The organism is Vibrio sp. 10N.247.311.49 (assembly GCF_041467655.1).
GTDB classification, from domain to species: domain Bacteria; phylum Pseudomonadota; class Gammaproteobacteria; order Enterobacterales; family Vibrionaceae; genus Vibrio; species Vibrio crassostreae_C.
Genome location: NZ_JBFSVA010000025.1, coordinates 1 through 57,671, shown reverse-complemented (window position 1 = coordinate 57,671; position 57,671 = coordinate 1). Strand labels below are relative to the sequence as shown.

58 protein-coding genes and 1 tRNA gene (1 of these 59 running past the window's edge) are annotated in these 57,671 nt (G+C 44.5%); 27 read left to right on the top strand and 32 right to left on the bottom strand.

Annotated features, from left to right (window positions below; translation table 11 throughout):
• Positions 1-102: the end of a Cys-tRNA(Pro) deacylase gene (gene ybaK / locus AB6E54_RS19215; RefSeq protein ID WP_017062318.1), read on the top strand. The gene continues 372 nt to the left of window position 1, outside the view; 102 of the gene's 474 nt are visible here — the last part of the coding sequence; the start codon falls outside the window, past its left edge; it ends in the stop codon at positions 100-102.
• A 106-nt stretch (positions 103-208) separates the two neighbouring features.
• On the opposite strand, the gene rluF is transcribed toward ybaK, so the two are convergent.
• The 3 genes from rluF to AB6E54_RS19200 form a co-directional block, all read right to left on the bottom strand.
• Positions 209-1,342 carry a 23S rRNA pseudouridine(2604) synthase RluF gene (gene rluF, locus AB6E54_RS19210; protein ID WP_017064161.1) on the bottom strand — a complete coding sequence of 378 codons (1,134 nt, stop codon included), beginning with the start codon at positions 1,340-1,342 and terminating at the stop codon, positions 209-211.
• A gap of 176 nt (positions 1,343-1,518) precedes the next feature.
• Positions 1,519-2,100, bottom strand: coding sequence for a DNA endonuclease SmrA (gene smrA, locus AB6E54_RS19205; protein ID WP_017062320.1), 582 nt, complete (start codon positions 2,098-2,100; stop codon positions 1,519-1,521).
• 170 nt (positions 2,101-2,270) lie between these two features.
• Entirely contained in the window at positions 2,271-2,411 is a 141-nt protein-coding gene (locus AB6E54_RS19200; protein WP_017062321.1) for a DUF3149 domain-containing protein, read from the bottom strand.
• 255 nt (positions 2,412-2,666) lie between these two features.
• Here AB6E54_RS19200 and AB6E54_RS19195 point away from each other — a divergent pair.
• Positions 2,667-2,743: transfer RNA gene (locus AB6E54_RS19195), tRNA-Pro, on the top strand.
• 101 nt (positions 2,744-2,844) lie between these two features.
• Here the strand turns inward: AB6E54_RS19195 and AB6E54_RS19190 are convergent.
• The 3 genes from AB6E54_RS19190 to AB6E54_RS19180 form a co-directional block, all read right to left on the bottom strand.
• Entirely contained in the window at positions 2,845-3,513 is a 669-nt protein-coding gene (locus AB6E54_RS19190; RefSeq protein ID WP_017064159.1) for a LuxR C-terminal-related transcriptional regulator, read from the bottom strand.
• A 494-nt stretch (positions 3,514-4,007) separates the two neighbouring features.
• Entirely contained in the window at positions 4,008-4,865 is an 858-nt protein-coding gene (locus tag AB6E54_RS19185) for a curlin (protein ID WP_102333664.1), read from the bottom strand.
• An 85-nt stretch (positions 4,866-4,950) separates the two neighbouring features.
• A complete protein-coding gene (locus AB6E54_RS19180; RefSeq protein WP_241910919.1) occupies positions 4,951-5,565 on the bottom strand; it encodes a curlin subunit CsgB in 615 nt (204 codons plus the stop codon).
• 310 nt (positions 5,566-5,875) lie between these two features.
• On the opposite strand from AB6E54_RS19180, the gene AB6E54_RS19175 reads away from it, so the two are divergent.
• The 3 genes from AB6E54_RS19175 to AB6E54_RS19165 are packed head-to-tail and all read left to right on the top strand — an operon-like array spanning position 5,876 to position 7,626.
• Complete coding sequence (locus AB6E54_RS19175; RefSeq protein ID WP_017064155.1) at positions 5,876-6,352, top strand: curli production assembly/transport protein CsgE; 477 nt, start codon at positions 5,876-5,878, stop codon at positions 6,350-6,352.
• Positions 6,353-6,362: 10 nt separating this feature from the next.
• Positions 6,363-6,773, top strand: coding sequence for a curli assembly protein CsgF (locus AB6E54_RS19170; protein ID WP_102333662.1), 411 nt, complete (start codon positions 6,363-6,365; stop codon positions 6,771-6,773).
• Between the two features lie 16 nt (positions 6,774-6,789).
• Positions 6,790-7,626, top strand: coding sequence for a CsgG/HfaB family protein (locus AB6E54_RS19165; protein WP_050646260.1), 837 nt, complete (start codon positions 6,790-6,792; stop codon positions 7,624-7,626).
• A gap of 84 nt (positions 7,627-7,710) precedes the next feature.
• Here the strand turns inward: AB6E54_RS19165 and AB6E54_RS19160 are convergent, their stop codons facing one another.
• Both AB6E54_RS19160 and AB6E54_RS19155 read right to left on the bottom strand, forming a co-directional pair.
• Positions 7,711-8,133: a hypothetical protein gene (locus AB6E54_RS19160; RefSeq protein ID WP_102321503.1), complete on the bottom strand. Its 423-nt coding sequence runs from the start codon at positions 8,131-8,133 to the stop codon at positions 7,711-7,713.
• 131 nt (positions 8,134-8,264) lie between these two features.
• Positions 8,265-9,143 carry a TraB/GumN family protein gene (locus AB6E54_RS19155; RefSeq protein ID WP_029235194.1) on the bottom strand — a complete coding sequence of 293 codons (879 nt, stop codon included), beginning with the start codon at positions 9,141-9,143 and terminating at the stop codon, positions 8,265-8,267.
• 404 nt (positions 9,144-9,547) lie between these two features.
• Here AB6E54_RS19155 and AB6E54_RS19150 point away from each other — a divergent pair, with 404 nt between their 5' ends.
• Positions 9,548-12,199, top strand: coding sequence for a beta-N-acetylhexosaminidase (locus AB6E54_RS19150; RefSeq protein ID WP_017071188.1), 2,652 nt, complete (start codon positions 9,548-9,550; stop codon positions 12,197-12,199).
• Between the two features lie 533 nt (positions 12,200-12,732).
• Entirely contained in the window at positions 12,733-13,425 is a 693-nt protein-coding gene (locus AB6E54_RS19145; RefSeq protein ID WP_017064150.1) for an oligogalacturonate-specific porin KdgM family protein, read from the top strand.
• A 261-nt stretch (positions 13,426-13,686) separates the two neighbouring features.
• Here the strand turns inward: AB6E54_RS19145 and AB6E54_RS19140 are convergent, their stop codons facing one another.
• Together AB6E54_RS19140 and AB6E54_RS19135 are read right to left on the bottom strand one after the other, a co-directional pair.
• Entirely contained in the window at positions 13,687-14,127 is a 441-nt protein-coding gene (locus AB6E54_RS19140; RefSeq protein WP_017064149.1) for a DUF411 domain-containing protein, read from the bottom strand.
• Positions 14,117-16,921, bottom strand: a complete 2,805-nt coding sequence (locus AB6E54_RS19135; RefSeq protein ID WP_372106512.1) for a copper-translocating P-type ATPase — start codon at positions 16,919-16,921, stop codon at positions 14,117-14,119. The genes AB6E54_RS19140 and AB6E54_RS19135 overlap by 11 nt, the downstream gene beginning before the upstream one ends.
• Before the next feature lie 301 nt (positions 16,922-17,222).
• On the opposite strand from AB6E54_RS19135, the gene gltX reads away from it, so the two are divergent.
• Positions 17,223-18,650 carry a glutamate--tRNA ligase gene (gene gltX / locus AB6E54_RS19130; protein ID WP_017071186.1) on the top strand — a complete coding sequence of 476 codons (1,428 nt, stop codon included), beginning with the start codon at positions 17,223-17,225 and terminating at the stop codon, positions 18,648-18,650.
• A gap of 84 nt (positions 18,651-18,734) precedes the next feature.
• On the opposite strand, the gene AB6E54_RS19125 is transcribed toward gltX, so the two are convergent.
• The 17 genes from AB6E54_RS19125 to AB6E54_RS19045 all read right to left on the bottom strand — a co-directional run bounded on the left by AB6E54_RS19125 (position 18,735) and on the right by AB6E54_RS19045 (position 34,389).
• On the bottom strand, positions 18,735-19,958 hold the full coding sequence (locus AB6E54_RS19125) for a beta-ketoacyl-ACP synthase (protein WP_017062286.1): 1,224 nt from the start codon (positions 19,956-19,958) through the stop codon (positions 18,735-18,737).
• Positions 19,955-20,680 carry a 3-ketoacyl-ACP reductase FabG2 gene (locus AB6E54_RS19120; RefSeq protein WP_017062285.1) on the bottom strand — a complete coding sequence of 242 codons (726 nt, stop codon included), beginning with the start codon at positions 20,678-20,680 and terminating at the stop codon, positions 19,955-19,957. Before AB6E54_RS19120 ends, AB6E54_RS19125 begins: the two co-directional genes overlap by 4 nt.
• Positions 20,677-21,141, bottom strand: coding sequence for a hotdog family protein (locus tag AB6E54_RS19115; protein ID WP_017062284.1), 465 nt, complete (start codon positions 21,139-21,141; stop codon positions 20,677-20,679). The genes AB6E54_RS19120 and AB6E54_RS19115 overlap by 4 nt, the downstream gene beginning before the upstream one ends.
• Positions 21,134-22,333 (bottom strand): beta-ketoacyl-[acyl-carrier-protein] synthase family protein, encoded by a 1,200-nt coding sequence (locus AB6E54_RS19110; RefSeq protein ID WP_372106514.1) that lies wholly within the window; start codon positions 22,331-22,333, stop codon positions 21,134-21,136. The genes AB6E54_RS19115 and AB6E54_RS19110 overlap by 8 nt, the downstream gene beginning before the upstream one ends.
• Before the next feature lie 5 nt (positions 22,334-22,338).
• On the bottom strand, positions 22,339-22,962 hold the full coding sequence (locus tag AB6E54_RS19105; RefSeq protein ID WP_029235193.1) for a DUF3261 domain-containing protein: 624 nt from the start codon (positions 22,960-22,962) through the stop codon (positions 22,339-22,341).
• Complete coding sequence (locus tag AB6E54_RS19100) at positions 22,959-25,331, bottom strand: MMPL family transporter (protein ID WP_372106515.1); 2,373 nt, start codon at positions 25,329-25,331, stop codon at positions 22,959-22,961. Before AB6E54_RS19100 ends, AB6E54_RS19105 begins: the two co-directional genes overlap by 4 nt.
• On the bottom strand, positions 25,303-25,983 hold the full coding sequence (locus AB6E54_RS19095; protein ID WP_102333659.1) for an outer membrane lipoprotein carrier protein LolA: 681 nt from the start codon (positions 25,981-25,983) through the stop codon (positions 25,303-25,305). Before AB6E54_RS19095 ends, AB6E54_RS19100 begins: the two co-directional genes overlap by 29 nt.
• On the bottom strand, positions 25,970-26,473 hold the full coding sequence (locus AB6E54_RS19090) for a thioesterase family protein (RefSeq protein WP_102333658.1): 504 nt from the start codon (positions 26,471-26,473) through the stop codon (positions 25,970-25,972). The genes AB6E54_RS19095 and AB6E54_RS19090 overlap by 14 nt, the downstream gene beginning before the upstream one ends.
• 39 nt (positions 26,474-26,512) lie before the next feature.
• Positions 26,513-28,060 (bottom strand): histidine ammonia-lyase, encoded by a 1,548-nt coding sequence (gene hutH / locus AB6E54_RS19085; protein ID WP_372106516.1) that lies wholly within the window; start codon positions 28,058-28,060, stop codon positions 26,513-26,515.
• Positions 28,038-29,843: a glycosyltransferase gene (locus AB6E54_RS19080; RefSeq protein WP_372106518.1), complete on the bottom strand. Its 1,806-nt coding sequence runs from the start codon at positions 29,841-29,843 to the stop codon at positions 28,038-28,040. The genes hutH and AB6E54_RS19080 overlap by 23 nt, the downstream gene beginning before the upstream one ends.
• On the bottom strand, positions 29,836-30,198 hold the full coding sequence (locus AB6E54_RS19075; RefSeq protein WP_017062276.1) for a 3-hydroxyacyl-ACP dehydratase: 363 nt from the start codon (positions 30,196-30,198) through the stop codon (positions 29,836-29,838). The genes AB6E54_RS19080 and AB6E54_RS19075 overlap by 8 nt, the downstream gene beginning before the upstream one ends.
• Positions 30,199-30,286: 88 nt before the next feature.
• Complete coding sequence (locus AB6E54_RS19070) at positions 30,287-31,675, bottom strand: AMP-binding protein (RefSeq protein WP_102333656.1); 1,389 nt, start codon at positions 31,673-31,675, stop codon at positions 30,287-30,289.
• Positions 31,676-31,681: 6 nt separating this feature from the next.
• Complete coding sequence (locus AB6E54_RS19065) at positions 31,682-32,239, bottom strand: septation protein IspZ (RefSeq protein WP_048669155.1); 558 nt, start codon at positions 32,237-32,239, stop codon at positions 31,682-31,684.
• Positions 32,239-32,496, bottom strand: coding sequence for an acyl carrier protein (locus AB6E54_RS19060; RefSeq protein ID WP_004739745.1), 258 nt, complete (start codon positions 32,494-32,496; stop codon positions 32,239-32,241). The genes AB6E54_RS19065 and AB6E54_RS19060 overlap by 1 nt, the downstream gene beginning before the upstream one ends.
• 10 nt (positions 32,497-32,506) lie before the next feature.
• The gene (locus AB6E54_RS19055) at positions 32,507-32,767 is read right to left on the bottom strand and encodes a phosphopantetheine-binding protein (protein WP_004736154.1); all 261 of its coding nucleotides are present in this window, start codon (positions 32,765-32,767) and stop codon (positions 32,507-32,509) included.
• A gap of 105 nt (positions 32,768-32,872) precedes the next feature.
• On the bottom strand, positions 32,873-33,643 hold the full coding sequence (locus AB6E54_RS19050) for a 1-acyl-sn-glycerol-3-phosphate acyltransferase (RefSeq protein WP_017062273.1): 771 nt from the start codon (positions 33,641-33,643) through the stop codon (positions 32,873-32,875).
• Positions 33,643-34,389: a beta-ketoacyl synthase chain length factor gene (locus AB6E54_RS19045; protein WP_170967444.1), complete on the bottom strand. Its 747-nt coding sequence runs from the start codon at positions 34,387-34,389 to the stop codon at positions 33,643-33,645. The genes AB6E54_RS19050 and AB6E54_RS19045 overlap by 1 nt, the downstream gene beginning before the upstream one ends.
• A 72-nt stretch (positions 34,390-34,461) precedes the next feature.
• Here AB6E54_RS19045 and AB6E54_RS19040 point away from each other — a divergent pair, with 72 nt between their 5' ends.
• The 3 genes from AB6E54_RS19040 to AB6E54_RS19030 are packed head-to-tail and all read left to right on the top strand — an operon-like array spanning position 34,462 to position 37,218.
• Positions 34,462-34,851, top strand: a complete 390-nt coding sequence (locus AB6E54_RS19040; protein ID WP_017062271.1) for a hypothetical protein — start codon at positions 34,462-34,464, stop codon at positions 34,849-34,851.
• 28 nt (positions 34,852-34,879) lie between these two features.
• Positions 34,880-35,953, top strand: a complete 1,074-nt coding sequence (locus tag AB6E54_RS19035) for a methyltransferase (RefSeq protein WP_017062270.1) — start codon at positions 34,880-34,882, stop codon at positions 35,951-35,953.
• A gap of 23 nt (positions 35,954-35,976) precedes the next feature.
• Positions 35,977-37,218 carry an NAD(P)/FAD-dependent oxidoreductase gene (locus tag AB6E54_RS19030; protein ID WP_017062269.1) on the top strand — a complete coding sequence of 414 codons (1,242 nt, stop codon included), beginning with the start codon at positions 35,977-35,979 and terminating at the stop codon, positions 37,216-37,218.
• 128 nt (positions 37,219-37,346) lie between these two features.
• Here AB6E54_RS19030 and AB6E54_RS19025 read toward each other — a convergent pair whose 3' ends face one another.
• Complete coding sequence (locus tag AB6E54_RS19025) at positions 37,347-37,853, bottom strand: hypothetical protein (protein WP_017062268.1); 507 nt, start codon at positions 37,851-37,853, stop codon at positions 37,347-37,349.
• 139 nt (positions 37,854-37,992) lie between these two features.
• Positions 37,993-39,126, bottom strand: coding sequence for a flagellar assembly protein FlgT (locus AB6E54_RS19020; RefSeq protein ID WP_017062267.1), 1,134 nt, complete (start codon positions 39,124-39,126; stop codon positions 37,993-37,995).
• Positions 39,127-39,318: 192 nt separating this feature from the next.
• Between AB6E54_RS19020 and AB6E54_RS19015 the strand changes: the two genes are divergently transcribed.
• The gene (locus tag AB6E54_RS19015; RefSeq protein ID WP_017064137.1) at positions 39,319-39,954 is read left to right on the top strand and encodes a FlgO family outer membrane protein; all 636 of its coding nucleotides are present in this window, start codon (positions 39,319-39,321) and stop codon (positions 39,952-39,954) included.
• A 9-nt stretch (positions 39,955-39,963) separates the two neighbouring features.
• Complete coding sequence (gene flgP / locus AB6E54_RS19010; protein ID WP_017062265.1) at positions 39,964-40,395, top strand: flagellar assembly lipoprotein FlgP; 432 nt, start codon at positions 39,964-39,966, stop codon at positions 40,393-40,395.
• A gap of 257 nt (positions 40,396-40,652) precedes the next feature.
• Here the strand turns inward: flgP and AB6E54_RS19005 are convergent, their stop codons facing one another.
• From AB6E54_RS19005 to flgA, 3 genes are all read right to left on the bottom strand, one after another.
• Positions 40,653-41,078 carry a flagella synthesis protein FlgN gene (locus AB6E54_RS19005; protein WP_017064136.1) on the bottom strand — a complete coding sequence of 142 codons (426 nt, stop codon included), beginning with the start codon at positions 41,076-41,078 and terminating at the stop codon, positions 40,653-40,655.
• A 66-nt stretch (positions 41,079-41,144) separates the two neighbouring features.
• A complete protein-coding gene (flgM, locus tag AB6E54_RS19000) occupies positions 41,145-41,462 on the bottom strand; it encodes a flagellar biosynthesis anti-sigma factor FlgM (RefSeq protein ID WP_017062263.1) in 318 nt (105 codons plus the stop codon).
• 178 nt (positions 41,463-41,640) lie between these two features.
• Positions 41,641-42,387: a flagellar basal body P-ring formation chaperone FlgA gene (gene flgA, locus AB6E54_RS18995; protein WP_017064135.1), complete on the bottom strand. Its 747-nt coding sequence runs from the start codon at positions 42,385-42,387 to the stop codon at positions 41,641-41,643.
• A 77-nt stretch (positions 42,388-42,464) separates the two neighbouring features.
• Between flgA and AB6E54_RS18990 the strand changes: the two genes are divergently transcribed.
• From AB6E54_RS18990 to AB6E54_RS18925, 14 genes are all read left to right on the top strand, one after another.
• Complete coding sequence (locus tag AB6E54_RS18990) at positions 42,465-43,391, top strand: chemotaxis protein CheV (RefSeq protein ID WP_017066180.1); 927 nt, start codon at positions 42,465-42,467, stop codon at positions 43,389-43,391.
• Positions 43,392-43,402: 11 nt separating this feature from the next.
• Complete coding sequence (locus AB6E54_RS18985; protein ID WP_229647685.1) at positions 43,403-44,230, top strand: protein-glutamate O-methyltransferase; 828 nt, start codon at positions 43,403-43,405, stop codon at positions 44,228-44,230.
• Positions 44,231-44,485: 255 nt separating this feature from the next.
• Positions 44,486-44,881: a flagellar basal body rod protein FlgB gene (gene flgB / locus AB6E54_RS18980; RefSeq protein ID WP_004736175.1), complete on the top strand. Its 396-nt coding sequence runs from the start codon at positions 44,486-44,488 to the stop codon at positions 44,879-44,881.
• 4 nt (positions 44,882-44,885) lie between these two features.
• On the top strand, positions 44,886-45,299 hold the full coding sequence (flgC, locus tag AB6E54_RS18975) for a flagellar basal body rod protein FlgC (protein WP_004736176.1): 414 nt from the start codon (positions 44,886-44,888) through the stop codon (positions 45,297-45,299).
• Between the two features lie 17 nt (positions 45,300-45,316).
• A complete protein-coding gene (gene flgD, locus AB6E54_RS18970) occupies positions 45,317-46,030 on the top strand; it encodes a flagellar hook assembly protein FlgD (RefSeq protein WP_010439286.1) in 714 nt (237 codons plus the stop codon).
• 49 nt (positions 46,031-46,079) lie between these two features.
• Positions 46,080-47,384, top strand: a complete 1,305-nt coding sequence (gene flgE, locus AB6E54_RS18965) for a flagellar hook protein FlgE (RefSeq protein WP_017062260.1) — start codon at positions 46,080-46,082, stop codon at positions 47,382-47,384.
• 251 nt (positions 47,385-47,635) lie between these two features.
• Positions 47,636-48,385, top strand: coding sequence for a flagellar basal-body rod protein FlgF (flgF, locus tag AB6E54_RS18960; protein ID WP_017056855.1), 750 nt, complete (start codon positions 47,636-47,638; stop codon positions 48,383-48,385).
• 21 nt (positions 48,386-48,406) lie between these two features.
• On the top strand, positions 48,407-49,195 hold the full coding sequence (gene flgG, locus AB6E54_RS18955; protein WP_017062259.1) for a flagellar basal-body rod protein FlgG: 789 nt from the start codon (positions 48,407-48,409) through the stop codon (positions 49,193-49,195).
• 88 nt (positions 49,196-49,283) lie between these two features.
• Positions 49,284-50,060 carry a flagellar basal body L-ring protein FlgH gene (gene flgH, locus AB6E54_RS18950; protein WP_017062258.1) on the top strand — a complete coding sequence of 259 codons (777 nt, stop codon included), beginning with the start codon at positions 49,284-49,286 and terminating at the stop codon, positions 50,058-50,060.
• A 94-nt stretch (positions 50,061-50,154) separates the two neighbouring features.
• Complete coding sequence (locus tag AB6E54_RS18945; RefSeq protein ID WP_017062257.1) at positions 50,155-51,246, top strand: flagellar basal body P-ring protein FlgI; 1,092 nt, start codon at positions 50,155-50,157, stop codon at positions 51,244-51,246.
• Positions 51,247-51,256: 10 nt separating this feature from the next.
• A complete protein-coding gene (gene flgJ, locus AB6E54_RS18940; RefSeq protein ID WP_017064131.1) occupies positions 51,257-52,174 on the top strand; it encodes a flagellar assembly peptidoglycan hydrolase FlgJ in 918 nt (305 codons plus the stop codon).
• Positions 52,175-52,394: 220 nt separating this feature from the next.
• Positions 52,395-54,275, top strand: coding sequence for a flagellar hook-associated protein FlgK (flgK, locus tag AB6E54_RS18935; protein ID WP_017067655.1), 1,881 nt, complete (start codon positions 52,395-52,397; stop codon positions 54,273-54,275).
• Positions 54,276-54,285: 10 nt separating this feature from the next.
• Positions 54,286-55,476: a flagellar hook-associated protein FlgL gene (gene flgL / locus AB6E54_RS18930; RefSeq protein WP_017064129.1), complete on the top strand. Its 1,191-nt coding sequence runs from the start codon at positions 54,286-54,288 to the stop codon at positions 55,474-55,476.
• 418 nt (positions 55,477-55,894) lie between these two features.
• Entirely contained in the window at positions 55,895-57,031 is a 1,137-nt protein-coding gene (locus AB6E54_RS18925; protein ID WP_017064128.1) for a flagellin, read from the top strand.
• The last annotated feature ends 640 nt before the right edge of the window (positions 57,032-57,671 follow it).

Genomic DNA, 57,671 nt, shown 5'->3' with positions numbered 1-57,671 from the left:
ACGATATGTGTGAGTGCAGGTAAGCGTGGGCTAGAGATTGAATTAGACCCAAAAGACTTAACATTTCTGACTCGCGGCCAGTTTGCTGATTTATGTTTATAGATTGTCGTCGTCATGATGATAAAACTATCGAATGACCAACAAAAACGCCCGCTAGACTAATCTAGCGGGCGTTTTTATATCGAGAGTCTCGTCTTACTGATTCAGACTACTTCTTCAGACCTAAAGTACCACCAACACGCTTTGGTGCAGGTTTGTTCGGTCTGTTTGAATCTTGGCTGCGGTTTGCCGGCTTCCCGCTTCTACGATCGGTATTATCGCGATCTGTGCGATTGCGATCCGAACGATTTCTATCTGAATTAGAACGCTCTGAACGAGAGTTCGATTTCCAGTTCTCGGTATTACCACCGCTTTCACCATTCGATGAATTGCGGCCACGCTTTGAATTAGGTGCATGACGGAATTCATCCGCATTGTTACCGCGGTAGGTGCGTGTACGGTTCTCGTTTTGATTACGGCGCGCTGTTGAAGCTTGGTTCTCTTCACGGCTATCAAAAAGTTTCGCGTCAGTCGCTTTGCGAATGCGTTGACCTTTCGCGTTCATTTTTGACGCATCTTCCGTACTTACTGAGCCTTCACACATCGCTAAAATTTCAGTGATCTCTTCGTCGCTCAGGTAGCGCCATTTGCCGTTAGGAATACCGTCTAGTGAGATATTCATAATACGAACACGACGCAGTTTAAATACTTCATAACCGAGCGCTTCACACATACGGCGAATTTGGCGGTTAAGGCCTTGTGTTAGCGTAATTCGGAATGAGAACTTAGTCTCTTTCTCTACTTTACATGGCAAAGTGACTGTATCGAGAATGTGAACGCCAGCGCCCATTTGCTTCAAGAATTCCGTCGTAATCGGCTTATCTACACGCACCACGTATTCTTTCTCGTGGTTGTTACCTGCACGTAGGATCTTGTTTACGATGTCGCCGTCATTGGTTAGGAAGATAAGGCCATCAGAAGGCTTATCTAGACGACCAATCGGGAAAATGCGCTTGTGGTGGCCAATAAAGTCGACGATGTTGCCAGGAATATCACGCTCAGTCGTACAGGTGATACCTGTTGGTTTATTGAGAGCAATGTAAATCGGCTTCTCTTTTGAGCGAACAGGCTTATTGTCGATCTCAACATCATCACCTGGCAAGACTTTAGTACCCATTTCAGGGATCTTACCGTTAATAGTAACTCGGCCTGCATCAATCAGTTTATCGGCTTCGCGGCGTGAGCAAAAACCAGTTTCACTGATGTATTTATTAAGGCGTTTAGCTTGGGATTCTTGTGACATGATATTCTCTTAGCGTTTCACAACGGAAATGTAGATAAACAAAAAGCAACCTTTGGATAGTTGCTTTGAGTTGAAATTCGTTAACTGAGGTAATTTTAGCACTTGGTGTGAGTCTAGGCACGAAATATCGATCTTGATGCAAAATCGTTACTAGTCCATTTATCTATCTCAACCTATTAACTGGTGCGTTTTTGATGGCGCTCTCTGTTCTCTAGCTTTTTCTCATTACTCTTTCTGAGCATTACGTAGACTGCGCCCGTACCACCATGAAATTGCTGAGCAGAATGAACACATTGAACGTCGTTGATTTGTGTTAGCCAATTTGCCACGTAGCTTTTCATCATTGCAGGTGGATTCGAACGCTCACCCTTACCATGAACAATGATGACGGTACGAACATCCATTCTTAAACACTGACGCAAAAATGAAAGCACTTCGTTACGTGCGTCTTTCAGTGTTTTCCTATGAAGGTCGAGCTTGGCTTGAATAGGGTATTTTCCTAGGCGCAGCTTTTTGTATACGCCTTCTTGTACACCGTCTTTTTTATAAGCAACAACATCGTCTGGCTTGATCATTGGCGAATAGTCTAATGATAAGTAGTCTTTCTCGTCGTCAGACAGCCACATTGCGGCTTCACGCTTAGCAAGGTGAGATTCGGTGACTCGGTGTACTTTCTGGTGTTCAGCGGTGTCATGGTCGATACGTTTAACATCGCCCATCATTTCTTGGAATAGATCTAAGTCATCATCATGAGACATAGTGTGTATCTCAAGTTGGAGAAGGATAGGGTAAGTATACCTAAGTTGAGGTTAGGTTTAAAAATGAAAAAACCGGAGAAGACAATAAGTCTGCTCCGGCGCAAAGCGTTTTGACATTTACTTATAAAGTAAAAGAATACTTAAAAGTAAATGATTTAGGCAGAGCGATTCTAGTGAGGAGATTTTTCAGTCATAACTTTGTATATGAAGAAGCCTCCATAAAACATCATGAGACCCAGAGCCCCGAAGATTACTATCATTGAAGATAGTCCCACCGCATTACCAAATAGGAGATCTAGCCAAAAGTCCATGTGTATACCTCAAAGTTATATGACATGGCTTAGTGTATTAACAAGCATTATCAATTCACTGATCTGGATCAATCCTGTTTCATAAGTTAAATACTTGTTGGTAACTGTGTGTTTTTCGTCACATCATGCTCGTTGTTGTATGTCTTTTGTTCGAACGATTCAAAATCGCAATAAATATGAGAAAAAGCCCTTGCGGATAAATTCAGAACCCGTATTATACGCTCCATCGACAGGCAATGAGCCAGTTAGATATCTCGGTGAATAGCGCAGCTTGGTAGCGCATCTGGTTTGGGACCAGAGGGTCGGGGGTTCGAATCCCTCTTCACCGACCACATTAGAAAAAGCCGTAGCAGAAATGCTACGGCTTTTTTGTATTTGGGATTTCTACATTCTACTGCATTGACTGTTTATGGTTGAGGGCAGAGAGTTAGGTCTATTGGACAAACTCATTTGTCGCAACGTTGTTCTTAACCCAGATCAAAGCTTGTAAGCGATTCTTCACCTTGATCTTTTTGAATGTATTGTGAAGGTGTGCTTTAACTGTATTCTCACTGACATAGAGTGTGTCCGCAATTTGCGTGTTAGATGCGCCATCACCGAGTAGTTTGATGATCTGCTGTTCGCGTTTAGTGAGCTTGAGGTAATAAGGACTGGTTTTCGCGCACTGCCTCTCTCTGTAGAAGCTAATGTACTGGTAAATGAGCTTTCTACTCATCCACATCTCGCCTTGCAAAATGCAGTTAAAGCCGGCCACGAGCTTTTCAAGCGTGTCCGACGTATAAAAAATGCCGACAAGATACTGCCATTTAAGCATTTCAGAGTGCGGGAAATCGCCTGGTGTATTGAGTAGCACTTCATGGACATCACTTGCTACGTCATCTCTGAGCTCCTGGTATTTCTCAATGTATTGCTTACTCATTGTCGGGAAATCAATAATAATCAGAACTAAGTCATCGTTTTTTAGGGATTTAGCACTGAGCCTTTCCGGTGATATGAGTTTTATGTTCAGGTTAACTTTCTGTTCTATAGACTCTTTTAGTAGTATCGATTGTAAATTGTTCTCCGCAAGTAAAATGGCGTTATGAGCCTCCAGTTTAGCCATGTGGAACTCCTTTTCTTAACTCATTACTTGAACTTTAGGTGTTTTAGTTTAAAGCACGTATTGTTATTTTGCTAATTTTTAAAGCTAATTATTCATCAAATTTATGAAATTAATTTAATAGTATTGTCGAAGGTAAAATAATACTTAAGTAGAAAGAGGGAATTACCGAGATTTATGGTTTTATTTTATTGATTGTACAGTCTTTATGAATTTTCCAGATCCCCTTGTTTGGGTGAAGTTTTATAGTGGCAGGAAACTGATTTATATTAATAATCAACGTTGTAATACCACTATTCGTATTCTGGTTGAAATTAGAGTTGGTGTTCGTACTCAACGTTAATGAAGATGCCACACTGTTATTTATGGTCAGAATAAGACTTTTATTTTTTATCAGGCACTGTACTGAATTTAAATCAGAAGAAAATCCATTAAAATGGAAAGAAATAAATAAAACGGCGATCAACGCCGTTTTAATATATGCACTCTTTATCATATTAATTCTGATAAATTATACCGACATTACCAATTGCGCCATTACCTGAAACGAGAGCAGTATCATAAGAGGTTTGTTCAATCATAAATTGGTTTGAACTGCTGTTTGTTAAGCTAACAATGGCATCTGAATGAGATCCTGTTTGTAACGTGAATACTCGGTTATCGCTACTGCTCACGAGATCGATATCGACATAGTTATCGTCGCCACCACCAACATCGGTGTTGACTATCGTTTGAACATAGTTATTATCGCCGCTGATATCGATGTCTACATCATTATTATCAACACTCGCGTTACTAAACTCGGTATAGGTTGTATTGGAGTTACCAGAGACATTCACATCAGCTTCATTGTAGTCAGCACCACCTAGAGCATTGACGACAGAGATGTTCTCGTTACCCACTTGTGTAACTCGTAAATCATTGCTTCGACCATAAGGTTGAACTGTAATTTGGGCTTGGTTACTAACACCATCTTGATCAACCCAGGCGTTGTTGTTTACATAGCGTAACTTAACGTGAGCTTCATTGAGATTGCCATCTTGTTGAACCACTACGTCAGAGTTATAGCTAGCATGTGTGTCAACTAGTGCAACATGCCCATCAGTAACACCAGACGTGTTCTGGTTAATGGTGACATTGGCATTATCGCCACTACCCATTTGCCAAACGGCAGTATTATCCATCGCTAAAGGTTGAATACCGGCTACTGTCGATGATATGCCAAGATCGGTTGTTCCTTCTATTGTCCCCAACGCTGGCTCAGAGGCTGGAAAAGGAGCAGGTAAATTATCTGCGTATGCTGCATTAAAGCCCAGAATAGCACCGACTATAATTCCAATTTGTGTAACTTTCATAAGTTGTATCCTTATACATTTCCATGTCGACTATGTTGTTACTTCATCGAGAAGCAACGGTGAATCAAGCTTTCCATACTGCGCGCTAATTGGCTTGATTGATGTGAATTCTCATTGAGCTAGACGCTTTCACTAAAGCAAAGTCGTTGCCGTCTTGAGAAATTCCTAAATTACTTCTTCCAGAACCAACCAAATAAGCAGTATTGCCATTGCCTTTTTGGTCAATGCTCAGCTGACTACTCTGTCTTGAGACGTTAGCTTGTCCGATAACTGCTAAATTGTTATTCCCGTCTTGGGAAATAAGCGCTTCAGAATTTACTCCGAGTTGCCCAATTGCGGCATCGTTATTTGAACCATTCTGGTCTATTAAGGCGGTATTATTGCGCCCTGTTTGACCAATGTATGCGGAGTTAGAACTTCCGCTTTGCGTTATCTTCGCTCTGTTGTTCGCGGTAATACCAGGACTGCGTTGCTTTATTATTGCTATTGAATCAGTAGCATTAGATATATTTAATTCTGAATAATTATCTAAATCTCCAGAAGAGAAGCTTTCTAAATAATTATAATCATTGACTATATCTTGATTAACATTATGTAAAAAATCCCCTTCTATATCTGACGCGATAGCATTATTAAAACCTCCTGATAAAAAATATAAACAAGTTAAGCTGATAAGTGATGCTTTCCCAATTACCATCATCTTTACCTTAAAGTGTTCGTGATTATGATCCCTACGAAAATAAACTGCGTAGGGAATGAGTGAACCTTTGTCTTATCGAAATCCTAGGCCTTGAATTTACGAACAGCTATAAACTTAAAGTTGAAAATATTTAGTTGTTCATATGAAATTTAATTAGTATTTGACCGAATCCTACCAACCTTAGTTAATCAATTCCCTTCAGTAATTAATTCGAAAGTTTATATATGCCACTGTAAGCATGAATTACGCTTTATTCAGTTTCAACGAATCACATTCTCATTTTGTAAATAGACTTTGAATGGGAGCACATATGAAAATCAAGCTGCTTACAATAACTCTGCTTTCCTTTGCTCTTCATGCAGAAGAAAAGAGTCATGGTCTTGAAAATGCTGCTCCTTTAGAAAATGGACAAAAACTTGAGGACTCGACAAATAATCTTAAGGAAAAATTCAATGACTTCAGTGAAGTCGATGGAATCATTGTGGACAGAACCATTACGCGGTTGGGAGAGGATTTCTATTTTTTCTTCTCGCAATCGCTCAATGATAGTTATCCCGACCTTAAGGAAAATTTGACGGTAAAAGAAAGGCCAACGGCGTTATCAGGAAGCATCATAGAGGTTCAACACTCTAGAAAACCGATCTTCCGTACGGCGTTGTCCCCTGGTCGTAGACAAGCGAAAGAACGCGCTGCCGATGCAACACGAGTGGTTGGGAATTACATCATCCGATGGCAAGCGGAACGGATCTTTCAGGACACTTACGATCTAGACCATGATGAATTTTAAGGAGCCAAGGATGTCGATATTTTTCAGAAAGGCCGCGCTCATTGCGCTGATAGTTTCGCCTTCGGTTTACTCAAGCGAATTAGTTTATACGCCCGTAAATCCAAGTTTTGGCGGAAACGCTTTAAACAGTTCTCACCTTTTTAATCACGCTAATGCTATCAATGATTATGAAGACCCAAGTGCAAGGGATATCTTTGATGAGCAAGAATCAGCCTTAGATCGTTTAGCGTCTAGTTTAGAGTCCCGTTTAATTAGCCAATTGCTTGCTGACGTGGGTAATGGAAACACGGGGCAGTTGGAAACTGATGATTTTTTCCTGAATATTGTGGATGATTCCGGGACTTTGTTGGTTCAAATCGTCGATAAAGAGACTGGGGAATCAACAGAAATCAGTGTTTCGGGACTAAACCCAGACCTCTAATCACAAGGATTGTGTTATGAAATCGATCATTATCGTCTTCTTGACCTTTGTGTTGGGAGGGTGCACTTACTCTATGCAAATTCCAGAGACTTCTGAAACGCCAAAACTGATGCCGAGAGGATCGACTTATACCGATCTTATCTCATTACCTCAGCCTCGCGGGAAAATATTGGTCTCAGTTTATGACTTTAGAGATCAAACAGGCCAATACAAGCCTCAGCCAAACAGTAACTTTTCCACAGCAGTGCCACAGGGTGGGACGTCTTTATTGACGACAGCACTTATCGACTCTCAGTGGTTTGTACCTCTGGAGCGTGAAGGGCTCCAAAACTTATTGACTGAACGTAAGATCATTCGAGCGGCTCAGAAAAAAGATAAGGTCGTAAATAATCATGGGGCAGACTTGTCGTCTTTGAGTTCCGCTAACATCGTCATCGAAGGCGGGATTGTGGCTTATGACTCGAATATCGTGACAGGCGGTGCGGGTGCTAAGTATCTTGGGATCGGTGGTTCTGGACAATATAGAACGGATCAAGTCACTGTGAATTTAAGAGCCGTTGACGTTAGAACCGGGCAAGTTCTATTGAGTGTCACCACCACTAAAACTATCTCTTCACACGAGATTGGGTTCGGCGCATTTCGATTTGTTGATTACAAAGAACTGTTGGAAGTTGAAATGGGCTATAGCCAAAATGAACCGGTCAATATTGCTGTGATGTCTGCTATTGATGCCGCGGTGATTCATTTGATTGTGAAAGGAATGAAGCGTGGAATGTGGTCGCCGGGCGATCCGAATGCATTAGAAAATCCGATTATCGCACGTTATTCCGAAGCGAGTACAGACATACTTTAAGCTACCGAGTAAGCAGCAAAATAGGGCTATGCGGAAAACGGACCTTTCCCTTAGCCCTGTTTTTTTCTTCAAGCAACTCAATGATCAATTCACATCGCACGTAATATCTTTTATCGGTGTTTCCGAGGTAACAAAACAAACATACGCTTCCGCTGGCTTATTCGGGCCTATTCGAATGTAACCTGCCTTTATTTCATCTTCATCAAACGTCACCGAGTGAGAGCTTCCCGTTTGGTTGTCGTAAAAGTTTGCTTCAAAATTGTTGTTCATTTGGCTTGCGATACGGTTTCGTGTTGTAGATGTTGTGAACGTAATATTGGCGCAGCGCATCGGTGGTTTCTCTGTAATCAAAAACTGTCCGCTTTCTTTATCTAATACACCGCCTTTGGTATCCGGTTGTATGTCTATCGCCTGAAACTGTTCGATGGTGCATGTTTCTTTGGCTGAGGCTATTGAGGGCATCAGCATCGTGAGGGCTAAAGGGAAAGCAAAAAGTACTGGTTTCATTAGAACAACGCCATAGGTAAAAAGAGCGAAAGATAATAGCACTGCAATGGTGCTATTAAATGTAAAGATTCTGTTATTAAGGAAATGCTTTTATAACGAAAACAAAATGAGGTTGAGCATCGTTAGCTTTTTTAGCTAGTCTCAAATTGACATTGGGCTGATTGGCTTTGTGATTGCTGAATGACACTGAAGCCTTTCTTTTCTAATAACTGTATAAGGTTACCTTCTCCAATTAGGTGCAAGGTACCAACTACTATCATGTAGTTCCCTTTAGTCTTAAGCTTCCAATCATTGGAGGATAGTTTGTTTGCCCAGTCTATGTTGCGATCGGTTAAGAATGCTTTCTCAAGTTCAGGCGACATCTCTGACAGTTCTGAGAAGGCTTCCAGCTTCGCTAAATCACCCGCTTTCCAGCTTTCAATCAGACAATGAACCACGCGATCAGTTTGGTCAAATTCTTCAAGGCTACTGACTAACCACTCTTTACCGTCGTCCTTTTGTTTTGTCATCAGGTCTATTTGGAATTGCAGAGGCTCCAAACTGATAACCGGAACATCTTGGGTAGTCGCTTTGTTCGCTAGCGTCGCATCAACGCCGCTGGCGGAGCCATAACCAAGGTTTTTTAACTGCTGCATTTGTATGGAGAGAGAAGTTGCCCAAGGCGGTGAGCGAAGCAGTTGTTGCGTCGGCATACCCAATGATTTTGATATGTCGGTTAATAATTGCAGCTGTTCTGTATTGAGTACATCGGCAGTCGTGAGTTTGTTGCGGGGATATACAACGCCATCAGACTTTCTGATATCCGTTTCGATAATTAAGCCATCACTGTTTTTTAGCGCGTCGGTGATCGCCGAAGGAAGGGGGTACATACTCTCGTCTCCAACGTGCACTGAACCTAAGATAGTGAGTGTCAGATCATCCTTTTGTGCTTGCCAATAAAGGGGCTCGGCGACCGCTTGCCTAGCTGAAAAAGCGAGAACGAATAAAACCATGTACCAGAGTGGACGCAAAGGGAGCTCCTTAAGGAAGTATTAAACTCGTTAAAATCGATTTTGACGATGTTTTTTAACGGTTTTTTTTGAGAACAATGTCACGTTGTTTGTACGAAAAGTATAACAATACGCTGAAACTCTAAATCCTTTCTGACTACCAATGACACGATTTTATGAAATCGGTAAAAAAGATTGTGATTCATTTCTCAAATTTTACGTCAAAATTAAAATGACGGAAGTGCCGTTGCTTGTAACTTGATGATTTTATTTAAATTAAATTTATCAATATTTTTGAGATTTGAAGCCGATCACTTTATTAGCTCGATTTAATTCACGGTAAAAAATAAGCCCATATAGTTTATCTAACTTTCGAAGCGCTCCATTTTGCTTCTTACTCAATTTTTAATTTATGGGTGAATACGATGTTGAAGAGAAACTTACTATCTGTAGCGGTATTGGCTGGCCTAACAGGTTGTGCAGTAACGCAAGCACCAGAACAAAAAGTAGTGAATGCACTGGCTGATAATCTTGATGTTCAGTACGAAATTCTAACTAATCATGGTGCGAATGAAGGCTTGGCTTGTCAGGACCTAGGTGCTGAATGGGCGTCATGTAATAAAGTGAACATGACGCTAACCAATGACGGTGAAGCGATTGACTCTAAAGATTGGAGCATCTACTTCCACAGTATTCGTCTTATTTTAGATGTTGATAATGAGCAATTTAAGATCACTCGCGTTACTGGTGACCTTCACAAGCTAGAACCTACTGAAAAATTTGACGGCTTTGCGGCTGGTGAAGAAGTGGTTCTTCCGTTAACGAGTGAATACTGGCAACTGTTTGAAACTGACTTTATGCCAGGTGCATTCGTGACGGCGCCAAACGCAGAACCTAAGATGATTGCATCATTGAATACAGAAGATGTTGCATCGTTCGTAACTGGTCTAGAGGGTAATAACCTTAAGCGTACGCCTGATGATAATAACGTAATGGCGACAGCGGTGACGCGTTTTGAAAAGAATGCTGATCTAGCAACGCAAGACGTATCAACTACTTTACTACCAACGCCAATGTCGGTAGAAGCCGGTGAAGGTTCAGTTAGCATTGCTGGTGGTATTGCCCTACCTAAAGACGCATTCGACGCTGAGCAATTCGCAGCAATTGAAGAACGTGCAGATGTGGTAAACGTAGATGTGAGTGGCGACCTACCTGTGAGTGTCGCTGTTGTTCCTACTCAGTTTACGGGTGATTTAGCGAAATCTGGCGCTTATGAACTAAGCATCTCGGAAGAGGGGATTGCAATTAAAGCGTTTGATAAAACGGGTGCTTTCTACGCAGTTCAGTCTATTTTTGGCCTAATAGATAGTCAGAACGCTGAATCATTACCACAACTGTCAATTAAAGATGCGCCGCGCTTTGATTATCGTGGTGTGATGGTGGACGTTGCTCGAAACTTCCACTCAAAAGATGCCATCCTAGCAACGCTAGATCAAATGGCGGCATACAAGATGAATAAACTGCACCTTCACCTAACGGATGATGAAGGTTGGCGTTTAGAAATTCCAGGTTTACCAGAGCTAACGGATGTAGGGTCTAATCGTTGTTTTGATTTGGATGAACAAAGCTGCTTACTGCCTCAGCTAGGTTCTGGTCCAACAACAGACAACTTTGGCTCTGGTTTCTTTAGTAAAGCGGATTACGTCGAGATCCTAAGCTACGCTAAAGCGCGCAGCATCGAAGTTATCCCTGAAATTGATATGCCAGCACACGCTCGTTCAGCTGTGGTATCAATGGAAGCGCGTTACACTCGTCTCATGGCGGAAGGCAAAGAAGCAGAAGCGAACGAATACCGCTTGATGGATCCGCAAGATACATCGAATGTAACCACGGTTCAGTTCTACGATAAGCAAAGCTTCATTAACCCATGTATGGAGTCATCAACTCACTTCGTCGATAAAGTAATCTCTGAAGTGGCGGCAATGCACCAAGAAGCGGGCGTACCGCTAACGACTTGGCACTTCGGCGGCGATGAAGCGAAAAACATCAAGTTAGGCGCAGGCTTACAAGATATTAATGCAGAAGATAAAGTGGCTTGGAAAGGCAACATCGATTTGTCTAAGCAAGATAAGCCGTTCCAACAATCACCACAATGTCAGTCATTGATCGCTGATGGTACTGTAAGCGATTTCGGTCATTTACCAAGCCACTTCGCAGAACAGGTTTCTAAGATTGTTGCTGAGAAGGGTATTCCACACTTCCAAGCATGGCAAGATGGTCTGAAATACAGCGAAGGCGAGGAAGCATTTGCGACCGAAAGTACACGCGTGAACTTCTGGGACGTTCTTTACTGGGGCGGAACTTCATCAGTATACGATTGGTCAGCAAAAGGGTATGACGTGATTGTCTCTAACCCAGACTACGTATACATGGATATGCCATACGAAGTTGATGCAGCTGAGCGTGGTTACTACTGGGCAACACGTGCAACCGATACTCGTAAGATGTTTGGCTTCGCACCAGAAAACATGCCACAAAACGCAGAAACATCATTAGACCGTGATGGCAATGGTTTTACTGGTAAAGGTGAGGTTGAAGCGAAACCTTTCTACGGTCTGTCAGCTCAACTTTGGTCAGAAACAGTACGTACTGACGAGCAATATGAATACATGGTGTTCCCTCGCGTATTGGCAGCAGCAGAGCGCGCATGGCACCGAGCAGATTGGGAAAACGACTACAAGGTTGGTGTTGAATACTCTCAAGAAACTAACTTAGTGAATAAGCAAGCGTTGAACAGCGACTTTAATCGCTTCGCGAATATTCTTGGTCAACGTGAGCTAGCTAAGCTAGAAAAAGCGGGTATTGATTACCGACTACCAGTTCCAGGTGCGAAGGTTGTTGACGGTAAGCTAGCGATGAACGTTCAATTCCCAGGTGTAGAGCTGCAATACTCTGCTGATGGCGAAAACTGGCTAACATACGATGAGCAACAACGTCCATCAGTTTCTGGTGAGACTTACATCCGCTCTATTTCAGAAAGTGGTGAGAAAGTAAGTCGAGTGACCTCAGTTAAATAATCGATAAGCACTATTAGTAGAAGAGCTCCTGACCTTTATCTTATTCAAGATAAAACGGGAGCTCTTTTTGTTTACTGCGAATTAGGTGCATATCCAAAACTGAAACATATAGAAATCGCCTTTGGTCATATCATCAACAATGCACATAAGGTGACTTTAATCCCAAAAGTGACGCGCTTCTCATTATTCTCTTCAAAAAATAAGCCCCCTGTAAAAAACTCTAAATCAGATGTGATTCAACTATCTAGATCTAATTTTTCTTCGTGAAATAACGTGATCCCGATCTGTATATTTTTCCATCTTAAGTTTTTTATCAATTTTTATGTTTTTAAGTTGTTGATTTTAAAGTTTTAAATAACTTGTCTTTTTTTGATAGTGAGAGGGATCACTCTGCTGTCCCTTTTATTTTTAAACGCGAATTAATTCGAGCAACATAGATTTCATGCCAGGGAGGCTACCAACTACTCAAGCGGTGAAGGTGAATGATGTACCGAAGATGTGCCGCTGAAAAAATTAAACTAAGGCAGTTTACTATGAAAAAAATTATCGCTCTAAGTGCTCTTTCTCTTGCTTTCGCTTCTAGTGCTTTTGCTGGTTCTTCTTACGTAACGGGTAACATCCAAATTCATGACGATGGCCGTATCCACGGTTCTGACATGACTTCTACGCTAGAAGCTGGTCACACGTTTGACAACTCTCTAGGCGGCTTCACGGTTTATTCTGAGTTTGATGGTATCCAACTGGGCAAACTTGAATCTGAAAATGGCGGTGCAGGTAATACTACTCCAGGCATCACTGTAGGTGGTGAGCAATCTTTCAACATCACTGACAACCTATGGGTTGCTGCGGGTTACCAACACCTATTCTCTGCAGGCGAAAGCATTCAGTTCCGTCCACTAGTTAAGATCGGTTACAACTTCGACAACGGCATCTCTATTAGTAACCGTACTCGTGCACACATCGATGATACTTCAGCTAATGCTGACACAGACTACCGCATGGATAACCGCATTGCTTACACAGTGAATGCTGACCTAGCGCTTAGCTACAACAACGTATACATGATTGATGCTGAAGCGATGGACCACGAGTTACGTGCAACATGGACTCGTCAAGGTGTTCAACCTTACTTTGAATTCCGTAGCCAAGCTAACGGTGTAGATTTCGCAAACGGCGATTCTAAGCAGAACAACGCATTCGTATTCGGTGCTTCTTACGGCTTCTAAGCTGATTCGCTTGGTTGCTTAGTCTATTAGATTATTAGCCGAGTGAGCTTCTTCGCTAAATAGCTTTTTGCTAAATAGCTTGCTAGCTAATTAGCGAGGGGAACATAGCGGTACTAACAGCCCGGTTGGTGCCGCGACAAGATTTGCTTTACTGTCCAAAAGCAAAGAGCCTAGCAAGTAAACCACAGTCTTGGGTTTACTGAATGCTAGGCTCTATTTTTATGACTTCTTTTTATTGCTGTGTGTTGGTCTGTTTAGGTTCTATTTCCCGTTGTAGTGACGGTATTCAAACACCTGACCTTTTTCATTAAACGCATACACAGAATACTCGTCTTTCTTATCGCCATATTCCATGCCTGGCGAACCCATTGGCATACCCGGAACCGCTAAACCAATCGCATTACGTGGTGGGTTTTCTAGAAAGGCTTTAATGTCATCTGCTGGAATGTGTCCTTCAAATACGTATCCGTCGATCTCTGCAGTGTGGCAAGAGGCTAGCTCTTGTGTTATCCCTAGTTTCTGCTTGATTGGGTTCATATCATCGTGGAGCTTCTCAGTAACATCGAACCCAGCATCTCGCATATGTTCAGTCCATTCTGTGCAGCAGCCGCAGTATGGAGATTTGTGGTTTAGAACATCAGTAGCTAAAGCTTGTCCTGAGATTGCAGCGAGTGCAGTAAGAGTCATAATTTTACGAATCATGGTTAACCTCATGAATATGGTTTTTATTAATATTAGAATGAGTTGGTTTGAACAATCTCAGCCTGTTGGCATTGCTTACTACAGTAATTGACGACATCGCCATCGCTGCCCCTGCAACTACTGGACTAAGCAGAAATCCGAAAAATGGGTAAAGCACACCGGCCGCGATAGGAATACCAAGCGAGTTGTAGATGAAGGCACCAAATAGGTTTTGCTTCATATTTCTCACGGTCGCTTGAGATAGCTCGATCGCGTTACTGACAGACAGTGGCGACGAGTTGAGTAGCGTCATTTGCGCACTTTCAATCGCGACATCACTGCCACTGCCCATTGCTATGCCTATATCTGCTTGAGCAAGTGCAGGCGCGTCGTTAATACCGTCTCCGACCATGGCAACACTCTTATATTGCTGTTGCAGCTGAACAATGTGTTGAGCTTTCTGCTCTGGAAGCACTTCTGAAATCACTTCGTCGATACCGACGTTTTTACCTATCGCTTGAGCTACAGAGTCGTTGTCGCCCGTTAATAGCACAGTGTGAATTCCGGCGGATTTTAGTTGAGCTATCGCCTGTTTGCTATCTATTTTTAACGCGTCTGAAATGCCCAATATGCCTTCCAGTTTTTGGTCAATCGCAATGAAAATAGGCGTCCACGCTTGCGAGCGGCAAAGCTCGATGAAATCCGCGCCAACCTCTGTATTGATACCTAATTGGGTGAGGTACTTAAGCGAGCCAACTTGCACTTTCTTGCCGTTAATTGTTGCTTGAACCCCAAGCCCTCGTTGGTTTTCAAATTCGCTGTGTGGGAGTACTGAAACTTCCAAGCTCTCTGCATATTGGCAAACGGCTTTGGCAAGTGGGTGCTCAGATCCTACTTCTACTGAATAAGCACAAGCCAGTAATTCTTGTTCTGATAAATCGCCATAAAAGGCTTGCTGAACGGTTGGCTTACCTTGGGTTAGGGTGCCTGTTTTATCAAACACGACAGCATCAATTTTGCTTGCAGATTGCAACACATCGGCATCTTTGATCAGAACGCCAAACTCAGCGGCTTTGCCAACGCCGACAGTAATTGAAAGTGGTGTCGCAAGGCCTAAGGCACATGGACAAGCGATGATCACCACTGTGGTTGATACCACTAACATGTAACTGGCGCTTGGTTGTGGGCCAACAAAAAACCAAACTAGGGCGGCAAAAACTGCGATCGCAACCACAACTGGAACGAAAACGGCAGAGATAGAGTCGGCAAGCTTAGCAATCGCAGGCTTGCTGCTTTGCGCTTGGCGAACCATTTGAATGATTCGAGCCAGCATAGTGCTTGAGCCAATTCCCGTCGCTTCAATGATCAGGCTGCCATCACCATTAATGGTTCCTGCTGAAACGCCATCATTAATCGATTTAACGTTGGGCAGTGGTTCGCCAGTCAGCATGGATTCATCGATATAAGATTCACCCGAAACCACGACACCATCGACAGGGACTTTTTCTCCCGGCTTTACTCGAACTTGCATGCCAACTTGGATGGCCTCTACGGCGATGGTTTGCTCTTTACCATCGACGATAACCACGGCTTTTTGAGGCTGTAAGTTTATCAGCGCCTGTAAAGACTTAGTGGTGCGTGCTTTGGCTTTGGCTTCAATGTAGTGACCTAAAGAAATAAGGCCAACAATCATCGCACTTGCTTCAAAATAGACATGACGAGAAGCTTCAGGGAACCACGATGGAATGAGCACAACCAACATTGAGTAGAACCATGCTGCGCCTGTACCCAAAGCTACTAGCGTGTCCATGGTCGCGCGTTTATGCATCAAGGATTGCCAAGCATTGGTGAAGAAGCTGCGTCCAGAAGTGGCTAACAACACTAAACAAACCACACCAATGAATCCCCAAGCCAGTTGGTCGTTAAATGTAGTAATGGTCATGCTGCCGCCGAACACGCCCCATGCCATTAGCGGTGCCCCAAGCAGTAGCGCACTCACTGAATTTTTTAGGAAGGCCTGTTGAGTGCGAAGTTGTTGCTCTTGCTGTTTTTGTTGTTGTGTTGCCGCATCATCAACAAACTCGGCGCCATACCCCGCAGCTTTGACTGATTCGATGAGCTTGTTTTCAATGAGATCACGTGTTTTGGAGGTGAAAACCAAGGCAGTTTGTTCGGCAAGGTTGATCTGAGCTTGGTCGACAAACTCATTCTTTTTCAGTGCTTTCTCTACCGAAGAGACACAACTCGCACAAGTCATCCCCTCAAGAACAAGGTGATAGGTATATTGGCTAGCTGCGGTTTTATCTTCACTCTTTTTATCTGCTTGTTCGTCTTCTAAATCTGAACTCGATGAAAGGTCATTCGTTTCTGAGTAGGGAGCTGCGTGGTAACCCAGGCTTTCGACCAGCTTAATCACCTCAGACTCAGAAAGCAGAGTAACCAGTGATAATTCCTGTTTGCTGACTTCTAGGTTTAAGGCTTGCTCAGTTTGTTCAAGCGCTTTAGTCAGTTTGCTCACACACTTGCCGCAACTCAGACCGGATAGCGAAAGGTGCAGCTGATTACCCATAGAATAGCCAAGCGTTGCTAACTGTTCGTTGAGCTGAATGTAACTAAATGGAGTCGAAATATCGATGTAGGTCGGCGATATGTCATTAATCATCGTGCTGTCGAGATCGCTAAACAGTGTGCGAACTTTCTTCGCGCAACCCATGCAATTTAGGCCGTTGAGCGCGGTTGTGTAGTGGTTCATATCGATACTCCAATTCTCATCTACGCCTAACATAAACCTTCCCGTAAGGGTAAGGTCAAACATAAATTCAAGAATTTGATATTAGTGGCATATTAATGGGTGGGGTACGCTGGTGAAATAAGCGGGAGTTAAAGAAAAGCGTGGCTATAATTTATTGGCTCAGACTATAGATTTGCTACATCGAAGCTGAATTTGGCCTTTCTACAGTGGCTTTCGCACAAGATCCGCGCATTAATCATTCACTACTGATTGTAGATTTAAGCGGTGGTGATAAAATAGCGCCCAAAATTTAGTGATGTTTGACTATTGCAGGCCTTGTAATGGCGAGCACTAAAAGAATCACCTACATAATCAAGGTATTTAAATGACGGTTAAAACTCGTTTTGCTCCTAGCCCAACTGGCTATCTTCACGTTGGTGGTGCACGTACTGCACTTTACTCTTGGCTATTCGCTAAAAACCAAGGCGGTGAATTCGTTCTACGTATCGAAGACACAGACCTTGAGCGTAACTCTCAAGAAGCGGTTGATGCAATTCTAGAAGGCATGCAATGGATGGGTATGGAATGGGACGAAGGTCCTTACTACCAATCTAAGCGTTTTGACCGTTACAACGAAATGGTTGATAAGCTACTTGCTGAAGACAAAGCATTCAAATGCTACGCGTCTAAAGAGCTGCTTGATGAAATTCGTGCAGAGCAAGAAGAAAACAAAGAAATGGCTCGCTACGATGCTAACCACCCTAAAATTGTTGCAGCAAACGAAGCAGCAAAAGAAGGCGATGCGTGCGTTATCCGTTTCCGTAACCCTAAAGAAGGCAGCGTAGTATTTGATGACCAAATCCGTGGTCGCATTGAAATCGCAAACAGCCAACTTGATGACCTGATCATTCGTCGTACAGACGGTGCACCAACTTACAACTTCGTAGTAGTAGTGGATGACTGGGACATGGGTATCACACACGTTGTTCGTGGTGAAGACCACATCAACAACACACCTCGTCAAATCAACATCTATGAAGCACTAGGCGCGCCAGTTCCAACGTTCGCTCACTGTGCAATGATTCTTGGTGATGACGGTGCGAAACTTTCTAAGCGTCACGGTGCTGTTTCTGTAATGCAATACCGCGATGAAGGTTACCTACCAAATGCATTAAACAACTATCTAGTTCGTTTAGGCTGGTCTCACGGTGACCAAGAGATCTTCTCTCAAGAAGAGATGATTGAATTCTTCAGCCTGAACGCTATCAGCAAGTCTGCTTCTGCATTCAACACTGATAAGCTACTTTGGTTGAACAATCACTACATCAAGACATCTGAGCCTGAGTACGTTGCAAAATACCTGCAATGGCACATAGACGCACAGAAGATCGATACAACAAACGGTCCAGCTATCACTGAAGTGATCAAGCTAGTTGGCGAGCGTTGTAACACGCTTATCGAACTTGCTGAGCAATCTCGTTACTTCTACGAAGATTTCTCTGAGTTTGAAGCTGGCGCAGCGAAGAAGCACCTACGTGGTGTTGCTAAAGGCCCACTAGAGCTTGCGCTTGCTAAGGTTGAAGCGCTTGAAGATTTCACGACTGCAAACATCAAAGACGGTGTTATCGCAGCAGTATGTGAAGAGCTAGAGATCGGCATGGGTAAAATCGGTATGCCACTTCGCGTAGCAGTAACAGGCGGCGGTCAGTCTCCTTCTGTTGATGCAGTGATGGAGCTTGTTGGTAAAGAGCGCGTAATCGCTCGTATCAAGATGGCTCTTGAGTTCATCGCTGAGCGTGAAGCTAACGCTTAATTTGAGCGATTGATAGAATCAAAAAAGGGTCAGTAACTTGGTTACTGGCCCTTTTTATTTACTTAGCGTTTTATGTAGCTAAGCTTAGACTTTCTTGAAGATGATAGAGGTGTTGATTCCACCAAAAGCAAAGTTGTTGCTCATCAAGTATTCAACATCCAATTCGCGACCTGAGCCCGTGATGTAATCGAGCTTGCCGCACTGTTCATCGACATTCTTAAGGTTTAGGGTTGGGCTGAACCAACCGCTATGCATCATCTCTAGGCTGAGCCACGCTTCAATTGCACCACACGCACCAAGCGTATGGCCAAAGTAACTCTTAAGAGAGCTGATTGGTACTTCACCAAAGATATTCGCTGTCGCGTTACTCTCTGCAATATCACCTTTTTCAGTCGCAGTACCGTGCGCAGAAACATAGCCAATCTTCTCAGCTGGAAGTTGTGCGTCTCTCAATGCTTTCTCCATACAGATTTGCATGGTTTCCATCTGAGGTTGAGTCACATGAGCCGCATCACAGTTGCTCGCAAAACCTATGATTTCTGCGTAGATCTTTGCGCCACGAGCAACAGCATGTTCGTACTCTTCAAGGATCAGGGTTCCAGCGCCTTCGCCGATAACCAAGCCATCACGCTCGCTGTCGTATGGGCTAGGGGATTTCTTGGGTGTGTCGTTTTTTAAACTGGTAGCGAAAAGGGTATCGAAAACGGCAGACTCAGTTGGGCATAACTCTTCACCACCACCGGCAACCATTACGGTTTGGTAACCATGCTTGATCGCTTCATAGGCGTAACCAATGGCTTGGCTTCCTGAAGTACAGGCGCTGCTGGTGGGAATCACGCGGCCACGCAGACCAAAGAACAGACCTACGTTTACCGCGGCTGTGTGTGGCATCATTTGAACGTAAGTGGTTGCTGTGATTGCTCGTGTCGACTTCTCGTTCAGCATTACTCCGAAAGCACCAACCGCATCGGTACTGCCAGTTGAAGAGCCGTAAGCGATACCAGTTTCGCCATTGGTCAATACATCGTGACCAATTAAGCCGGCTTGCTCCAATGCATTCTCAGTCGCAACGGTAGCTAGGCGTGATACACGGCCCATGCCACGCACTTGCTTACGCTTGTAGTGTTTAGGCAGTTGGAAGTCATCAATAGGCGCGGCAAGTTTTGTGTTGAGACCATCATATTGCTCGAAGCTTGGCATATATTGAGTCGCATTTTCACAGGCCTTTAGCTTAGGCTCTATCTGTTGCCAGTCGTTACCAAAAGCAGTAACACCAGACATTCCAGTTACAACAACGCGGCGGGTCATACTAAGCCTCCATTTACTGAAATCACTTGGCGAGTTACGTAGCCTGCAATATCAGACATTAGGTAGCTGACTAGGCCGGCTACTTCTTCCGGCTCACCCATACGGCGCAGTGGTACTTGAGGAAGTGCATGATCTTTCACGTGCTCGTCAACCATACCTGTGTCAATTAAGCCAGGAGCGACACAGTTTACCGTGATCTTGCGTTTTGCGAGTTCTAGAGCAAGAGACTTAGTTGCGCCAATCACCCCCGCTTTTGCTGCAGCATAGTTAGTTTGACCACGGTTACCCATAATGCCGGATACCGACGCTAGAGTGACGATACGGCCACCTTTACGCTTTTGAACCATAGGCATTACACAAGGGTGAAGTACGTTGTAGAAGCTATCTAGGTTGGTATGGATCACACCATCCCACTCTTCTTCCGTCATCGCGGGGAATGCAGTGTCACGAGTAATGCCCGCGTTGTTCACTACACCATAGTAAGCACCATGTTCAGCGATATCAGACTCAAGCTTTTCGCGACACTCGCTTCGTTTGCTGATATCAAATTGAATAAGACGTCCAGCGCCACCCAGTTCGGTGATCGACTTTAGCGTCTCTTCAGCACCTTGCTTGTCACCCATGTAATGAACGGCGATTTCAAACCCGTCTTTCGCGAGTTGAATAGCGATCGCTTTACCAATACCTTTACTGGCACCAGTGACTAAAACCTGACGGCTCATGATGGGCTCCTAGTTTTCATTTCTTGTAATTTTTGTTCGGTCGGCACGTAGACGTTGAGTTGGCATTGAGCCACTAACTCACCTCGGTCTTCGACTCTTGCGGTAAACACAGCCATACCGCTGTCTTCCATCATCTGTTCGGCGTAGATATCAAGGGTCTGACCTTGAGTAAACTCATCACACAGTGATTTATAGCGACGAGAGCCGAGTAAGAATCCGATTGGGGGCGTGGTGCCGTTTTTAAGTGCGTGATATCCAGACCATGCCGCTACAGACTGCGCCATAAACTCGATTCCAACATATGCTGGTACCGTTTGAGATTCGGCGTCAAAGAACAGATTATGGTCACCAATATCGACCTGACAGTGGATCGACAACGCCTCTACGCTGATAGCACGATCGATTAATATCATCGGATCATCGTGAGGGAGAAGTTGGTCTACAGAAGGGATATCAGTCATTTACTACACCAAAAATCAGGCTAATGTTGTTGCCACCAAAAGCAAACGAGTTGCTTAAGATGTTCTTTGCTTTAAGTTTCTGTGAACAGTTTACCAAATCAATCTCAATATCTTCAGCTTTATCCTGACATTTTTGTAAGGGAAGCGGTAAGTCATATTTCAAAATATGCCACGCAATTGCAGCCTCAATCGCACTTGCTGCGCCTAGAGTATGCCCGGTCAGCGGTTTGGTAGAACTGACGGGAACCTTGTTTGCAAAAATACGATGAATGGCTTTACTTTCCATCGAGTCATTGAGTGGCGTTGCTGTACCATGTGCATTGATATAACCAATGTCTTCTACGTTTAACTGTGCAGAATGTAACGCTTTTTTCATTGCTTGTTCAGCACCATTGCCTTCAGGGTGAGGCGCTGAAATGTGGTGTGCATCAGAGCTGTCCCCACAGCCCAATAAGGCAATGTTTGACGTGTCTTGTGCTGCATTAACACCGGCTAACTTTGTTTTGCTGAGCAACATAAATGCCGCTGCTTCTCCTATGTTGATACCTTCTCGGGTTGCACTAAATGGCTTACAATGTGTTGTTGAGAGTGCTTCAAGACCGTGGAAACCATTGAGTGTCAGCTTACACAATGTATCCACACCACCCACTAACACGGCATCAGCCATACCTGAATCTAATAAGCGCTGGGCGGTCAGAAATACGCGGCCACTGGATGAGCAAGCCGTAGATATGACGTAGTTTGGCCCCGTTAATGCGCAATACTGGCTAACGAACTCTGAGGTATCACCAAGCTCTTGTTTTGAGTAATGGTAATCTGCTGGAAACTCGCCGTTTGCCAATTTTTGTTTGAAGACTGCTTCACCATCGGAGATCCCAGATGTGCTGGTGCCAATAACAACAGCAATTCTATCTGCGCCAAACTGAGATTTGGCTTGCTCGATAGAATCTTCAATTTGGTGAAGAGCCGACAGCGCCAGTTGATTGTTGCGAGTGGCGTATTGCGTAAGATCTGAAGGAATCGGTGGTAGTTCACCCGCGATCTGACCAACGACAGTGTGTTTACCATCGTTCAGCATATCGTGCACTTCGACCATATTTGATTCACGCTCGTCTTTTAGACAGCCATGAATATCGGCAATCTCTGAGCCTAGCGCTGAGTGGAAACCACAGTCTTGGATGTAAATAGGCATAGTGTTCAACTCTTACTTGGATTGTCGACAATCGTTGAGTTCAACGTTTGTATGGTGATGTTGTAGCCCAGGGTCAAATGTTTGAAAACAATGTCGCCTGCCGTTTTGTGTGTACCAGGATCTGTTTGGTAATCAATTTGAATGATTGCCTGTTGGTTTTCATCAAATACGGTTCTTGTTTTGTCGGTATCGACTAGGTGCCAACCTATGCTTTGTAAAGGCTGAGCCCATGCTTCAGCCGGCCATAAGGTAAGCATTAAATTAAATAGCACCTGTTCAGGTTGTGGCAAAGTTGCGCCAAGCCCAGACAAAACCTGCGTATCAATTACTTGATTCTGGTATTGCAGCGATAGAATGCGAGTACCCCAAGAGGAGAACCCCGCCAAAACCACTTTACCTGGTGTGACTTCGACTTGAACCGGAAGCTGCTGTGTATCATTTTCCCACGTAGCGCTAATCAACTGACTGGCTGTTAATGAGTATCCCAGTTCAGCTGGCAGTGGTAGTGCTAGATCGGTGTCTTGATCGATAGACACGCTCGCACCACTTGGCTGCTGAGAAACCATCGAGCAGGCACTCATTAGAATGCCCACTAGTATGGCGAAGGTTACCTTTAATGTCTGGATCATCTAAAAGCCTCTCGAGTAATTGGTCCTTCTACGTTTTTACTACTGTTGATCGCGAGTGGAGAAAGCAGCCAAGCGACAAAGATCCCTGTCAGAACCGTCACCCCGAAGCTATGAATAGCATGAGTCTGGCTCAGCGACAGTAAGCCGAATGAAAGTAGTGTTGTGAGACCTGACAAGGTGATCGCTAATAAGGTGCTCAGCGATTTCTTTTGCTCAGCAAAGAACAGGGTGTAGTCTATGCCAATCCCTAAAATCAGAATCAAACCAAGCAGGTTAAATAGGTTCAGTGTCGAGCCTAAAATGCCCGTGACCGCCAAACCTGCTACGCCTGCAATCAATGAAGGCAACAGCATTAACAGGCTTTGCTTCACACCATAGCGCCAGCCTAACAGCATGCCAATAGCTGCCAATGCTATCAATAACAGCTCGGTAATCTTGACGCGGTACTCAGCAAAAAGAGAGGAGATTTCATCCGCTTTATTGAGGTGTTTCACACCTTGCTTCTGAGCAAAATCTGACTCCAACCACTGTGAGAACAGCTCAGCATCAGTGACGTCTTTTATCAAAATGACCGACGCTGCTTGCCCGTCGATAGGTTTTAACCAAAGTGGTCGAACAGGCTCTGAGACTGGAGACTCCAAAAATCCAGATACCGTGATTGGTTCGAATTTTGGTAGTTCTGGAAACGTAGACCAACCGAGAGAGCTTTGTAATATATGGCTTTGTTGACTATAGAGTTGTTCAACCAACTGATAGTTATCATGCTGTTCTTGTTTACTTAACAAATGTTGATTGATGCTGCGATACCCGGAGATACCTTGGCTATTGACCAGCGAATCTAAGCTTGTGGTGATTTCTGTCAATTTTTTGAGTAGCTTTTGGTCGCTCTGAGCTGTGACCAAAAGCATATTTTGACCACTGCCTAACCCTGATATCTCAGTAATGGCTTGCTCTTGTTGTTTGAGTTGTTCGGGCATAGCCTGAAGCTGGCGAATATCGTCGTCGTAACGAATTTGACTGAGTGACATCAAGCTAACGACAGTCACTGTTAACGGTAAGCCAATTCTAAATTTTTGGTTGCTCCAAAGGCTTAACCAAGTATGCCAAAGTTTCGACAGGGGAAGAGGGCGCTCTTGGCCTGGTTTTACCGCTAAAACGGGGTACCAGCACACCACACTGGCGTAAGCTGCGATCAGTCCAATCGACGAAAACAGAGCCAGTTGCTGCAAGCCTGGGAATGGCGCAACCAGTAGCCCTAAGTATCCGATTAAGCTGGTGATTAAACCTAGAGTGATGGCAATGAAAATATGCTTTAGGCCTTTATCGCTCTGCCAGTGGCTTCCTGCGGCCAAACGGTCAGTGAGATAGTGAAAAGAGTAATCGATGGATACGCCAATCAAGCTAGCGCCAAACACCAAGCTGAATAGATGCACCTTACCAAAGATAGCGACAGTGCTTGCCAGTGCAACCAATAATCCTGTACTGATTGAGAGTAAAGATAAGGCAAGTGGTAGCGCACTACGAAATGTCAGCCACACCAATAAAATAACGCCTGCCAATGAGCCCAAACCAATGGTACTGATTTCTGATTTCGCGCTTTCGGTACCGTAATTGGCGTAGAACACCACACCAGTATGCTGCACTTTGACACCAAACTGCTTTTCGAGCTTGCGCTCAATTGAATCAAGACCTGGAAGTTGTTCTTGAATCGCCAAGCTATAAGGTGAGTCCGCCAGAGTAGCCGTGACTAAAATATGAGTTTGCTCATTCGACTGGGCCGTGAGATAGCCCTCTTTCAGAACAAAGTTACTTGATTGGACGCCAATAGCACTGATGTAGTCGCGAAATAACAAGAATGGGTCGAGAGATAACTCTGCTGCAGTGACGCCTGAGAATGGATTGTACAGAGACTGAATGACATATTGAGCTCGCGAATCAGGCGAGTGTGTCAGCGTCTCTTTTTGTTGTTGGGTCAGCAGTTGAGATCGGTGACGAAAATAGAAATCGCTCCACTGGCTTTGAGTGCTGGCGTTGATTTTACCTTGAACTTGCTTAAACAGAGTTGGCTGACTTGAAAAAGTTCTTTGGTTGAGAGCTTTTTCAAAAGCGTCGGTCGCAACCATGGTTTGTTCGATATCGGGAGCGCTTATGATAAATACCACTTGCTCGCTCATCGAGCTGGATATCTGCTGAAAGGCTTGCTCTACCATTGGGTCTTGCTGGTTTTCGGGCAGTAACTTTAGAATGTTGCTTTCAATCGGTACCGACGAAGAAAAAGCGAATTGTTTGGTCAACAACCCGCTAAACAGCATTACAACAACAAGCCAAACAAGGGCAAGACTAGAGTTGGAATTGTTTCGCTTCAGCATCTGATAATACTTCCGGTAGATGGCTTAACTGACTGAATTCGATCACTGTGCTATCTCCACGAATCTCTTTCAACTCAATACGTTCAATATCGCTGTTGCCTTGCAGCGTGATAGCCTCAAACACCGCATTCATCGGTGCATTTTGGGGCTTTAGAGTCAGTGTCCATGCTTGTACATTTTCATCAGAGCTGGTGTTAGTTGCGGGCTCAAAATTGAGTGCGAACTGTTCCTGAAGTTTTTGCGTGTCCCCATGAAACACTGACAAGAAGATATGGCTGAAATAAAACGCCATTGGATTTTCTTTGTCGGTGATGATTTTTGCGGGTTGATCGGCAAACCTTTGGCTCAGTTTGTTATCGGTGAGCACTAAGTTCACGGGAAACGGAGTGGTTTGTGTCCAGAGTAAGCCACTTGATTTGTCTAACAGAAATGTACCTTGTGACGTTAAAGGCTGGGCGAACATCTCCATACTGCGTGTTTGAGTGAACTCACCACGCACAATACTATTTTCGCTGAGCACCGTCTGCAGCTCTGAAATAGAATTGACAGCAGCAGAGTTTTCTTTGGCGCTTACAAGGCCGCTTGCCATCATCGCAGTAAGTCCAATTAGCGCGATATTGATGTATTTGCGACTGCGTTTAAACAGATTCATGGTTCACCTGCTGTGGGTTAGAGGTTTGTGTTTGATGTTCAGTTGCTAGAGGTAAGCAACCAAATTGGTGCCAGTGTTCGACTTTGTCAGTAAACACTTTGGGTGAGGCAAAGCACATCTCTTGTTCTTCGATGGTGACGGCAACCTGCATGGTGTGAGCACGTGTCATTCGAGCACCGGTTAGAGCATCATGAATTTCATAATCGACGCGCAGGCGATTTTCCCACTCGGTGAGTTTCGCCGTTACCTTAATCTTGTGATTAAACGGTATCGCCTTAATGTATTTCACGCGGGTATCGATGATAGGCCACATGTAGCCAGAATCCTTCATCTCATGGTAGTTGTACTCAATCTTATCCATCATGATGCGCCTAACTTCTTCAAAGAATCGGAAGTAGTTGCCGTGATAGATCACGCCCATTGGGTCGGCATCTTGGAATGAGGAGATAAGCGTCACCTCAGATTGTAATGGGTGAAGGATTTCAGACATAAATCGCTCTCAACAATATTGCGTAAAGGGTTGGCTACTTTATGAGTAAAGTGACCAGTGCTGACTTTGAATACGAGCAATGAAGTGGCGTAGATCGCTTTCAAGTGGTCGATCTTCTACGATAAATTCAAACTCCTTAAGCACTTCGTCGCGAATGTGCTTGAGGTTCTCACTCATGTGGTGCTCATCAAGCTCATTGTGGCGCTTACGAAGTTCGAGTGCTTGTGTCCCCGCCAGTAGTGACGCTGCTGCCACTTGTTCGGTTAGCTCTAGAACGCGTAAACAGTCACGAGCTGCGATGGTGCCCATACTCACTTTATCTTGGTTGTGACACTCAGTTGAGCGAGAGAATACGCTTGCTGGCATGGTGTGTTTCAATGCTTCTGCTGTCCAAGCTGAAACGCCAATCTGTACTGCTTTAAAGCCGTGGTTGATTGGCTTACGTTCGCCTTCAGCACCCGTTAGGTTGAATGGCAAACCGTTGTTGAACTTGTAGTCCATCAGCTGAGCCATTTGACGGTCAAGCAGATCAGCAAGGTTCGCAACTGCAGTTTTTAACGTATCCATCGCCATTGCAATGTGTCCACCGTAGAAGTGTCCACCGTGCAGTACGCGCTCATTATCACCATCGATAATTGGGTTGTCATTGGCACTGTTTAGCTCGTTCTCGATCATTTGGCGTAGCCAAGGCAGAGAGTCTTGAACCACGCCGATAACATGTGGAGCACAGCGCAGAGAGTAACGATCTTGGAGGCGATCACTGTTACGTGGCGGGCGATCCGCTTGCAGATCATCACGCAGCCATGCAGCAACTTGTTGTTGACCAGGATGAGGTTTGACTGCAAACAGCGCTTCATCGAAATGGAAGTCATTGCCGTGCATACCGACTGATACCATAGCGGTGATCTTAGTTGATAGCTGAGCTAGATATTCCGCACGCTTGTAAGCGATACAAGCTAATGCCGTCATTACAGACGTACCATTCATCAACGCCAAGCCTTCTTTTGGCTTAAGTTTGATAGGGCTAATTCCTAACTCTTTGTAGACGTCACTGGTTGGGCGCACTTCACCTTTGTAGATTACATCACGCTCACCAATCAGTGCTGCGGCTAAGTAAGACAGAGGTGTTAAGTCGCCACTGGCACCCACCGATCCTTCTTGAGGAATGCGCGGTGAGATGTCTTGGTTGATCAGGGTAACGATTTGGTTGAGTAGGTCGTGAGTCACACCAGATACGCCTTGTGACAGCGAACACAGACGTGTTGCTAATACTGCACGGGATTGCTCGTGAGACAGTATTTCACCTAAACCACAGCCGTGAAAGCGTGTTAGGTGTAGTGGTAATTCATCAACAAGGTTTGGTGGAATCGCAACCGTACATGAGTCACCGTAACCCGTCGTTACACCGTAAATCACACCTTCTTCTTTCAATAGGCGTTCTAAGAAAGCGACACCACGGTCGATCTTAGATGTGAATGCTTCACTTGTGTTCATCGAGGCTTTTGCGCCTTGTGAGATAGCGACAACATCCTCAATCGTGAGGCGCTCGGCACCAAAGGTGATGCTATTTGGATTCTTTTTCGTCATGGTGCTTGCTCAATGTCCAAAAATTAAAAAAGTTGTACCACTGAAGCGGTGCTTGCAGTGTGTAGTGCTGAAGTCGATTTGCGTATTTTTGCACGACTTGCTGTAAAGATTGTTCGCGAGTCTTTCTTGGTAGCTCGATCTTGTTGCTAAAATGCTCGAAATAGACATTAAAATGCGGCTTAGATTGTGAGTCGTCACGTAACCCAAACAGCAAAAATACGGGTGCTTTGAGAACCGAGGCTAACATAAATGGACCTTGAGGGAATGGAGCTTCCTTACCTAAGAACTCAGCCCATACTGAGCGGCTCTCTTTGCTGGTGGAAGTTCGATCGCCAACAATCACGATCCATTCGCCTTGCTCTAGTTTCTGTTGTAACAAGATAGCGGTATCAGGCCCCATCGATGTCACCTGAATCAGATTTAAATCAGACTGCGGGTTAACCGCTTTCATTACGGAATTAAAACGTTCGGCGTGTTCTGTAAAAACCAGCGCGTTGATTTTGATGTTCGAGTGTCTGCGACCCAAAGCGCGGCACAGTTCGATATTGCCAAGGTGAGATCCAAGGATTAGCACACCTTGATTATTTGCAACCATGCTCTCGAATTGGTCTTGGCCATGAATAGTCAGGTTATCTGCCGAGAAATCCCCTTTCCATGCCGCCAGTTTGTCTAACATCGTATGGCCAAACGAAAGCAGATGGTTATAGCTGGTTAGCTCCACAGGTAACTCAATGTTTTGTTGCTCTGCGTAAACCTTTAGTTGAAACAGGTACTGTTCTGAGGCGTTTCGTGCGCGTTTGCCCGTTAGGTGGTAGTAACGCATCACACCACGCAAAATCAGATTAAAGACACCTCGGCCTAATAGGGTATAAACGGCCAACAACAGTTTGATGCCAAGTACGGTGCCGCGTTCTTGAGTGCGAGACCAATGAGGCTGTTCTAGCTCGTTGTTGTTTGGTCCGGTCGATGAATCTTGATTTTGACCACTTTTAGCTGAATCGGATTTGAAATGGCGAGCAATCAGTTTTGGTGCTCTTGGCAGCATGCTGAAGAATAGACGTGTATGCATCCAACTGATTTTGACGTTATCCCACAACGCATCGAAATGAGAGATGCCGTTCTCAGGATAGATAACGCGCGTTTCAACGAAGTCTATGTCGCAACCTTCCCAATACAGGCGAACCAAAATCTCGATATCGAAGTCCATTCTCGAACCAACATCGTACTTATTCAACACAGTTTGAGTTTGGTTGATAGGATACGCTCTAAAGCCACACATGCTGTCTTTAATTGATAAAGAAAGGGTTTCTATCCATACCCAGATATGTGTCGCGTAGCGCCCATAGAGCCTTGCTTTGGGTACGCTGTCGTCGTAGATAGGCTGGCCTGATATCAGACGTTGTGGCTTAGCTTGTGAGGCCTCAATCAATGTTGGCAAGGCTTCCAGGTCGTGTTGCCCATCAGCATCTATCTGAATAGCGTGGCTAAAGCCTAGTTGCTGCGCTTTTTTGATTCCGGCTTTTACTGCGCCGCCTTTACCTTGGTTCTGTTCAAGCGTCACCAAGGTTACGTTTGAATTCTCTGCTAGGGGAGACAGAAACTGTTTTGTTGTGAGTTCACTGCCATCGTCAACGATGATGATCGGTAACTCAAAATGATGAAGTGACGACACCACAACCGGCATGGTTGCGCCATGGTTAAAGCACGGGATAAGGAAGCAAGCCTTGTAGCTGCTTTCTTTTGTGTGGTGTTGAGAAGTAGCCTCGACGGGAGCGCTATTCACTTTTTTCTCCCAGCTTCATTTTGCCTGAAGAGTGGGTCTGTTCACCGTTGTTTGATGTGTAACTAAAGCTCAGCTTGTCTTTGTCAGCATCCCATTTGAGTGATAGCTGGATTGTAGCGTCAGGCAGGATAGGCTCTTGGAACTTAATGACTTCCATTCCTTTAAAGAAACCAGGAACGCCTAACTCTTGGACTGCGTAGTGAAGTGCCCAATCAATTTGCGTGACGCCAGGTAGAATAGGGAAGCTCTTGAAGTGCCCATTAAAGTCGGTGATATCTCCGCTAACATGAAGTGTCAGGGTCGATTCATTTTCTACCGTGTCTACAGCAATGATGTTTGGTTTTCTTTTATCCATAGGGCGTGCTTAGAATCCTTGGGCAAATATTGGTTCTTTGACAAAAATATAAAAAGATAATCTCAGTGTAAAATACGATCAGCGGTTTCTATGATTTTATTAGCTGTTCTATGTGAGATGTTAATCGCTTACCTTGGCTGTTGAGGGGGATCTCATCGACAACACGGTATTTTCTCGGGATTGCGATTGGCTCTAACCACTTTCTGAGTTCTGTACGCAGCATCAACCAGAATTTACCTTTGCTCATGGTCGATAGAGCGGCTTGGCCTTCATCTGATAATACCAAAACAGAGGCTAATATTAATCGCTCAGGCTCCTCAAATGGAATAACCACGCACTCACTTATCCAAGGCAGTTGCTCCAGTCGCTTTTCCACTTCAACCAGTGATACTCGCTTTTCTTCTATCTTGATCACTCGGTCCGTTCGGCCCTTCAATATGAATTGATTCTCCGAGACCATCTCGCACTCATCAGAGGTTTGATACCAGTTATTCTTATCGATGTACGGCGACAATAACTTAATGCAATTCTCACTGTTGAGACTAGCCTCAATACAGGCAAAAAGTTGCCAAGGCGTTTGAGCGCTCTCTTGCTGACGAAATGCGATGCCACCGGTTTCTGTGCTACCAAAGACTTCAATCGGTAAATGACCAAGCAGATCTCGTGACTGGTGAGCCGACTCGGTAGGCAATGGACCACCCGAAGAGAAGATTCCTGCAAGTTGTACCTTGTTGGTCTCATGCTTTAATCGTTTAAGTAGCGCTGGGCTGCTGATCAGTACACAGTTTTTATTGGCATGAGACAGAATTTGTTCTGGGTACTCAAGGTTGTTTCGAGCAAATGGCACACCAGAACAGAGCGGCCATAAGATTCTAAACAGCAGGCCATAGATGTGTTGGTGGGAAACGGTGCTTTGGATTCGGTTTCCCTTGAGTAAAGCATCCCAGTTCTTGTGTAACTGAGCCGTTTCAATATCTAGGTGTTCTAACGTTTTATCTATCGCTTTTGGCGTGCCACTTGAACCTGAAGTGAACAGAGTTAATGGGACTGTTGCCAAATCAATGGTCGTAAGATTCTCGGTTAGAGGTTTTTGTGCTTCAGTGTTTGAATCCAATAAGGTTTGGATATTACGAACGTCACTCACCTCAACTTCGCCAATCGAGTTATCAACTAGCAGGCAATCAAACTGCTTACTTAACTCAGCAAGCGCACATGGCTGGTAGTTGCCCGGTAAGATGATGTGTTTGTTGGCTGCTGCACATGCCAAAAAGGCCACCGTAAATAGGTAGCTGTCTTGGGTACAAATCGCGATTCGTTGAAAAGGGGATAAAGACAAAAATTGTACGAGTTGAGATAAGTCGTCGTTAAATGTTTGCCACGTAATCTCGCTATTGTCGTCAAAGCAGACAATAGATTCAGGGGTTCTGTCCTGGCTGAGAAGCTCAGACAACGAGGTGTAAGATACGGTTTGGGTCATAACAATTTAACTCTGACGAATGCGCTGTCTTACTACCCACTCTCCTGCAAAGAGTAACCCTGCAAACAGATAGCTGAGTAAGCCATTGTATAGGGTCCATACTTCTAGCGGTTGGAAGCAGGTGTAAAGGGCAATAGAGCCATTGATAACAAAGAACAAGCACCACACTTTGGTGACTTGTCGTGTGTAATCAACGCCACTTTGCGGAAGTTCAGGCTCTTGAAGGCGAGCAAGACGTTCGATAATCGTTTGTGGTTGCCATAGGCTCGAAGCGAATACAACCAGCATACAAACATTAACGATAACGGGATAATAGGTTAGCCAGCCGTGTTGCTTAAAGGCTAAGCCTAAAGCCAGCAGAACAATACCGGCACTTCCACTGATCCAAGCTAGGTGTTTTAGCTCTTTGATTTTAGCCTGACCGCCGGTGAAAATGCGTACAGCAAAGATAGCGGCTAAGGCAATACCAACGGTTTGTAAGCCAAACTTGTTGAGTCCAAAGTAAACCGCTATTGGATAAGTGAAAAGTATAATTGCCGACAGTAAAGTCAGCAGAGGACGCATTAGGCGTCCTTCAATAGTTCAACCACAGATTCGACAACGTCATTAACGGTGCGCACTGCTTTGAACTCTTCAGGTTTGATCTTCTTACCTGTGACGTTCTGTAGGTGAACGACCAAATCAACGGCATCAATGCTGTCTAGGTCTAGATCAAGATAGAGATGAGCTTCAGGGGTGATATCTTCAGCATCAAGCTCGAACAGCTCAATAAGCGCATCTTTAACCTGGTTGTATACTTCTTGTTGGTTAGCTTGTGTCATAAAGATCTGTCTAGTTATTCGTTTGAGAAGAGATGTAGTTCGCTAGATTTTCAACTGACGCAAAGTGCTGTCGAGTGTTTGAATCATCTGCATCGATAACAATGTTGTACTTTTTCTTGATAGCAAGGCCAAGCTCAAGGGCATCGATAGAGTCTAGTCCAAGTCCATCACCAAATAGTGGAGCTTCCGTTTCAATCTCATCAATGCTCATGTCTTCAAGGTTCAATGCGTCGATGATCAGTTGTTTCAGTTCGTTGTGTAATGTTTCCACTTTGGCCTACTTAATGCTTTATCTGAATGCTGCTTTAAGGGGGCGATTCTACATTATATGAGGTATTTTCGAAATGCCGATATCGCCTGTTATGTTATTGATACGCTAAATGTTTTCTTCGGAAGGGAAAATTGTTTGTGCAAGATGATGATTAAGGCGCCTTGCTGCCGAAGTTAAATTATTTGAGCCTTCAATAAATGGTTCGACTTCTATTTTACCTTTCACCGCGACATGAAAAAAGGGCTTCGACGCAGGAACTTGATACCATTTTTTCTCTTTCGTTAAGAATGTCGGAGAAACCGTAATATGAATCACGCGTAAATCGGTTTGTGTTCGAGTCGCGATTTGTGCCGCCCCACGCTGTAAGGATGGTTCAATTCCTGGCGTTGTGCGAGTTCCTTCGGGAAAAATCAGCATGACATTGCCACGTGAGAAGCGTTCTTCACAGCGCTCTAAAAGATCGTCAGGGGCTTGGTTCGGTATATAACCTGCCGCTTTGACAATCCTTTTCATAAAAGGGTTTTCCCAAATGGCCGCTTTGACGAGGCAATCACATTGAGGAAGTTGAGAGGCGATCAGCACATAGTCAATCAAACTTGGGTGGTTGGCGACGATAATGCAGTTACGGTCGTTACGCAGTAGTTCTGCACCATCAATTCGGTAATCGATTGCTCCGGTGAACTTCATGATCTGGCAAAACGCATTGAATGAGAAACGGATTAATCGCTGTGCTTTAAGCTCTCTTTTAATGGTATTGGGATTGGTTAGCGCGATAGTCGGTAAGATTAAGAAGCTCAATACTAAGCCACCCAAACCAAAGATGGTAAAGCAGAGGCCTGTCGCGAATACTCGCCAATACTGGTCTACTCTGCTCATTACGCTGTACCTGTCTCGGTGTTATTTACCCAAGACCAAGTTTGGTGCTTGCCAGCAATAGCCCACCTATTTGTACCTAATAAGATATGTTGGAGCGTTTGTAACCCTTGTGGTAACACGGAAGGTGCTTGGTTGGTCTCTACTGTCCTAGTAATAGAGTATTCACTGCCAGCGGTGAGCACTAAGCCCAGCGCATAATCAGCAAAGTTCTGTGTTTCGTACTCTTGGTAGAGCTCGGGCAGAGGTTGGTCGAAATCGATAACTAACACTCGATGCGACGGATATTGATGAAGGTAAAGATAAGCTTCGATCAGAGCGTTATGGAAAGTATCTTGCCCTGCGGCTATTGAAGTCAGTGGAATCGGTGCTTTGGCGGCAATGGTGGTTAGACCAGCTGCGGTATTATGTACCGACTGCGAGAACGCCATTGGTGAGGCATCGTCACCTTCTAATATCGACTGAATTAAAGTGGCGGTTCGATGCAACTCACCATGTCGGCTAGCAAAGACCAGATAATCAATCGAGGTGTCTTTTAATAGGGTTAACGCGGTTTGGACAGCAAGTTTGCTTTGCACACTCATTCGGCGGCGCATCATCGGTGGGATCGCTTTAAATTCAGTTGAGCCATCTTGTGGCCAATCTAAATTAGTGCTCCACGCTTGCCATTGGGCAACAGAATTGAGACCAGCCGAATTTGCAGACCATTTCTCAATATTAAACGACATTAATTGGGATTGATTTGACATAGAGTATTGATTTGCTTTGAGTCTAACTAAATACTATGCGCGCTTATAAATAAACACAGATAAGGAATTTAAATGAAATTACTAAAAATAGCAGTTTCAATGTTATTCATATTCGTTCTTGCAGGATGTGGACGCGTCCAACCTGTAATGAATGTTGAGGATACTCCAGTTGCACTGAATCTTCAAAGTAAACAGGTTAAATCAGCTATTTCTGAATCTGCTGAAAATCGAGGCTGGTTGGTTTCAGAAATAAAGCCTGGTTTGATCCGCGCTGAATTGTATGTTCGTTCGCACCACGCTGTGGTTGAAATTCCTTATAGTGATAAGTTTTACTCTATTCTTTACGTTGAATCAGAGAATTTGAAGTACGACGATGGTGAAATACACCGTAATTACAACCGTTGGGTTAATAACTTAAACGTTGATATTAAACGTAAGCTTGCGCAAATGGCAGCTGAGTAACTCTCTATTATTTAAAGTTAGGTTTTTCGTGTCGGAATATAAATTAGATCCATTCAACGCATTAGAAGCAAAAACAGAAGCGCAGAAATTGTCTTTCGCTCCGATTGTTTTTCATACTGCTCGTACACTTCGTGATTTAGGCATTTTGAAAGCGTTAGATGACGCGGGCAACGAGGGTTTACCAGCAGAGTCTATCTCTGAATCGACCGGTGTCTCTGAGTACGGCGTGAAAGTCCTGCTCGATATGGCGTTAAGTGCTCATATTGTGACTTGGGAAAAGCCTAACTACAAAATGGCTAACCTTGGTTTCTACCTTCTGCATGATGGTATGACTAACGCAAACATGGATTTCACAGCCGATGTTTGTTATGCCGCGATGATGCATCTAACAGAAGCGATTGAAGAAGGCACACCTGCAGGCTTGAAAGAGTTGGGTGATTGGGAAACCATTTACCAAGGCTTGTCTCAATTGCCAGAAAAAGCAAAAGAGAGTTGGTTCAAGTTTGATCACTTCTATTCGGATCGCTCGTTCCCTGTGTTACTTGAAAAAGTCTTCAGCAAGAAACCTAAGTCGCTGGTGGATATCGGCGGCAACACGGGTAAGTGGGCGATGCAATGCTGCAACCATGATGCGGACGTTGAGGTGACGATTGTTGATTTGCCACAGCAGCTAGAAATGGCAATGGCAAACGCGGCAAAGCATGGTCATCAAGAGCGAGTCACGCCATTCCCAGCGAATATGCTCGATAAACAGCAAACTCTGCCAACGGGCGCGGATGTTTGGTGGATGAGTCAGTTCCTTGATTGTTTCTCGCCAATGGAGATTCTGAGCATATTAAAGCGCGTTCGCTCTCATATGTCAGAAGATGCGACTGTCTATATCCTTGAACTGTTTTGGGATTCACAGAAATACGATGCGGCTTCTTATAGCTTAAACGCGACGTCTCTCTACTTTACCTGCTTGGCCAATGGCAACAGTCGTTTTTACCGCAGTGAAGATTTCTTAGAGATTGTTGAAGAAGCGGGCTTTGAAGTGGTAACGCGTACCGACGATATCGGTCTTGGTCACACGCTTCTAGAATTGAAAGCTGGCGCGCAATAAAAATAACAAACATGGCTTAAATAATGAAAAAACTATCAACTCAAGTGGTGATCATCGGAGCTGGGCCATCAGGGTCTATTGCTGCGTCTTTACTTCATAAAAAAGGCATCGATGTTCGAGTGATTGAAAAGAGCGTATTCCCTCGCTTTTCTATTGGTGAAAGCCTATTACCAGCTTGTATGGAAGTGATTGAACAGGCTGGGATGACTGACGCAGTGATCAACGCTAACTTCCAATACAAAGATGGCGCTGCCTTTCGCAAAAATGGCGTTTATACGGCGTTTAATTTTGAAGACAAGTTCTCTTCTGGCCCTGGAACTACGTTTCAGGTTCAGCGAGGTGCCTTTGATAAGGTTTTGGCAGATACGGCTGAGGCGCAGGGTGTCTGCATTGATTACCAACATGAGTTAATGGGCATTAATTTCACCGACGACAGCACCATTTTAGATGTACAAGTGCTGGGTGGAGAGCGTTATCAGATAGAAGCGCAATACGTTCTGGATGGCAGTGGTTTTGGTCGAGTGCTACCAAAAATGCTTAACTTGGCAGAGCCGTCATCGCTCCCTCCACGCAAAGCTATTTTTACGCACATTAACGATCATATTGCAGAGGTGGATACCGATCTTGAATATGACCGAAATAAAATTCTTATCTCTGTGCATCCAACCAACCCTGATGTTTGGTATTGGTTGATCCCGTTTAGTAACGGTGTCTCTTCGTTTGGTGTCGTAGGAGAGCCTAAGTTCTTTGAGTCCTATCCAGAAGACAAGATTGCTGCAATTAAACAGCTGGCAGCGGAAGAGCCGGGCTTGGCTGAGATACTGGCAAGCGCCGAGTATCCAAACCCTGCGGGTGAAATTGGTGGCTATTCTGCCAATGTAAAACATTTGGCGACGGATAAGTACGCGTTGCTTGGCAATGCCGGCGAGTTCCTTGACCCGGTGTTCTCGTCAGGCGTGACGATTGCGATGAAGTCGGCACAGTTTGCGGTTGAGTGTGTCGAAAAGCAACTTAACGGTGAGAAGGTAGATTGGGAACGCGATTATGCCGCTCCTTTGATGGTTGGTGTAAACACCTTTAGAACGTATGTTGAGGGGTGGTACTCAGGTACTTTGCAGGATGTGATTTTCTATCAAGATCCAAATCCAAAGATTAAGCAGATGGTGTGCTCAATTCTGGCGGGTTACGCATGGGATCAAGCCAACCCTTATGTGAAAGAGTCTAAGCGCCGATTGGCGACACTGGCTGAGATATGCCGAAACTAGGTAATCGATTTTGTATGTAGCAATACTCTAAATTGCCACGATGGATCGTCATAAATTAAAAACAGCCGCAATGTGCGGCTGTTTTTGTATCTGAAAAATATGGGCGGTCAGCTTAATCGGATTTAAGCCTATTTTAAGTCGATGCTGTTCAATCGTCCCATAAATATAAGTAGATCAATTACGTCTTTGTGAGCATCAAGCAGCGCACGTTTGGTTTGGCTGTAAGCGGCAAGTCTGCCGTGCTTTCTAATGGAGCACACCTTAGTTTTGTATTTGTAGTCGCCGTTTTCTGAGAATACACGCCACTTAGCGATGTAGCATTCGTCGCGGTGTTCGGGATCACTCTGAGTTGGATTTGGTTTGAATACAATTTTGGGTTCTAGACTATGAGGCAGGCGCGTCATCAGGTAGGGCTCTTTGAGGACTTTGGGCCAAAATTTGCCCCATAGCTGTCTGCCCAGTTCATCTCTTAATTTAATGGTTTTCTTCAGTGCTTTGTCTTCACCCATACGAACAAAACCGACCGACCGATGCAACACCGTATCTTCGGGAGTATGAATGTGGATCTTAAAAGCGGTTTTACCTTTCGAGATAAAGCGGTAACCGGTAGCACCAATTAGATTATTCTGACTCATAGTTTGCTAAGTGATGATTATGTTATTAATAAGATTACGCCAAATACTGCAAAACCGAAACTAATACCCATGAAAAAAATAAAGCCTTAACAAAAGTGCTAAGGCTTTATTAGAAACTGTGAGGCGGGCGTGTCGCTAACTACATGATTTTCTGCATCACATCACCAATTTGAATGCTTCCAGCAAGGCTTGGTTGGTCGATCGTCAGTTCTGCTTCGTTTTCATAAACGCGAGAAACGGTCAGTGTGATGTCGCTTTGAGAAACCTTGTTGCGTGGCAAACCGCGTTGGTCGATAAACGAACCTGTGTGCCACAGTTGCAACTTGTCACCTTGTTGTACGCCATGCATTCGACCTAAATCAATGGTCACAGTGTTACCAAATACCGCTGCAACCTCTGGAAGGGTGATCTTACATGACACTTCCGATTCTAAGTCCAACATAATGTTACGGCTAACACGCAGCATCATGCTGCCGTAGGTTGATGCCCAGAAACGGGCACTGCGGGTGTCGACTTCACTGGTCTTAGCAAATGGCCACTTTGCCACTTCACGATAGCTACGGTTGTAAACCTGATGTCCTGTTTTACCATCGAAGACTTGCATCTCTAACGCAAACTGGCGATTGATGATGTCGTCTTTCAACAGTTTGGACTCGATGGTCGCGGTTAAATCGGTAATGTCGCCACCAATGATGTATTGTGCGCCAGTGTCTTGGGCGATCATCTTGATCACTTCAGGTCGACGTTTGTCGATGTCGTAATTGGTCGTGCCAACGGAAACAAAGCTGCGAGACTCTTGCGCCAGCTGTCGATCTACGACATGACCAAAATCATCACCGATGTTATAGATTCTGCCCATTACAGCTTGCTGTGGGGAAGTCACATCGATGTTGCCGACCAAAAATGTCTTCTTATATTGGCTCTCATGGCAAGCATTTGCCGAAGGATAGATATCGATCCTTGCGGTGATCATTATATTGCCACTGCGTTTTTTCTCTTTTTCTACCAAGATGTAGCGCACTTCATGATTGGTAAATTGAAACTCTTTTTTGTTTGCGTCGAGGTAGGGCGTGAGGTTGGCAATGCTACCAATGTCGGCTCCTGAGAACTGGATCGCTTTATATACCGCGTCTTCCAGAGCATGGACCCTTGCCGTTTCCTCTGACGATACGATGGCTGCGGTACCGGTAACCTCATACCAAGAGGCATGAGCACTGAAGCTTATGGTTATCAGTGAACTTATTGAAAATAAGTAAGAAATTATTTTTTTCATCTATTCTTTACCAGTTGGGTATAAATATTGCTTAACAAATAATTATAAGCTTGAAGCTGACTTAAGTGCGTTTTTCTTAATCTGAACCATTAATGAAAAGCAAAGACTGTTCCAACATTGTAATCCATTGAAAAGAATAATGGTGAGAACATATTGGAACAGGGAGCACTAAACCTATCTGGAGATAAGAGAATGAAAAAATGGCTCGTAGTAATGAGTGTCATGTTGTTGACCTCATGCGCTTATTCGCCAATCTATAACGGCAAGTCTGAATATTCAGGCAGTCAGTTTATGTTGATGGATAGCCCTCGTCATACCATGGATTTCTTCGTGGAAAGTATGACCGAAGATCTGATCATTTCGAATACGAGTATCTCAGCGAGAACGCCAATAGCAATTACTTCGTTTGTGGACCTGCAGCACATGGACACAACGAACTGGCTAGGCAACTCGGTATCAGAAGGCTTCATTCATCAGTTTCAGCGTCGTGGCTTCAAGGTGGTTGATTTCAAAACAACAGGTTCTATTCAAGTGACTCATCAAGGTGACTTTGCGTTAAGCCGCGATTGGAAAGACTTAGCTCAAGAACAAGACGTACAGTACGTACTGACAGGCACTATGCTTCGCCAAGAAGGTGGTGTGTTAGTCAATGCTCGTGTTGTTGGCATGCAAACTCGCATTGTCGTGGCGACGGCACAAGGCTTCTTGCCTGCAGACCGTATTGGTCGTGACCTAGATACTCTAAACAGTATTCGAACTCAAGATGGCGTTATCATTCGTTCTGACCCAACGATCAGCCAGCCTTATACTGTTATTCTTCGCCCTTAGGAGTTCGAGATGAAGAAGTTAATATTTGTTGTTGCCGCTTTACTGCTTGTTGGCTGTCAGCCACTGCAAAACATGAGGCCAGACGACTACTTAGTTGCCGTTGGCTACGCGAGTATCAGTGAGCAGAAAGGACGTAACGATGAAGAAAGACGTATCCGTGCGATGAGAGCTTCTAAGATCGACGCCTATCGTGAACTTGCAGAACAAGTTTACGGTATGCGAGTGAGTGGTCGGGCAGAGCTTGAAGATCAACGCCTTGGTACGGAACGTACTTCTGGTGCGGTTGATGGCGTAATCCGCGGTGCAGAAGTTGTACGCAGCTACCCTGTGGGCGATAGCTATGTTACTGAGCTTCAGCTTGATATCCGTAAGATGGAACAGTTACGTAATTACGGTGAAGTTCAACCTGTACCTGAAAAGAGACAACAAACGCTGTTCTAGCCCAAGGGGCGTCTAGCGATAGGACTATCCAGTTATATTGGCTGCTTTCGTTTTCCAGATGGCGTATCGGCAACCAATAACTAATATGAATGTAAAAGCGGCAAGTATGAAAATACTTGCCGCTTTTTTGTTTATCGATTTTGTCAGGGCGTTCAAAGGCTGATTAGGTGTTTTAATAAAAGATAACGACAGGAATAGTCTGAGATACAGATAAACGGTTAACAAGGGGTATTACTGAAGAGGAAGAGTTAACTTAACTAGGCTTTTACGTTGGTTCCCAGCGTAGAGATAGTATGCGTTTGACCACCGGCATTGTAGGTCATGCCAATTTTTCCGTGACTTTGCTGCATCATATTGCTGAGTTTTTTGAAGCTAAGGTGCGCTCGATTTAAGGCTTCGCCATTCACAAGGTTCGCTTGCTGGCAATCGTGCACTATGGACTGGATCTTAGTGACTAACTGAGCAAGTTCAGGGTTCTCGGTCAGTTCTGAGATATTGGTATGGGCTGCGATTCGCTGATCGGTTGATCTTAGTTGTTCAACTAGGACCACTTTTTCTTTGGCGATTCGCTCAATATCGTTTGATTGTCGGCTCGTAATAGCGGTTTTCTCTGAACTTAGTAATTCAGATAAGGCTTTGGCATTTTGAAGTTGAAAATTAACTAAATCTGCTAGTGCCGCCATAACGTAAACCTATTCATAACCTCGTGTACTTTAAGACAATAACTTCAATGAAAAGTTAGTGTTTTCTTAAAGGCCTTTTAATTCATCTTCGAACTTGATCATGTTGTCAGCCAGTTTCTCTGGATCGACAGTGTATGAACCATTCGCAATTGCTTCTTTGATCGCTGCTACTTTCACAGAATCAAAGCTTGGCTGTGCTGCCATATCTTGGTGGAGCTGACCAATCGCTTTGCCTTGTTGGCTCAGTGAAACCGCATCTTTGCTTGCTGGTGATTTAGTTGATACATCAGAGCGTGATGCCTCAGAACTAGAATCAGAGCGTACTGCTGATCGGTTAGTGGTCGTTAGGGTTTGCCCTGAACGAATATTATCAATGCCTGCCATAGTTAAGCCTTTTTCTTCAAAAATGGGAACCTGTACAGTCAATATCGACCAAGGGTTCGAATACTTTAGCAATTTTTAGCTCAATAGTCGAAAAGGGACAAAACACCGCAGCCGTTATATTTGGCGTTAGAGTTGAGGGTGAAATCGCTAACGATACCGTCAATTTATAAGTAAAGAGTTAAAAGTAAACCGTGACTTCAGACATGCTGGTAACAATCCCTTCAATTATACGCTGTGATTTATCATTTTTCACTCTTACTTGATCACCCATAGAGCCATCGGTAAGCGCAGTTCCTTTGGTGGTAATGGTCATGCCACCTTTTACTGCCTGTATGATAACCTTCTCGTTTCGGCACACGACACAGATATCACCTCTTTCTACAACATCGCCCGGTCTTAGGTTCTTTTTTACCTTAGCGCCGATGACCTGATGTGGAGCTGTGAAACCTTGGCGACGAAACTTGTTAAGAGAAATCATAGCGGTGGTGACATCGTATTGACCGACGATTTCGCCTCTCGCGAGTGAGCGAGTGGTGGTGACAAGAGGCACCGACATCGAAAGGCGCACCGGTACATAAACTCGCCACTCATCAGGAACACATTGAACTAAAACCGTAATACTGCTGCGGGTATTGGTGGTCGTTGAAGCGCTGGTCTCTAAAGGCACTGGGCAGTCTGTCGCTTTGATTCTTGAGTCAACATTTGCTGAATTAACAAAGAGTTCGCCACCTTGTGGCTGCTCAACTGTATCAAGGATATGTTGCTCCGCTGCAGACTGAATCATCTCAATTTGTTCTGGGGTCGCAGCTTGTACAAAAAAACTAAACAATATTGATAAAATGCCGATAAACTTAGCGACAGTTTTAAAAGTAGCTCTACACATTGCTATGGAAAGAGGTGGCAAATTTGTTTTATAATACGTCATTCCGTTTCTCTGGTGGTTCGTAGCCTGCAGTAGACTAACACTTTTTATACAAAAAAGTTTGATATGGAGATGAGCTCATGACGGGTATTCTTGATTCGGTGAATCAGCGTACGCAACTCGTCGGTCAAAACCGATTAGAATTACTAACCTTTCGCCTAATGGGGCGTCAGCGTTACGGCATTAATGTCTTTAAAGTAAAAGAAGTGCTGCAATGCCCTAAGCTGACAAAGATGCCAAACTTGAACCCACTGGTTAAAGGTGTAGCACACATTCGTGGCCAAACGATCTCTGTGATCGACTTGAGCTTAGCGATTGGTGGCCGTCCTACAACGGATATTGAAAAGTGTTTTGTGGTTATCTCTGAGTTTAACCGAACCATTCAAGGTTTCTTGGTAAGTTCAGTTGAGCGCATTATTAACATGCACTGGGAATCGATTCTTCCGCCGCCAGATGGCGCAGGTAGAGCTAACTACCTGACAGCGGTAACCAACATTGATAATGAATTGGTAGAAATTCTTGATGTTGAGAAGATCCTTGCAGAAATTTCTCCTGTTGATGAAACAATGGACAGCAAGATTGCTGAAGATATTGCGAAAGTAGAACAAGAGAAAGAACTGGTTCGCCGCATCTTGATTGCTGATGACTCGACCGTTGCTCGTAAGCAGGTTCAACGTGCTATTGAGTCGATTGGTTTTGAAGTTATCTCGGTGAAGGATGGTAAAGAAGCCTACGAGAAGCTGATACAGATGTCATCAGAAGGCAGTATTTACGATCAGATTTCATTGGTTATTTCTGATATCGAAATGCCAGAAATGGATGGATACACGCTGACTGCTGAGATTCGTCGTCACGCCGAACTTAAAGATTTATACGTAATTTTACACTCATCTTTGAGTGGTGTATTTAACCAAGCCATGGTTGAGCGTGTTGGAGCTAACTCCTTCATCGCTAAATTCAACCCAGATGAGCTTGGTGCAGCTGTAAAAGCTGCGTTAACTAACTAAAAGAGACATTAATGACTGCTATAACAATAAGTGATCAAGAGTATCGCGATTTCAGCCGTTTCTTAGAATCTCAATGTGGCATTGTATTAGGTGACAGCAAGCAGTATTTAGTGCGCAGTCGTCTAAGCCCATTAGTAACGAAGTTTAAGTTAGCTTCTTTGTCTGATTTGTTGAGAGATGTAGTAACAGGTCGAAACCGTGAGCTGCGTGTGGCTGCTGTCGATGCCATGACGACGAACGAGACACTTTGGTTCCGTGATACTTACCCGTTTGTTGTGCTTGCGGATAAGCTTCTACCGGAAATAGCGGCAAATAAACGTCCTATTAAGATTTGGTCTGCGGCAAGCTCTTCAGGCCAAGAAGCATACTCAATGGCAATGACGATTCTTGAAACTCAAGCTCGTAAGCCAGGTATGCTGCCAAATGTATCGATTACCGCAACTGACATCTCAGCAAGTATGTTGGATATGTGCCGCACTGGCGCTTACGACAACCTTGCATTGGGACGTGGACTTTCTCCAGAGCGCCGTCGTACTTTCTTTGAAGATGCGGGCGATGGCCGTATGAAAGTGAAAGATAACGTCAAGCGCATGGTGAACTTCCGCCCTCAGAACCTGATGGACAGCTATGCATTGTTAGGCAAGTTCGACATTATTTTCTGTCGTAACGTGCTGATTTACTTCTCGCCTGATATGAAGTCAAAGGTACTTAACCAGATGGCAAATAGCCTGAACCCTGGTGGGTACTTACTATTGGGCGCGTCTGAATCGTTAACAGGCTTAACCGATCGTTTTGAAATGGTTCGCTGTAATCCAGGCATCATCTACAAATTAAAGTAACGAGCGGCACCGATATTAGGTGTAAGGTTACCGTCTAAATTTAAAACCCAGCCAAGTGCTGGGTTTTCTTTTTCCTGCTTAAGCTATATCTTTAAGTCAGAGTGACATTCCAATTTACTCTATTTTTTGGCTTGTTTATTGCAAGTTTACCCACGAGTAACCTGTAAAAGCATTGATAGACCGCCTTGTTTCAAAAGTTGGTATATATATTGCTTTGGTTATTTCATAACAGTCAGTTCTTGAGTTGAGGTTTACATGGCTATTTCTTTTGACAATGCTTTGGGCATTCACCAGCACACAGTTGGTGTACGTGAGCGTAACGCTGAGGTGCTTTCCACCAATATCGCGCAAGCAAACACGCCTGGGTATAAAGCAAAGGGATTAGACTTTAAGAAATCACTGCAAGCGGCAAGTTCTGGGGCAAGCATTGGTCTTAGCCGTACAGATGGTCGGCACATTTCTGCCTCAACAACGGTGAACGGGGAAACGAAGTATCGCATTCCTACCCAACCTGATACAGGAGATGGCAACACGGTTGATTTGGATTTGGAAAGAAACCTTTTCATGCAAAACCAAATTAGGCATCAAGCCTCTCTCGACTTCTTAGGAAGTAAGTTCAAGAATTTAACTAAAGCGATTAAAGGGGAATAATTAGATGAGTTTATTCAATGTATTCAATGTGACTGGTTCTGCGATGAGTGCTGAATCTGTTCGTCTAAATACGACCTCGAGCAACCTTGCGAACGCGGACAGTGTAAGTAGTTCTGCTGAAGAAACTTACAAGGCTCGTCACGCAGTGTTCGGCGCTGAGTTAAATAAAGCACGCAACAGTGGTCACACTGTGCCTGTGAAAGTATTAGGTATTGTGGAAAGCGATAAGCCGCTAAGCGCGGAGTACAACCCGGATCACCCATTAGCGAACAACGAAGGCTATATCTACAAGCCTAATGTCAACGTTATGGAAGAAATGGCAAACATGATTTCGGCATCACGTGCGTACCAAACAAACGTACAGGTTGCTGACTCGAGTAAACAAATGCTGCTGCGTACGCTGCAGATGGGTCAATAAGGATAAGGAGGTAGCACATGGCTGGAATCAACAACAATGTTGGTCAAAGCGGCTTGTCCTATGTTGACCAGCTGAAGAGTCTTCAAGATGGCGCTAAAAAGCCCGACGAAACAACAGGTAAGCAGGATCTTAAACAAGAAGACTTCTTATCTTTGTTGACTAAGCAACTAGCACAACAAGACCCTTTCAAGCCGGTTAGCAATGACCAGATGATTGCGCAAATGGCTTCATTTGCGACCGTAGATGGCATTGGCAAAATGAATACACAGTTTGAAAGCTTGAATTCATCAATGACCTCTAACCAAGCTCTTCAGGCCTCCTCTTTAGTTGGGCGTGATGTATTGGTTCCTGGTGCGGCAGGTGTAAAACCCGGTGATGGCGGTATGGCGGCAATGGTTAAGCTTCCTCAGGCAATGGACAATGTAATGGTCCGTGTTGAGAACGAAGTTGGCCAATTGGTTCGCACATTTGATATCGGCTCTAAACCATCTGGTGATACACGTGTTGAATGGGACGGAAAAGACGAAGACGGTAACCCATTGCCGGCCGGTAAATACAACGTGAAAGCGTCGGGTTTGCTGGATGGCGAGAACACAGAGTTCCAAGTTTCCAGTTATGCGAACGTGAACAGTGTGCTTCTTGGTAAGGGCGATGGCAACGTACTACTCAATCTGGCTGGTTTCACATCGCCAGTACGACTTGCTGAAGTACTAGAAGTTGGTAAAGCGTAGCTCTTTATTGAGTGACTATGCTAGCTAGATAGATTAGGAGAATAATGGAATGTCATATGTAGCTTTAAGCGGCCTATCCGCTGCACAATTAGACCTTAATACAACCAGTAACAACATTGCGAACGCAAACACATTTGGCTTTAAAGAGTCTCGTGCCGAGTTCGGTGATGTTTATTCAAGCTCGTTGTTCACTAACGCAAAAACGACGGCAGGTGGCGGTGCGCAAGCTAGCCAAGTGGCGCAACAGTTCCACGAAGGTTCAAGTATTTATACGAACAACCCAATGGACTTACGTGTAAGTGGTACAGGTTTCTTTGCAGTATCGAAAGACCGCATGGTGCCAGAGATTAACGAATTAACGCGTAATGGTGCATTTCACCTAAACAAAGACAACTACATGGTTACCGCTAACGATGAGTTTCTTTTAGGTTACGATGTTGATCCAAACTCGGGTGAAGTTCTTTCTTACGCGCCAAAGCCTCTCGACATTCCTGCTGAGTTTGGTAAGCCAAAACAGACAGAAAACATTGAAGTAGGGGTTAACCTTCCTGCAAACGGTGATCTTAAAGACCCGGCTGCATTTAACTTCAAAGATGCTGATACTTATAACCGTGCAACGTCTTCGACGGTATACGATTCTATGGGTCAGTCTTACAAGTTAACGACTTACTACCTCAAAGATCAGACTCAACCAAACACTTGGCAAACGTACTACACCATGTCAGATGAGAACGGTGAAAAGCCGGTCAACATTACTGGTGGTGATGCGACGAATGCACAAGGTCATGTTGGTCACACAATGAAGTTCAACAATGACGGTACGTTAGCAAGCCTAAACAATGGTCAGCCGATTAACTCGGAACCACTGGGTGCTGGCGCGAACCCAATTGACTTGAACGGTGCTGATCCAACTCAAGTGCTTAAGTTTGGTCTAGATTCGTCAACTCAGTTTGCCGCTCCGTTTGAATTGACTAAGTTTGATGAAGATGGCGCGACAACAGGTTTCTTAACAAAAATCGATTTCGATGAGTACGGCAGTGTTCTAGGTACTTACTCAAATGGTGAAAACGTGATGCTTGGCCGTGTAGGCTTGGTTCGTGTACCAAATGAGCAAGGTCTGGATAAGAAAGGCGGTACTCAATGGGATTCTACCAACGACTCTGGTGACAAGATCTGGGGTGAATCGAACAAAGGTTCATTTGGTAGCATCAACAACGGCTCACTAGAGCAGTCGAACATCGATATGACTCAAGAACTGGTTGATTTGATTTCTGCTCAACGTAACTTCCAGGCGAACTCGCGTTCTCTAGAAGTACACAACCAGCTACAACAGAATATTCTTCAGATTCGTTAATCGTTTAAAGCGTTTGAATCATCTGCGAATACCCAATTCAATGTTATTGAATTGGGTATTGTTGTTTGTCTTTTTATTTGCCGCCCCTATTGCCGCCCGGTAATGCCACTGGCAACAATTCTTCCTCAATGATCCTTTGATGATCACCCTTCTTGTTCGTTTTCTATTTAAATTATTGATAAATAACAGTTAAAAATATTGGCACAGGGTTTGCTTTATTAGCCCCAGAAGATGATTTTTGGAGCAAAATTATGGATCGCGCACTGTTTCTTGCCATGAGTGGCGCTAAGCAAAATATGCAAGCTTTGCAGCTACGTGCAAACAACCTTGCCAACGTAAGTACAACGGGTTTCCGTGCTGATTTAGCACAGGCACGTTCAATGCAAGCGTATGGCGAAGGCATGCCTACTCGTGTTTTCAGCATGACAGAGCGTCCGGGTCATAATTTCGCTCAGGGTAGTGTGGTTACTACTGGCCGAGATCTAGACGTTACCATTCAAGGTGATGGTTGGATTTCAGTGATGGACAATACTGGCCGTGAAGGTTTAACACGTAACGGTAACCTAAGGGTTGACCAAAACGGTTTACTAACCAACGCAAGCGGTCACTTAGTGCTTGGTGAAAACGATGCACCAATCACGCTGCCAATCCCAATCAGCAAAGTAGAAATTGGTACAGACGGTACGATCTCTGTCATTCCTCAAGGCGCTCCAGCTGAAGAATTGGCCGTGGTTGATCGTATTAAGCTTGTACGTCCAGACAACCAAAGTTTGTTTAAAGACACGAATGGTCTATTCCGTTCGAAAAACCCAGATCAGGCATACGAAGCAGATGCAGCGGTAACGTTGCTAAAAGGTGCTATCGAAGGCAGTAACGTAAATGCCGTAGGTGAAATGACCAGCCTAATTGACTTACAACGTCAGTTTGAAATGCAGGTCAAAATGATGAGCACAGCAGAGGAAATGGACAAGTCGTCTGATTCACTGCTTCGTATGAGCTAATAGAATTTAAAGGACATTGCTATGCATCCAGCATTATGGGTAAGTAAAACGGGTTTAGACGCCCAACAAACCAATATCTCAACGATTTCGAACAACCTTGCCAACGCCTCAACCATTGGTTTTAAAAAGAGCCGCGCGGTATTTGAAGATCTGTTCTACCAGAATATTAATCAACCGGGTGGTCAATCGTCTCAGAATACTGAGCTGCCAAGTGGTTTGATGCTGGGTGCCGGTTCTAAGGTCGTCGCGACTCAAAAAGTGCACACTCACGGTAACGCACAAACGACATCTAACAGCCTAGACATGATGATTGAAGGCGACGGTTTCTTCCAAGTTGAAATGCCAGACGGTGAAACAGGTTACAGCCGCAATGGTCAGTTCACACTGAACGGTGAAGGCGCGATCGTAACGTCGGGCCAAGGTTATCCTCTACAACCAGAAATTGTGATTCCTGAAGACGCGATCTCGGTAACGGTTGGTAACGACGGTGAAGTATCGGTTCGTCTACGTGGCGAGCAAAACAACGTCGTGGTTGGTCAAATTACCATTACTGACTTTGTAAACCCAGGTGGTCTAGAGCCAGTAGGTCAAAACCTTTATTTGCCAACTGGCGCGAGTGGCGACCCACAAGAGGGTGTACCGGGTTTTGATGGCCTGGGTAACATCCGCCAATCGATGCTAGAAACATCGAACGTAAACGTAACCGAAGAGCTGGTAAACATGATTGAAGCTCAGCGTGTATACGAAATGAATTCGAAAGTTATCTCGTCAGTAGACAAGATGATGAGCTTTGTTAACCAACAGCTGTAATTGGTTTATTCGCCGTTTACTTTTTTAATTAATCTATCTGTTTTTGCTAATTGACCCATTTACCACTGCCTGCTGAGAGTATATCGCCATGAAACGTATTTTTTGTTTAGCCCTGTTAGCTTCGATGACTGGTTGTACAGTACTGGATCCAATTGAGACGCCAGCACAAGAGAACGCGACCACAGTGGTTGATGCGGTTGAAGGCGATAAGTCGGCAGAAGAAAGTTCAGGAATTATCGACACGCTTCGTGGGCGAACCGATCCAATTGCTGGTGACCCTGCATGGGCGCCAATCAACCCCAAGCAGAAGCCAGAGCATTATGCAGCGGCAACGGGCTCACTGTTTAATGTGAACCACATTGGCAGCATGTATGACGACTCAAAGCCTCGTGGTATTGGTGACATCATCACTGTAGCGCTAGATGAGAATACTCGAGCGACCAAAAAAGCCAACGCAGACATGTCTAAGTCGAATGATGCATCGATGGAGCCGCTGGCTGTTGGTGGTCAAGAGCTGACGATCGATAAGTACAACTTCTCTTACGATCTGAGCAACACCAATACCTTCGCTGGTGATGCGTCAGCCAACCAAAGTAACAGCATCAGCGGCTATATCACCGTAGAAGTGATCGAAGTATTAGCCAATGGCAACCTAGTGGTTCGTGGTGAGAAGTGGATGACACTGAACACAGGCGATGAGTATATCCGCCTAAGCGGCACCATCCGTCCTGATGATATTGATTTTGAAAATACCATCGCTTCAAACCGTGTTTCTAACGCACGAATTCAGTACTCGGGCACGGGCGTGCAGAAAGATATGCAAGAGCCTGGATTCTTGGCACGATTCTTTAATGTATCTCTGTAGAGCTTGATAGGACGACGACATACTGACAGCCTCTATCACTGAGCCACATTTAGCTAAGCTATTATAAATTAAAGCAATACAGACAGGTTACTCAATGAAAAAACTGACACTCGTACTATTCGGCATGCTATTTCTTGCCACCAGTGCCCATGCTGCGCGAATCAAAGACGTGGCAAAAGTGGCGGGTGTTCGTAGTAACCAACTTGTCGGTTATGGTTTGGTCACGGGCTTGCCGGGTACTGGTGAGACAACTCCCTTTACCGATCAAACATTTAACGCAATGCTGCAAAATTTTGGCATCCAATTGCCGCCCGGCACTAAGCCAAAAACCAAAAACGTCGCGGCTGTTATTGTGACTGCTGAACTGCCAGCATTCTCTAAGCAAGGCCAAGAAGTTGACGTAACCGTTTCTTCTATCGGTTCAGCAAAAAGCCTTCGTGGTGGTACCTTGCTACAGACCTTCTTGAAAGGTCTAGACGGTCAAGTGTATGCGGTCGCGCAGGGTAACTTGGTGGTAAGTGGCTTTAGTGCACAAGGTAACGACGGTTCTAAGATTGTCGGTAACAACCCTAACGTTGGTATCATCTCTAGCGGTGCGACGGTTGAACAAGAGATCCCAACGCCATTCGGTCGTGGTGACTACATCACCTTCAACCTAATCCAATCAGATTTCACAACGGCTCAGCGTATGGCTGATGCGGTTAATAATTTCCTAGGCCCACAAATGGCTTCAGCGGTAGACGCAACTTCAGTAAAAGTTCGTGCACCGCGTGAAATCAGCCAGCGTGTAGCATTCTTGTCGGCTATCGAAAACATCGAGTTCGACCCTGCTGAAGGCTCTGCAAAAATCATCGTCAACTCTCGTACAGGTACGATTGTGGTTGGTAAGCACGTTCGCCTAAAAGCGGCGGCGGTCACCCACGGTGGTATGACGGTTGCAATTAAAGAAAATCTAAACGTAAGCCAACCGAATGCATTCTCTGGTGGCCAAACGGTAGTGGTCCCTGATTCTGATATCGAAATCACGGAAGGCGATGGTAAGATGTTCAAATTTGAACCTGGCCTAACGCTGGACGATTTGGTACGCGCAGTCAATGAAGTGGGCGCTGCACCTTCTGATTTAATGGCAATCCTTCAAGCACTGAAACAAGCGGGTGCGATTGAAGGCCAATTGATCATTATCTAAGGAATAAAGCATGATTAAGAATAACAATGACATCGGCTTTATTCACGACATCGGTAGTTTAGACCGTCTTCGTCAACAAGCGGTAAACGGTGAAGAAGGTAGCGAGAAAGAAGCATTAACCGCGGCGGCAAAACAGTTTGAATCGATTTTCACCTCGATGTTGTTTAAGTCAATGCGCGATGCTAACTCGAGCTTTAAGTCGGATATGTTGAACAGCCAGAACGAGCAGTTCTATCGTCAGATGCAAGATGACCAAATGGCGAGTGAGTTAAGCGCTTCAGGTTCATTAGGTCTTGCAGATATGATCGTGGCTCAACTAAGCGCTGGCCAAGCAAGCGATACGTCTGAAGAGAAGGTTCGCAGTGAAGGCTTTGATGCTTCATTGCAAAGACCGCAATATTCAGGCCGTTCGGAAGAGCGAGCGTCAGACGTTCAACCTGCGCAAGCAGCAAAACAGCCAGTATCCTTTGATTCTCCAGAATCGTTTGTGACCTCAATGAAGCCTTACGCGGAAAAAGCGGCAAGTGCGCTTGGTGTGGACTCGTCTCTTCTATTGGCACAAGCTGCCCTTGAAACGGGTTGGGGTTCTAAAATGGTTAAGAACTCTTTGGGCAACAGCAATAACTTATTTAACATCAAAGCAGATAGAAGTTGGAAGGGCGATAAGGTCGCGACTCAAACTCTTGAGTTCCATGGCAAAACCGCCGTTAAAGAGTCAGCTTCCTTCCGTTCTTACTCTAATTTCGAAGATAGCTTTAATGATTACGTGAAGTTCTTGAACGAAAATCCAAGATACGAAACGGCGCTACAGCATCAAGGCAATTCAGAGAATTTCATCAAAGGTATTCATCAGGCTGGTTACGCAACTGACCCTAACTATGCAGACAAGGTTTTACGAGTTAAAGCCAAGATTGATGAGATGAACTAGCGTCATAAATCAACATAGAGAGCTTGCTACTGGCAGGCTCTTTTCTTCTCCGCCCCTTCAGTTCTTACGCGTAATCCATAGTTATCTCCTTACACTTCAATAAATTATCGTCTTTTAATTTCCTATTGTTTTTGTTGGCACATATATTGCAATTATCTTAGTAATATACGGTTGTAGTTAATCAGTTCATTCTGGTTTTGTTAAGTTTTTTGGGGGCATTATGGCGTCGGATCTTCTGAATGTAGGGGCACAAAGTGTTCTTACGGCTCAGAGACAGCTCAACACCACAGGTCATAACATTTCTAACGCTAACACAGAGGGCTATAGCCGCCAGTCTGTGATTCAAGGTGTGAATGACCCGCGCCAGTATGGTGGGCAATCCTACGGTATGGGGGTACATGTGGAAAATGTTCGCCGCTCTTGGGATCAGTTTGCCGTCAAAGAACTTAACTTATCGACAACCAATGCCGCCAACAAAGGCGATACCGAAGCCAACCTCGATATGCTGTCGAGCATGTTGTCGTCGGTCGCTTCAAAGAAGATTCCAGAAAACCTCAACGAATGGTTTGATTCCGTTAAGACTCTGGCCGATACCCCAAATGATGTGGGTGCGCGTAAGGTCGTGTTAGAGAAAGCAGGGCTTGTAACTAAAACCTTGAATGAATTTCATGAAACAGTTCGTCAACAGTCTGATTCTACGAATAAAAAATTAGATATGGGTATCGAGCGAGTTAACCAACTTGCGTACGAGATCCGTGATGTTCAGCGTTTAATGATGCGAACTCCTGGGCCTCATAATGACCTACGAGATCAGCATGAAAAGTTGATTAATGAGCTTTCTGGTTACACCAAAGTTACGGTGACACCACGCTCAAATGCCGAAGGGTTTAATGTCCATATTGGTAATGGCCATACCTTGGTCTCTGGTAGTGAAGCGAGTCAGCTGAAGATGGTTGATGGCTTACCCGATGCACATCAGCGCCGCCTAGCGATTGTTGAAGGTAAGTCTTTAAAACCGATCACCAGCAGTGATATCGACGGAAAAATCGGCGCCATGCTAGACATGCGTGACGAACATATCCCAGCAATCATGGATGAGCTTGGTCGTTTGGCGACCGCGTTTTCATATGAGGTCAATAGTCTTCAAGAACAAGGTTTGGATCTTAACGGCAACGTAGGTAAGGACTTGTTTACCGACGTGAACTCAGAGCTGGTGGCAAAATCTCGTGTCACGGCTAGCGGGCAATCGAAAGCCGATGTTGCGGTATACATTGATGATACTTCTGCCTTAAAAGGCGGTGAGTATGGACTGAAATACGATGGCAGTGATTATGTCGTGACTAAGCCGAACGGTGAGACCGTTAAGATGGCGACCGACTCTAGCGGTAGTGCTTTTTATCTTGATGGCATGCGAGTGGAAGTACGTAACCCTCCTGAACTAGGAGAGAAACTGTTACTGCGTCCAACGCGTAATTTTGCTGCGCAGATTCATATGGAAACCAAAGACCCGAAAGACATTGCTGCGCAAAGTTATGAGGCATCGACCACGTTTGCCAAGGGTACAGCGGGATTTAAAATCCTAGAAGCAGGTCAACTGCGTGAGTTTGAAGTGATTGTCTCACCAAAAGGTGAGCAGTTTGCTGTGACGGATCCGAAGGGTAACATTTTAATGCAGCCTCAACCGTATCCGCCACAAGGGCCAGTGACCATCAACGGTACAACGTTTGAGCTCACACCCGGTGCGGTGGCAAATGATAAGTTTACGGCAAACCTTGTCCCATCAGAAGGTGACAACGGTAACCTGCGTAAGCTACAAGATCTTCAAACAGGAAAGCTGTTGAATGATGGTGAGTCTACGATTTTAGACCTTTACCACAACTTGAATACTAATACGGGCTTGAAGTCTTCAACGGCAAATCGCCTGAGTGATATTGCGACATTAGAAAAACAGTCGGCTCAAGAACGTATTGCTTCTATCTCGGGAGTAAACCTCGATGAAGAAGCGGCAAACATGATGAAATTTCAGCAAGCGTATATGGCTTCTTCACGTATCATGCAAGCAGCCAACGATACGTTTAACACTATTTTGGCTCTGAGATAGGAAGGTATAAATGTTGAATCGTATCTCTAGCTTCCATAATTATCAGTCAGTACAAAACGACTTGCGCCGTCAAGAGAACAAGGTGCATCACAACCAAGCACAACTTGCTTCGGGTAAGAAGTTACAGTCGCCAAGTGATGACCCATTAGCGACGCACTATTTACAGAACATTGGTCAGCAGTCAGAACAGCTTAAACAGTATGTCGATGCGATTACTCTAGTCAGAAACCGTCTTGAGCATCATGAAGTATTGGTTTCTAACACTGAAGGCTTTGCTGATGAAGCAAAACGAACCGTGATGGAAATGATCAACGGTGCGCTTTCTCCGGAAGACCGTTTAGCTAAGAAGCGTGAAATTCAAGAACTGGCGAATAACTTCCTGCATTTAGCCAACTCTCAAGATGAGTCGGGTAACTACACGTTTGCAGGCACTAAGCCGAAAAATCAGCCTTTCTTTCGAGATAACGAAGGGAATGTGACATATCAAGGTGATGACTACCAACGCAAGATGCGTGTGGCAAGCAGCTTTGAAATGGCAATGAATGATCCGGGCAGCAAGATGTTTATGGAAATAGACAACCCGTTCGGTGACTACGAACCTCAGTACGAGCTTGAACCTGCGTCTGAGTTATTGCTCGGGCGTGCGACCAACAGCGATGAAGATGGGTCTACTTATAAAGTGACGTTTGTCGACATGCAGACGGGCAATTTCGCTTATCAGCTTGAAAAAGACGGCGCAGTGGTTGCGGCAGAAGATTTTGATCCTTCGACAGGCATTGTTTATGAAGGGCTGAATATTCAAATCAAAGGCCAAATCACTAAAGGTGATTCGATCACCTTAGAACCACGAGAGACTTTCTCTATCTTTGATACGTTCAAAGAGGCTGCTGAGCAGGCTGAAAACCCGGTATCGGATGCATCAGCAACAGCGAAACTGCACCAAGTAACTGAAGAGTTCCACGCTGCATTTATCCATTTGACCAAGGCAAGAACCGATGTTGGTGCACGCTTGAGTACTTTGGATATTCAAGAGCAACAACATGAAGATTTCAAGTTGTCTTTAGCAAAAGCAAAAAGCAACTTTGAAGACTTGGATTACTCGAAAGCGATCATTGAGTTCAATGAAAACTCTCGAGCACTACAAGCTTCTCAACAAGCGTTTGGCAAAACCAAAGACCTGACCTTGTTTAACTATATTTAATGATCAATCGGTATTTAATGGTGGCTTGTCGATCACCATGGCGTTGATTCCTTGCCGTATGTGCTATGCCATACGTGCGAATGACGCCACAGTTTGCCGCTTTTTTGTACGAAGCATGATGTTTCTAGAATAGCGGCAAAAAACGGCAATAAGGAAGGTGAATGTTTTTCATCTTCTAATAGTAGAAAATCATAATTGCGCAGTGTTGTTTGTAAGCTTCTGATTTTTAGATAATTAAAAAATTATTTATATGATATTAAACTTGGCATACAACTTGTATCTGTGTTGGTTATAAATGATTAATACAGATCTTAAACCTTGTATAGGGTTTATCGAGTAATACACGGTCAGTGCTTATCCATATGAGAGTAAAGCTGGCCGCTTCGCAGAAACTTTGCGAACTCATAAGGAGAGCAAAATGGCTATCAATGTAAGCACTAACGTATCTGCTATGACAGCACAGCGTTACCTGAATAAAGCATCTAATGACTTAGCGACTTCTATGGAGCGTTTGTCATCTGGTCACAAGATCAACAGCGCGAAAGATGATGCGGCAGGTCTGCAAATCTCGAACCGTCTAACCGCTCAGTCTCGTGGTCTTGATGTGGCAATGCGTAATGCCAACGACGGTATTTCGATTGCTCAAACAGCAGAAGGCGCGATGAACGAATCGACTAACGTACTACAACGTATGCGTGATCTAGCGATTCAATCATCAAACGGCACTAACTCGCCGGCAGAGCGTACTGCACTGAACGAAGAGTCAATGGCACTTCAAGATGAGCTTAACCGTATTGCGGAAACCACATCGTTTGGTGGTCGTCGTCTACTGAACGGTTCATTCGGTGAAGCTTCATTCCAGATCGGTTCTAACTCTGGTGAAGCAATGATCATGGCTCTGACGAGTATCCGTGCAGATGACTACCGTATGGGTGGCACGACGTTCGATTCAGAAAACGCGAAAGATAAGAACTGGGAAGTGCCGCCAACAGCGAGCGATCTTAAGTTCGAATTCAAAACCAAAGCGGGTGAAGACATCGTTTTAGATATCAATACCAAAGCGGGCGATGATATCGAAGAGCTTGCGACTTACATTAATGGTCAGTCTGATCTTGTGAACGCATCGGTTACTGATGATGGTCGCATTCAACTGTTCGTTGCTGAACCTGACCTTGACGGCCCAATGTCTATCTCTGGTGGTCTAGCGTCTGAGCTAGGTATTAAGAGTGAAGGCCGCGCAACCTCGGTTCAAGATGTTAGCTTAACCAGCGTTGCGGGTTCACAGAACGCGATCAGCGTGATTGATTCTGCAATGAAGTACGTGGATTCACAGCGTGCTGATTTGGGTGCAAAACAGAACCGTCTAAGCCACAGTATTAATAACTTGGCAAACGTACAAGAGAACGTAGACGCTTCAAACAGCCGAATCAAAGATACGGACTTTGCGAAAGAGACGACGCAAATGACCAAATCACAAATTCTGCAACAAGCAGGTACTTCAATACTTGCTCAAGCAAAACAGTTGCCTAACTCTGCAATGTCATTATTGCAATAGTTATTGGTTGAACTTGCTGCTCGTGTTCAGACGTGAGCCATGCAGCAAGGGAAACTGGCAAGCATACTTACTATTGAATGTTTAGCTCTCTCATCTCTCACCTGCTATCCATTTTTGCAGTAAGAATGCAACGGCAAGTCGGAAATGTGTTCATTTCTCGATGATCTCCACACAGGCTCTGACGCGCCAACTAGCCCCGGTTCTCTCAAAGGAAAAGGGGCTTTTTCCTTTCTGTATTTCTTGTTTTTGCTATTTATTTTCCTGTGAACTTTCTCGCACTACCTTTTCCAAATCTCTATTTGATGGTTCTTCTTCACGACAAATAATGTCATCTATTACACAAGATTTGCGTAAGTCAGAGATCTTTGGCGATTGATCATTTCTCGACCTTGAGCCATTTAGACGGCGGTTCGTACGCTTTCTGAACAGATTAAGATCTTTTTCCAATTGAAATCTATCGCTGTATTAGAAAATGATGAAAATTAAGTTGTTGATAAATATTAGATTAATATTTTTTTTGTGGTTTTTTGAAAGTTTTTCTAAAGCTTCTGATTTTCGAGCCGTTATTAAAAGTAACTTTGAGAGAACTACTTGGTTTTCCGAGACGTCGGAAACCGCTATACCGGAAAATCAATTGGAG

Coding starts and splice junctions, on each gene's coding strand:
- rluF (WP_017064161.1), bottom strand. CDS start 1,342: ATGTCACAAGAATCCCAAGCTAAACGCCTTAATAAATACATCAGTGAA.
- smrA (WP_017062320.1), bottom strand. CDS start 2,100: ATGTCTCATGATGATGACTTAGATCTATTCCAAGAAATGATGGGCGAT.
- AB6E54_RS19200 (WP_017062321.1), bottom strand. CDS start 2,411: ATGGACTTTTGGCTAGATCTCCTATTTGGTAATGCGGTGGGACTATCT.
- AB6E54_RS19190 (WP_017064159.1), bottom strand. CDS start 3,513: ATGGCTAAACTGGAGGCTCATAACGCCATTTTACTTGCGGAGAACAAT.
- AB6E54_RS19185 (WP_102333664.1), bottom strand. CDS start 4,865: ATGAAAGTTACACAAATTGGAATTATAGTCGGTGCTATTCTGGGCTTT.
- AB6E54_RS19180 (WP_241910919.1), bottom strand. CDS start 5,565: ATGATGGTAATTGGGAAAGCATCACTTATCAGCTTAACTTGTTTATAT.
- AB6E54_RS19175 (WP_017064155.1), top strand. CDS start 5,876: ATGAAAATCAAGCTGCTTACAATAACTCTGCTTTCCTTTGCTCTTCAT.
- AB6E54_RS19170 (WP_102333662.1), top strand. CDS start 6,363: ATGTCGATATTTTTCAGAAAGGCCGCGCTCATTGCGCTGATAGTTTCG.
- AB6E54_RS19165 (WP_050646260.1), top strand. CDS start 6,790: ATGAAATCGATCATTATCGTCTTCTTGACCTTTGTGTTGGGAGGGTGC.
- AB6E54_RS19160 (WP_102321503.1), bottom strand. CDS start 8,133: ATGAAACCAGTACTTTTTGCTTTCCCTTTAGCCCTCACGATGCTGATG.
- AB6E54_RS19150 (WP_017071188.1), top strand. CDS start 9,548: ATGTTGAAGAGAAACTTACTATCTGTAGCGGTATTGGCTGGCCTAACA.
- AB6E54_RS19145 (WP_017064150.1), top strand. CDS start 12,733: ATGAAAAAAATTATCGCTCTAAGTGCTCTTTCTCTTGCTTTCGCTTCT.
- AB6E54_RS19140 (WP_017064149.1), bottom strand. CDS start 14,127: ATGATTCGTAAAATTATGACTCTTACTGCACTCGCTGCAATCTCAGGA.
- AB6E54_RS19135 (WP_372106512.1), bottom strand. CDS start 16,921: ATGTTTGACCTTACCCTTACGGGAAGGTTTATGTTAGGCGTAGATGAG.
- gltX (WP_017071186.1), top strand. CDS start 17,223: ATGACGGTTAAAACTCGTTTTGCTCCTAGCCCAACTGGCTATCTTCAC.
- AB6E54_RS19125 (WP_017062286.1), bottom strand. CDS start 19,958: ATGACCCGCCGCGTTGTTGTAACTGGAATGTCTGGTGTTACTGCTTTT.
- AB6E54_RS19120 (WP_017062285.1), bottom strand. CDS start 20,680: ATGAGCCGTCAGGTTTTAGTCACTGGTGCCAGTAAAGGTATTGGTAAA.
- AB6E54_RS19115 (WP_017062284.1), bottom strand. CDS start 21,141: ATGACTGATATCCCTTCTGTAGACCAACTTCTCCCTCACGATGATCCG.
- AB6E54_RS19110 (WP_372106514.1), bottom strand. CDS start 22,333: ATGCCTATTTACATCCAAGACTGTGGTTTCCACTCAGCGCTAGGCTCA.
- AB6E54_RS19105 (WP_029235193.1), bottom strand. CDS start 22,962: ATGATCCAGACATTAAAGGTAACCTTCGCCATACTAGTGGGCATTCTA.
- AB6E54_RS19100 (WP_372106515.1), bottom strand. CDS start 25,331: ATGCTGAAGCGAAACAATTCCAACTCTAGTCTTGCCCTTGTTTGGCTT.
- AB6E54_RS19095 (WP_102333659.1), bottom strand. CDS start 25,983: ATGAATCTGTTTAAACGCAGTCGCAAATACATCAATATCGCGCTAATT.
- AB6E54_RS19090 (WP_102333658.1), bottom strand. CDS start 26,473: ATGTCTGAAATCCTTCACCCATTACAATCTGAGGTGACGCTTATCTCC.
- hutH (WP_372106516.1), bottom strand. CDS start 28,060: ATGACGAAAAAGAATCCAAATAGCATCACCTTTGGTGCCGAGCGCCTC.
- AB6E54_RS19075 (WP_017062276.1), bottom strand. CDS start 30,198: ATGGATAAAAGAAAACCAAACATCATTGCTGTAGACACGGTAGAAAAT.
- AB6E54_RS19070 (WP_102333656.1), bottom strand. CDS start 31,675: ATGACCCAAACCGTATCTTACACCTCGTTGTCTGAGCTTCTCAGCCAG.
- AB6E54_RS19065 (WP_048669155.1), bottom strand. CDS start 32,239: ATGCGTCCTCTGCTGACTTTACTGTCGGCAATTATACTTTTCACTTAT.
- AB6E54_RS19060 (WP_004739745.1), bottom strand. CDS start 32,496: ATGACACAAGCTAACCAACAAGAAGTATACAACCAGGTTAAAGATGCG.
- AB6E54_RS19050 (WP_017062273.1), bottom strand. CDS start 33,643: ATGAGCAGAGTAGACCAGTATTGGCGAGTATTCGCGACAGGCCTCTGC.
- AB6E54_RS19045 (WP_170967444.1), bottom strand. CDS start 34,389: ATGTCAAATCAATCCCAATTAATGTCGTTTAATATTGAGAAATGGTCT.
- AB6E54_RS19040 (WP_017062271.1), top strand. CDS start 34,462: ATGAAATTACTAAAAATAGCAGTTTCAATGTTATTCATATTCGTTCTT.
- AB6E54_RS19030 (WP_017062269.1), top strand. CDS start 35,977: ATGAAAAAACTATCAACTCAAGTGGTGATCATCGGAGCTGGGCCATCA.
- AB6E54_RS19025 (WP_017062268.1), bottom strand. CDS start 37,853: ATGAGTCAGAATAATCTAATTGGTGCTACCGGTTACCGCTTTATCTCG.
- AB6E54_RS19020 (WP_017062267.1), bottom strand. CDS start 39,126: ATGAAAAAAATAATTTCTTACTTATTTTCAATAAGTTCACTGATAACC.
- AB6E54_RS19015 (WP_017064137.1), top strand. CDS start 39,319: ATGAAAAAATGGCTCGTAGTAATGAGTGTCATGTTGTTGACCTCATGC.
- flgP (WP_017062265.1), top strand. CDS start 39,964: ATGAAGAAGTTAATATTTGTTGTTGCCGCTTTACTGCTTGTTGGCTGT.
- AB6E54_RS19005 (WP_017064136.1), bottom strand. CDS start 41,078: ATGGCGGCACTAGCAGATTTAGTTAATTTTCAACTTCAAAATGCCAAA.
- flgM (WP_017062263.1), bottom strand. CDS start 41,462: ATGGCAGGCATTGATAATATTCGTTCAGGGCAAACCCTAACGACCACT.
- flgA (WP_017064135.1), bottom strand. CDS start 42,387: ATGACGTATTATAAAACAAATTTGCCACCTCTTTCCATAGCAATGTGT.
- AB6E54_RS18990 (WP_017066180.1), top strand. CDS start 42,465: ATGACGGGTATTCTTGATTCGGTGAATCAGCGTACGCAACTCGTCGGT.
- AB6E54_RS18985 (WP_229647685.1), top strand. CDS start 43,403: ATGACTGCTATAACAATAAGTGATCAAGAGTATCGCGATTTCAGCCGT.
- flgB (WP_004736175.1), top strand. CDS start 44,486: ATGGCTATTTCTTTTGACAATGCTTTGGGCATTCACCAGCACACAGTT.
- flgC (WP_004736176.1), top strand. CDS start 44,886: ATGAGTTTATTCAATGTATTCAATGTGACTGGTTCTGCGATGAGTGCT.
- flgD (WP_010439286.1), top strand. CDS start 45,317: ATGGCTGGAATCAACAACAATGTTGGTCAAAGCGGCTTGTCCTATGTT.
- flgE (WP_017062260.1), top strand. CDS start 46,080: ATGTCATATGTAGCTTTAAGCGGCCTATCCGCTGCACAATTAGACCTT.
- flgF (WP_017056855.1), top strand. CDS start 47,636: ATGGATCGCGCACTGTTTCTTGCCATGAGTGGCGCTAAGCAAAATATG.
- flgG (WP_017062259.1), top strand. CDS start 48,407: ATGCATCCAGCATTATGGGTAAGTAAAACGGGTTTAGACGCCCAACAA.
- flgH (WP_017062258.1), top strand. CDS start 49,284: ATGAAACGTATTTTTTGTTTAGCCCTGTTAGCTTCGATGACTGGTTGT.
- AB6E54_RS18945 (WP_017062257.1), top strand. CDS start 50,155: ATGAAAAAACTGACACTCGTACTATTCGGCATGCTATTTCTTGCCACC.
- flgJ (WP_017064131.1), top strand. CDS start 51,257: ATGATTAAGAATAACAATGACATCGGCTTTATTCACGACATCGGTAGT.
- flgK (WP_017067655.1), top strand. CDS start 52,395: ATGGCGTCGGATCTTCTGAATGTAGGGGCACAAAGTGTTCTTACGGCT.
- flgL (WP_017064129.1), top strand. CDS start 54,286: ATGTTGAATCGTATCTCTAGCTTCCATAATTATCAGTCAGTACAAAAC.
- AB6E54_RS18925 (WP_017064128.1), top strand. CDS start 55,895: ATGGCTATCAATGTAAGCACTAACGTATCTGCTATGACAGCACAGCGT.